Origin of the sequence: Variovorax sp. GrIS 2.14, assembly GCF_046115955.1 — a bacterium.
Classification (GTDB): Bacteria; Pseudomonadota; Gammaproteobacteria; order Burkholderiales; family Burkholderiaceae_C; genus Variovorax.
In genome coordinates this window covers 1-57,671 of sequence record NZ_JBJXIA010000019.1, presented here as the reverse complement: position 1 = coordinate 57,671, position 57,671 = coordinate 1, and the positions used below count along the sequence as shown (strand labels likewise).

General features: G+C 60.7%; 54 protein-coding genes and 2 pseudogenes (1 of these 56 running past the window's edge). 24 read left to right on the top strand and 32 right to left on the bottom strand.

All coding sequences use genetic code 11. From position 1 onward, the window contains the following. A protein-coding gene (locus tag RCH10_RS22735; protein ID WP_409054183.1) for a hypothetical protein crosses the window boundary here: on the bottom strand, positions 1-277 show its 5' end (the start). 440 nt of this gene lie to the left of the window's left edge; only the first 277 of its 717 coding nucleotides appear in the window; its start codon is at positions 275-277; its stop codon lies beyond the left edge, outside the window. A gap of 22 nt (positions 278-299) precedes the next feature. On the opposite strand from RCH10_RS22735, the gene RCH10_RS22730 reads away from it, so the two are divergent. Next, positions 300-722, top strand: coding sequence for a hypothetical protein (locus tag RCH10_RS22730; RefSeq protein ID WP_409054182.1), 423 nt, complete (start codon positions 300-302; stop codon positions 720-722). Positions 723-966: 244 nt separating this feature from the next. Here RCH10_RS22730 and RCH10_RS22725 read toward each other — a convergent pair whose 3' ends face one another. Continuing rightward, positions 967-2,259 (bottom strand): type II toxin-antitoxin system HipA family toxin, encoded by a 1,293-nt coding sequence (locus tag RCH10_RS22725; protein ID WP_409054181.1) that lies wholly within the window; start codon positions 2,257-2,259, stop codon positions 967-969. Then, positions 2,256-2,438 (bottom strand): hypothetical protein, encoded by a 183-nt coding sequence (locus RCH10_RS22720; protein WP_323501686.1) that lies wholly within the window; start codon positions 2,436-2,438, stop codon positions 2,256-2,258. The genes RCH10_RS22725 and RCH10_RS22720 overlap by 4 nt, the downstream gene beginning before the upstream one ends. A gap of 151 nt (positions 2,439-2,589) precedes the next feature. Between RCH10_RS22720 and RCH10_RS22715 the strand changes: the two genes are divergently transcribed. After that, the gene (locus tag RCH10_RS22715) at positions 2,590-3,168 is read left to right on the top strand and encodes a DUF1643 domain-containing protein (RefSeq protein ID WP_323499584.1); all 579 of its coding nucleotides are present in this window, start codon (positions 2,590-2,592) and stop codon (positions 3,166-3,168) included. Positions 3,169-3,419: 251 nt separating this feature from the next. Continuing rightward, the gene (locus tag RCH10_RS22710; protein WP_409054180.1) at positions 3,420-3,866 is read left to right on the top strand and encodes a hypothetical protein; all 447 of its coding nucleotides are present in this window, start codon (positions 3,420-3,422) and stop codon (positions 3,864-3,866) included. A 190-nt stretch (positions 3,867-4,056) separates the two neighbouring features. Here RCH10_RS22710 and RCH10_RS22705 read toward each other — a convergent pair whose 3' ends face one another. Then, on the bottom strand, positions 4,057-4,941 hold the full coding sequence (locus RCH10_RS22705) for a LysR substrate-binding domain-containing protein (protein ID WP_409054179.1): 885 nt from the start codon (positions 4,939-4,941) through the stop codon (positions 4,057-4,059). Between the two features lie 77 nt (positions 4,942-5,018). Between RCH10_RS22705 and RCH10_RS22700 the strand changes: the two genes are divergently transcribed. Both RCH10_RS22700 and RCH10_RS22695 read left to right on the top strand, forming a co-directional pair. Beyond that, the gene (locus tag RCH10_RS22700; protein WP_409054178.1) at positions 5,019-6,281 is read left to right on the top strand and encodes an SGNH/GDSL hydrolase family protein; all 1,263 of its coding nucleotides are present in this window, start codon (positions 5,019-5,021) and stop codon (positions 6,279-6,281) included. A gap of 38 nt (positions 6,282-6,319) precedes the next feature. Further along, on the top strand, positions 6,320-7,498 hold the full coding sequence (locus RCH10_RS22695; protein WP_409054193.1) for an MFS transporter: 1,179 nt from the start codon (positions 6,320-6,322) through the stop codon (positions 7,496-7,498). Positions 7,499-7,672: 174 nt separating this feature from the next. On the opposite strand, the pseudogene RCH10_RS22690 reads toward RCH10_RS22695, so the two are convergent. Further along, positions 7,673-8,818, bottom strand: a pseudogene (locus tag RCH10_RS22690) (IS30 family transposase). A 214-nt stretch (positions 8,819-9,032) separates the two neighbouring features. Then, positions 9,033-9,953 carry a LysR family transcriptional regulator gene (locus tag RCH10_RS22685; RefSeq protein ID WP_409054177.1) on the bottom strand — a complete coding sequence of 307 codons (921 nt, stop codon included), beginning with the start codon at positions 9,951-9,953 and terminating at the stop codon, positions 9,033-9,035. A gap of 161 nt (positions 9,954-10,114) precedes the next feature. Here RCH10_RS22685 and RCH10_RS22680 point away from each other — a divergent pair, with 161 nt between their 5' ends. After that, positions 10,115-11,080, top strand: coding sequence for an MBL fold metallo-hydrolase (locus RCH10_RS22680; RefSeq protein WP_409054176.1), 966 nt, complete (start codon positions 10,115-10,117; stop codon positions 11,078-11,080). Between the two features lie 306 nt (positions 11,081-11,386). On the opposite strand, the gene RCH10_RS22675 is transcribed toward RCH10_RS22680, so the two are convergent. From RCH10_RS22675 to RCH10_RS22615, 13 genes and pseudogenes are all read right to left on the bottom strand, one after another. Then, the gene (locus tag RCH10_RS22675; RefSeq protein ID WP_409054175.1) at positions 11,387-12,379 is read right to left on the bottom strand and encodes an ABC transporter ATP-binding protein; all 993 of its coding nucleotides are present in this window, start codon (positions 12,377-12,379) and stop codon (positions 11,387-11,389) included. Continuing rightward, positions 12,376-13,410: an ABC transporter ATP-binding protein gene (locus tag RCH10_RS22670; protein ID WP_409054174.1), complete on the bottom strand. Its 1,035-nt coding sequence runs from the start codon at positions 13,408-13,410 to the stop codon at positions 12,376-12,378. Before RCH10_RS22670 ends, RCH10_RS22675 begins: the two co-directional genes overlap by 4 nt. After that, positions 13,407-14,294 (bottom strand): annotated as a pseudogene (locus RCH10_RS22665) (ABC transporter permease). Before RCH10_RS22665 ends, RCH10_RS22670 begins: the two are co-directional and overlap by 4 nt. A gap of 11 nt (positions 14,295-14,305) precedes the next feature. After that, complete coding sequence (locus tag RCH10_RS22660; RefSeq protein WP_409054173.1) at positions 14,306-15,238, bottom strand: ABC transporter permease; 933 nt, start codon at positions 15,236-15,238, stop codon at positions 14,306-14,308. 25 nt (positions 15,239-15,263) lie between these two features. Next, the gene (locus tag RCH10_RS22655; RefSeq protein WP_409054172.1) at positions 15,264-16,856 is read right to left on the bottom strand and encodes an ABC transporter substrate-binding protein; all 1,593 of its coding nucleotides are present in this window, start codon (positions 16,854-16,856) and stop codon (positions 15,264-15,266) included. Between the two features lie 31 nt (positions 16,857-16,887). Next, complete coding sequence (locus RCH10_RS22650) at positions 16,888-17,904, bottom strand: succinylglutamate desuccinylase/aspartoacylase family protein (protein ID WP_409054171.1); 1,017 nt, start codon at positions 17,902-17,904, stop codon at positions 16,888-16,890. Between the two features lie 651 nt (positions 17,905-18,555). Beyond that, positions 18,556-18,714: a hypothetical protein gene (locus tag RCH10_RS22645; protein ID WP_323499585.1), complete on the bottom strand. Its 159-nt coding sequence runs from the start codon at positions 18,712-18,714 to the stop codon at positions 18,556-18,558. Positions 18,715-18,878: 164 nt separating this feature from the next. Then, a complete protein-coding gene (locus tag RCH10_RS22640) occupies positions 18,879-19,733 on the bottom strand; it encodes an NAD(P)-dependent oxidoreductase (RefSeq protein WP_323499586.1) in 855 nt (284 codons plus the stop codon). A 3-nt stretch (positions 19,734-19,736) separates the two neighbouring features. After that, entirely contained in the window at positions 19,737-20,741 is a 1,005-nt protein-coding gene (locus tag RCH10_RS22635; protein WP_409054170.1) for a transketolase family protein, read from the bottom strand. Next, on the bottom strand, positions 20,741-21,580 hold the full coding sequence (locus tag RCH10_RS22630) for a transketolase (RefSeq protein WP_409054169.1): 840 nt from the start codon (positions 21,578-21,580) through the stop codon (positions 20,741-20,743). The genes RCH10_RS22635 and RCH10_RS22630 overlap by 1 nt, the downstream gene beginning before the upstream one ends. Before the next feature lie 44 nt (positions 21,581-21,624). After that, entirely contained in the window at positions 21,625-23,505 is a 1,881-nt protein-coding gene (locus tag RCH10_RS22625) for a TRAP transporter large permease subunit (protein ID WP_409054168.1), read from the bottom strand. A gap of 9 nt (positions 23,506-23,514) precedes the next feature. Continuing rightward, positions 23,515-24,525 (bottom strand): TRAP transporter substrate-binding protein, encoded by a 1,011-nt coding sequence (locus RCH10_RS22620; protein ID WP_409054167.1) that lies wholly within the window; start codon positions 24,523-24,525, stop codon positions 23,515-23,517. 175 nt (positions 24,526-24,700) lie between these two features. After that, positions 24,701-25,450: an SDR family NAD(P)-dependent oxidoreductase gene (locus tag RCH10_RS22615; RefSeq protein ID WP_409054166.1), complete on the bottom strand. Its 750-nt coding sequence runs from the start codon at positions 25,448-25,450 to the stop codon at positions 24,701-24,703. Positions 25,451-25,569: 119 nt separating this feature from the next. On the opposite strand from RCH10_RS22615, the gene RCH10_RS22610 reads away from it, so the two are divergent. Beyond that, positions 25,570-26,520: a LysR substrate-binding domain-containing protein gene (locus tag RCH10_RS22610; protein WP_409054165.1), complete on the top strand. Its 951-nt coding sequence runs from the start codon at positions 25,570-25,572 to the stop codon at positions 26,518-26,520. A 102-nt stretch (positions 26,521-26,622) separates the two neighbouring features. Here the strand turns inward: RCH10_RS22610 and RCH10_RS22605 are convergent, their stop codons facing one another. The 5 genes from RCH10_RS22605 to RCH10_RS22585 form a co-directional block, all read right to left on the bottom strand. Continuing rightward, positions 26,623-27,495 (bottom strand): LysR substrate-binding domain-containing protein, encoded by an 873-nt coding sequence (locus tag RCH10_RS22605; protein ID WP_409054164.1) that lies wholly within the window; start codon positions 27,493-27,495, stop codon positions 26,623-26,625. A 510-nt stretch (positions 27,496-28,005) separates the two neighbouring features. Further along, positions 28,006-28,764 (bottom strand): SDR family NAD(P)-dependent oxidoreductase, encoded by a 759-nt coding sequence (locus tag RCH10_RS22600; RefSeq protein WP_409054163.1) that lies wholly within the window; start codon positions 28,762-28,764, stop codon positions 28,006-28,008. Next, positions 28,761-29,534 (bottom strand): SDR family NAD(P)-dependent oxidoreductase, encoded by a 774-nt coding sequence (locus tag RCH10_RS22595; RefSeq protein ID WP_409054192.1) that lies wholly within the window; start codon positions 29,532-29,534, stop codon positions 28,761-28,763. The genes RCH10_RS22600 and RCH10_RS22595 overlap by 4 nt, the downstream gene beginning before the upstream one ends. Before the next feature lie 56 nt (positions 29,535-29,590). Next, on the bottom strand, positions 29,591-31,012 hold the full coding sequence (locus RCH10_RS22590; RefSeq protein WP_409054162.1) for a four-carbon acid sugar kinase family protein: 1,422 nt from the start codon (positions 31,010-31,012) through the stop codon (positions 29,591-29,593). 4 nt (positions 31,013-31,016) lie between these two features. Next, the gene (locus RCH10_RS22585) at positions 31,017-32,294 is read right to left on the bottom strand and encodes a ribulose-bisphosphate carboxylase large subunit family protein (RefSeq protein WP_409054191.1); all 1,278 of its coding nucleotides are present in this window, start codon (positions 32,292-32,294) and stop codon (positions 31,017-31,019) included. A 773-nt stretch (positions 32,295-33,067) separates the two neighbouring features. Here RCH10_RS22585 and RCH10_RS22580 point away from each other — a divergent pair. The 4 genes from RCH10_RS22580 to RCH10_RS22565 are packed head-to-tail and all read left to right on the top strand — an operon-like array spanning position 33,068 to position 37,819. Next, positions 33,068-34,114, top strand: a complete 1,047-nt coding sequence (locus RCH10_RS22580; protein ID WP_409054161.1) for a substrate-binding domain-containing protein — start codon at positions 33,068-33,070, stop codon at positions 34,112-34,114. Further along, on the top strand, positions 34,084-35,667 hold the full coding sequence (locus RCH10_RS22575; RefSeq protein ID WP_409054160.1) for a sugar ABC transporter ATP-binding protein: 1,584 nt from the start codon (positions 34,084-34,086) through the stop codon (positions 35,665-35,667). Before RCH10_RS22580 ends, RCH10_RS22575 begins: the two co-directional genes overlap by 31 nt. Beyond that, the gene (locus RCH10_RS22570; protein WP_409054159.1) at positions 35,664-36,860 is read left to right on the top strand and encodes a sugar ABC transporter permease; all 1,197 of its coding nucleotides are present in this window, start codon (positions 35,664-35,666) and stop codon (positions 36,858-36,860) included. Before RCH10_RS22575 ends, RCH10_RS22570 begins: the two co-directional genes overlap by 4 nt. A 47-nt stretch (positions 36,861-36,907) precedes the next feature. Further along, entirely contained in the window at positions 36,908-37,819 is a 912-nt protein-coding gene (locus RCH10_RS22565) for an SMP-30/gluconolactonase/LRE family protein (protein ID WP_409054158.1), read from the top strand. 324 nt (positions 37,820-38,143) lie between these two features. On the opposite strand, the gene RCH10_RS22560 is transcribed toward RCH10_RS22565, so the two are convergent. The 8 genes from RCH10_RS22560 to RCH10_RS22525 form a co-directional block, all read right to left on the bottom strand. Continuing rightward, positions 38,144-38,911, bottom strand: a complete 768-nt coding sequence (locus tag RCH10_RS22560) for a 2-keto-4-pentenoate hydratase (protein ID WP_409054157.1) — start codon at positions 38,909-38,911, stop codon at positions 38,144-38,146. Next, positions 38,908-39,162, bottom strand: a complete 255-nt coding sequence (locus RCH10_RS22555) for a hypothetical protein (protein WP_409054156.1) — start codon at positions 39,160-39,162, stop codon at positions 38,908-38,910. Before RCH10_RS22555 ends, RCH10_RS22560 begins: the two co-directional genes overlap by 4 nt. 32 nt (positions 39,163-39,194) lie before the next feature. Then, positions 39,195-40,088, bottom strand: a complete 894-nt coding sequence (locus RCH10_RS22550) for an SMP-30/gluconolactonase/LRE family protein (protein ID WP_409054155.1) — start codon at positions 40,086-40,088, stop codon at positions 39,195-39,197. An 18-nt stretch (positions 40,089-40,106) separates the two neighbouring features. Further along, positions 40,107-41,210: an ABC transporter ATP-binding protein gene (locus RCH10_RS22545; protein ID WP_409054154.1), complete on the bottom strand. Its 1,104-nt coding sequence runs from the start codon at positions 41,208-41,210 to the stop codon at positions 40,107-40,109. Positions 41,211-41,244: 34 nt separating this feature from the next. Continuing rightward, positions 41,245-42,084 (bottom strand): carbohydrate ABC transporter permease, encoded by an 840-nt coding sequence (locus RCH10_RS22540; RefSeq protein WP_409054153.1) that lies wholly within the window; start codon positions 42,082-42,084, stop codon positions 41,245-41,247. Continuing rightward, positions 42,081-43,103, bottom strand: coding sequence for a carbohydrate ABC transporter permease (locus RCH10_RS22535; RefSeq protein ID WP_409054152.1), 1,023 nt, complete (start codon positions 43,101-43,103; stop codon positions 42,081-42,083). Before RCH10_RS22535 ends, RCH10_RS22540 begins: the two co-directional genes overlap by 4 nt. Then, complete coding sequence (locus RCH10_RS22530) at positions 43,067-44,509, bottom strand: ABC transporter substrate-binding protein (RefSeq protein WP_409054151.1); 1,443 nt, start codon at positions 44,507-44,509, stop codon at positions 43,067-43,069. Before RCH10_RS22530 ends, RCH10_RS22535 begins: the two co-directional genes overlap by 37 nt. Before the next feature lie 178 nt (positions 44,510-44,687). Beyond that, the gene (locus RCH10_RS22525; protein WP_409054150.1) at positions 44,688-45,032 is read right to left on the bottom strand and encodes a hypothetical protein; all 345 of its coding nucleotides are present in this window, start codon (positions 45,030-45,032) and stop codon (positions 44,688-44,690) included. Positions 45,033-45,093: 61 nt separating this feature from the next. Between RCH10_RS22525 and RCH10_RS22520 the strand changes: the two genes are divergently transcribed. From RCH10_RS22520 to RCH10_RS22460, 13 genes are all read left to right on the top strand, one after another. Then, on the top strand, positions 45,094-46,248 hold the full coding sequence (locus RCH10_RS22520) for a substrate-binding domain-containing protein (protein WP_409054149.1): 1,155 nt from the start codon (positions 45,094-45,096) through the stop codon (positions 46,246-46,248). Between the two features lie 22 nt (positions 46,249-46,270). Then, positions 46,271-47,755: a sugar ABC transporter ATP-binding protein gene (locus RCH10_RS22515; protein ID WP_409054148.1), complete on the top strand. Its 1,485-nt coding sequence runs from the start codon at positions 46,271-46,273 to the stop codon at positions 47,753-47,755. Continuing rightward, on the top strand, positions 47,748-48,755 hold the full coding sequence (locus RCH10_RS22510) for an ABC transporter permease (RefSeq protein ID WP_409054147.1): 1,008 nt from the start codon (positions 47,748-47,750) through the stop codon (positions 48,753-48,755). The genes RCH10_RS22515 and RCH10_RS22510 overlap by 8 nt, the downstream gene beginning before the upstream one ends. 74 nt (positions 48,756-48,829) lie before the next feature. Continuing rightward, complete coding sequence (locus RCH10_RS22505; RefSeq protein WP_409054190.1) at positions 48,830-49,753, top strand: ABC transporter permease; 924 nt, start codon at positions 48,830-48,832, stop codon at positions 49,751-49,753. A 13-nt stretch (positions 49,754-49,766) separates the two neighbouring features. After that, the gene (locus RCH10_RS22500; protein ID WP_409054146.1) at positions 49,767-50,561 is read left to right on the top strand and encodes an SDR family NAD(P)-dependent oxidoreductase; all 795 of its coding nucleotides are present in this window, start codon (positions 49,767-49,769) and stop codon (positions 50,559-50,561) included. Between the two features lie 65 nt (positions 50,562-50,626). Then, entirely contained in the window at positions 50,627-51,058 is a 432-nt protein-coding gene (locus RCH10_RS22495; protein ID WP_409054145.1) for an ester cyclase, read from the top strand. Between the two features lie 5 nt (positions 51,059-51,063). Then, positions 51,064-52,110: a Gfo/Idh/MocA family protein gene (locus RCH10_RS22490; protein WP_409054144.1), complete on the top strand. Its 1,047-nt coding sequence runs from the start codon at positions 51,064-51,066 to the stop codon at positions 52,108-52,110. Between the two features lie 251 nt (positions 52,111-52,361). After that, positions 52,362-52,748 (top strand): hypothetical protein, encoded by a 387-nt coding sequence (locus tag RCH10_RS22485; RefSeq protein WP_409054143.1) that lies wholly within the window; start codon positions 52,362-52,364, stop codon positions 52,746-52,748. After that, positions 52,745-53,167 carry a type II toxin-antitoxin system VapC family toxin gene (locus RCH10_RS22480; RefSeq protein WP_409054142.1) on the top strand — a complete coding sequence of 141 codons (423 nt, stop codon included), beginning with the start codon at positions 52,745-52,747 and terminating at the stop codon, positions 53,165-53,167. Before RCH10_RS22485 ends, RCH10_RS22480 begins: the two co-directional genes overlap by 4 nt. Positions 53,168-54,317: 1,150 nt before the next feature. Further along, positions 54,318-55,196 (top strand): phosphogluconate dehydrogenase C-terminal domain-containing protein, encoded by an 879-nt coding sequence (locus tag RCH10_RS22475; RefSeq protein ID WP_409054141.1) that lies wholly within the window; start codon positions 54,318-54,320, stop codon positions 55,194-55,196. A 162-nt stretch (positions 55,197-55,358) separates the two neighbouring features. Beyond that, complete coding sequence (locus tag RCH10_RS22470; RefSeq protein WP_409054140.1) at positions 55,359-55,751, top strand: hypothetical protein; 393 nt, start codon at positions 55,359-55,361, stop codon at positions 55,749-55,751. A 14-nt stretch (positions 55,752-55,765) separates the two neighbouring features. Then, the gene (locus RCH10_RS22465) at positions 55,766-57,013 is read left to right on the top strand and encodes an alpha-hydroxy acid oxidase (RefSeq protein WP_409054139.1); all 1,248 of its coding nucleotides are present in this window, start codon (positions 55,766-55,768) and stop codon (positions 57,011-57,013) included. 29 nt (positions 57,014-57,042) lie between these two features. Then, a partial coding sequence (locus RCH10_RS22460) for a transposase (protein WP_409054138.1) occupies positions 57,043-57,671 on the top strand: 629 nt, incomplete at its 3' end.

Here is a 57,671-nt window from a genome sequence, read left to right as displayed (position 1 = left end):
CCTTTTGAAACGCATGCTTGGTGAGCCTTGAGTTCTGCGACAACTCTTCGATCTCACGGAGATCGCTCAAAGCGGAAAGAGAAATATAGAACGCAGCGTCCGCGGTCGCTTCGGCATAGGCCGCCGTCAGCGAATGGTTTGTGGCGTGAAGGTAAGCGGCAAGGCCGCCGATAAAAACAAGATCCGGCTCATAGAGGCGACCGATATTGGCGGCTTTCGCGATCAGCGCGGCAAAGATTGCCTCCGGCGATCGCGCGAAAGTAGCAATGCTGGTCATATTGCGTTAATGTAACGAGATCATGGCTTTGCCGCTCTTCTTCCCTGCGTTGCGCTACACGCCTCAAATCGACTGCGCTCACGCGGTGCCGCTCCATGAGTTGTGCAACCGCGCGGAGACACGCTGCGAAGCATTTGGGGCTTGGACGAAGCGCCCCATCGTTGTGTGCGACGCAGGCGAACAATTGCCGTGGATCCGCGCCGAGCCGGGTGACTGGGCGGCCGTCGAGGTCGGCGTCCCGCATCTGCGCGGGAGCCTTCGGGCGCAGTCTCGGTGGGCGCTCGGCGCATTGGCCTTCGTGCTCTTCGACGGCGTGGCCAGGGCAAGCATCGTTGGCAAGGACTGGTCTCGCATCGAGCAGCCGCGCGGCGCTGCACCGGGCGGCCGACGACCGCTCTCCAATGCCGAGCGACAGCGCAAGTACCGAATGAGAGCTGGCGTCTAGCAAGGCGCGGCGCCTGCAAGCGTTCGCAAATAGCTTCGTTCAACATCGGCCCATTCGCGCTTGTTGGCGTTGCCTACGGCTACTAAAAGTCGGCCGCGATCCGTCGCAGCAAGGTGGCCAGCATGCTGGAGACGCCGACGCCAAAGGAACCGTAAGCGGGGCGGCCGTGTCTCTGCTGACCCCTGGTCACGCCACGTAGCATCTAACGCGCATTCTCACTTTCCCGCTGAGGGACGACCGGCGGCTACGGAACATGCAACTCCAACGCGGCTCCAAGCCAAGCGTTTTGTTGTGGGCCTTCGAACAAGCTGCGGTAAGCAGCGAGATCTGGGCCGCGCATTTTTGCTGCCTGTGCATACGGAGCCCAACAGGTTGCAACTGTGTTGGCCATACGGCTGATACACGCTGTCGCCTGCGCATCAGTCAGATCAAAGTAAAAGCTCCGGTCCACCATCTCCTGAGGCGTTGGCAGTTCTCCGACATCGGTATCGAGCGCGATTTTTAATTGCGGACGGCGATCTGTCTGGGGATTGATGTCGAAGGCGGGAGAAAGAGACCAATCCCCATCGACGTGGAGAAAGCCGTGGTTCTTGAGGTGATCATCCGTGTTGTTGACCAGCAGCTGGAAGACAATGCGTCGAAATAATTCTTGCCGCTGCTCTCCTGCAAGGCCAGCCTCCATCATGGCTTCGGCCATCTTGACGTAGGTCACATCAGAATCGATGGCAGTTGACGCATCCATAAAGGTTTGGGCGCTCACATAGTGAAGGCGCAAATCGTGACTGGCACCAGCCCGATCAAATCGCTTGAACAAGCCGACCGGATTGTCGCGGCCGATTTCAAACAGCCGTGCCTCGGGAACCGTGATGCCGCACGCATCAGCCAGCCAGTTGGTCATCACTTCTGCTCGCTCGATCGCCGAATTTTCATCTTTCTCCGAAGTAAATTTCGCCACCCATAAGCAACCGTGCGTATCCCGGAGTGTTGCCTTCGGTCGTGCGCCCCCTAAGCCAGACCCGGGCAGCAGATCTTTCCATTCGTCCCTCAACGCCTTGCGACCCTCAAAGGATCGGGCCGCCCGGGCGAGATCCGTCAATTGAACGTCAAAAGGTATGACTGGCGAGATCCCATTCCGTGTGGTCAAAGGAATGCCATGTGTGTCGAGCACACGCAACGCGCCGAGCCTTGTAGCGTCATCGATCAACGTCAAAAAGTGTAGATCACTTGGCTCAATAGCGCCTTGCTCCCGCGCATCGCGTCGCATCAGGCTGCGCCCCCATCTGTCGGGACACAGATCCGCCAGCACCGGGGGTAGCGCCAGAAAATGTGGCAAGGCAGGATTTTGCGCAGCTGCCGAAAAAAAATGAGGCGCCTCCTGCAAACGGAGCGCGGGCGCGAGTGCGAAAGCAGCTGGGCTTGCACGCCAGGCCGAGTTATAGGTAAATGAGCTGCTTTGCCGCCCTCGCTCGGAAGTAAATCGCAATTCGCCAACCACCGTTTCGGTGTCGATAAGACAGATCTTGAGCGCCTCAGTCACGGAATCTCCTTACTCGCATTCGCTACAGAAGCTGGTGAAGTTTGCTTCGGACGTAAGTCGCTGCGCCTGGCCATCATGTGGACCTTCAAGTCATCCCGCAGCGGGATTTGCATGTCGGCGGCCTGCCGCCATAGGTTCATGTTTTTGATCAGCCAATCCGGATTCAGGTCAAGTTTCATTTGCGCTCCGCCGCATCGCCGCATCTCAATGTTTCGTGCATTCGGGGTTGAGGGGGGCAGCTATCTGGCGGATTTGTTTTGCAAAGTTAGCCCAGGAACATTCTGCAATTTCCTTGCGGGTGATGGCGGGCCGGCGGTTGTCGTGCCAATAATGAATGACATTTTTCCCACCGCGAACATGGCTTATCAAGAATTCAATGACGGCAGTCCAGCAGCCAACAGTGCAACACCAGGCTCTGAGCTCAGTACACATCGGCCTGAGACCCGGACTTCTCTTGTTACTCCACTCGTTACTCCCCGTCTGGTCGACAAGCCACACTTCGACATCTACCACTGCGACCACTCCGACGCGTGGCGCTTCGCAGTTGGGCGCAGTGGCCGGAAGTCTTTGGTCGCCATTGGGGTGCATCCTTGCCTCGCGCAGGATGAAGATCACGATGACGCTATTGCCCGGGCCGAGGCGATGGCCGAGCGGTACGACTGCGACGGCCTCGTCGTTATGAATCTTTGCCCGATCCGCGCCAGTTCCCCGCACGATCTGCCCTGGTCGATTGGCGCGGACGCCTACCAGCGCAACATGCTCGAGCTCGTCAGGACGATCACGAGCGCCGCAGGCGCAACCGTTTGGGGTGACTGGGAACATGCTGGTGTCAGGGACTACCTTGGGCGCGCACGCGAGGACCTCCTGGAGCGGGTGGCGGACACTCGCGTGCGCTGGGTCGCGGGTTAAATGCGGGTATCGAAGGCACGGCTGTGCAGGGAACGCGTGCGAGATCAACAGCTTTTGCGACTGGCTGCTTCCGGGCCAAAAGCGGACATCCGTCACTATTCCTCAGTTTGATTGACATGACTGTCCCGGGCTGCGATCCCCGCCGCTACAGTTCGCGTGCACCTTTGCGCAGGTATTACTGACCTCGGAAAAGCTGCCTGTGCAGACCGAACTTCGGTAGCGCCACACTCGCAGTTTCGGAGTTTGACCCTATGATTCTCATCATCGCTCTGCTTCACGCTGTCCCGGTCTTCGCCGTAGCGATGCTATTCAAGCGCCGCGGCCCGGTGTGGATAAGCGCGGTTGTGATGGCTGTCATCGGGTCGGCGACGGGCGCGTCGGCATACACCGGCATCGACTTGGCCGTTGTGGCCTTGGCCACATGGCTTTGCGTGAGCAATATTCCCGTGACAGCCGCTCGGACAACTTCTACGTCAATCGGTCCCACTCTGGCAACGCGGGCGACGGCGGCGGCAACGAGACTCATCAGCTCACTGTTGAGGAGTGCGCTCCTGCTTGGCGCAGTGTTTCTTGCGTTCGCTGGCGCCGTCATTGGCTACAACCGGTACTACGGCGAGTGTGCAGATTCCGTGCTCTCCCAGCAGCGAGTAACTTTCGAGCAGTGCCGCGCTGCATTCTCTTCGACGAGACGAAAGTGATGCTGCTCCTCGCGCCTCAGCACGCGCGAACACCGCTGATGGCCGCTGACGTGCCAGAAGCCGACGGTCAACGACCGTTGGCTTACCGGCAAGCCAGCTGGTCTATGCATCGCGGCGGCCGACGCGCAGCTGTGTGGGACGAGGTCAGGTTCCGCGGCCAAAGCAGTTGTTAGCTCTTTGTGCAGGCGGGCTATAGCGCCTGGATCTCACGGATCAGCAATTCCTTCATCACCTGAACGCGCATCGCCTGACGGCGGTGGCTCGGTGACATCAAGTAGACGGTCTGCGTGGGGCCGCTCCACTCTGGCAGCAGGCGCACCAGCTCCTTTCGTTTAAGCAACTCATTGACCATCCAGCAGGGTTGGAACGCAATACCAGCACCCTCGCGTACTGCGTCAAGCAGCGCCACCGCATGGTTGATGCTGTACCGCGTAATAACGGGCAACTTCGCCGAGCCCTGGGCGCTGCTCAGCGTGACCACGTCGCCTGTCCAATTCGGATAGCGCAGAAACTGGTGGCGAGAAAGGTCATCCAAGGTGCGTGGGCGGCCGTGACGCTTGATGTAGCCGGGCGACGCTACGATGTAGCGCGGCCAGGTGGCAAGTTCGCGGGCCACGAGGTCTGGCGGCAGCACACCGCCGATGCGCACGGTGAGATCAAAGCGTTCCTCCACCGGGTCTACGAAGCGGTCCTCCAGCACAAGATCGATCTGCAATTCCGGGTATTGCTGCAGCGAACGTAGCATCAGCGCGTTGAGCTTCAACTCGCCCAGAGCCACGGGTGCGGCGATGCGGACTAGCCCGCGTGGCTCGCGCGTACGGAGGTCTAAGTCGGCCACTGCTTCGTCGTAGTCGTCCAGCAATCGACGCGCGCTTTCTAGAAAGCGCACACCCTCGTCGGTGAGCGTTGCACGCGTAGCACTCCGTTCGAGCAGCCGAACCTCGAGCGAACGCTCGAGGTTCGCAATGAGCTTGCTCACGGTCGGCTGGGTCGTGGAGAGTGACCGGGCCGCGGCGGACAGGCTGCCCAGATCCGCCACCCTGACGAAGGCACTTAGCGCGCGCAGCCGGTCCATGGCATTCCATTTTCGAATGGTGAGTCTTCCATTCTGCCGGCTTCCAAACGAAAATGGAATTGTCCAGAGTACGGGGCATGAAGCACGTCATCCCCAGTTCCCTCCTCGTAGCATCGCTCGCGACTTTTCTCGCGACCGCTACAGCGGCCGCCCCCGTCTTGGCCAGGCCTGCGTTTTGGCAACCAACCTGGATCTCCCCGGCTCAGCCCGTGTGGGGCGACGGCTGGGTCGTCCCGCTCGGCATGCCAACCGATCTTCGTGACGTGACGTTGCGACAGTCGCTGCGCACCAGCCTTGGAGGCGAGCGGCTCAGGCTCGTGATCAGCAACCAGTACGGCGTTGCGCCGCTGACGATCGGCACATTGACGGTGCGCAGCACCACGGCGGACACTTCGCAGGCGGTACTTTTTCACGGGCACGATGGCATGGTCGTCGCTCCGGGAGCGCGCGTTATCAGCGACCCAGTTCCCCTGCACGTTCACGCCAGCGACCGTCTGGAGGTCGATCTCCATCTGCCCGAGCCGTCCACGCCTGCAGGATTCCATTGGGACGCGCAGGAGCTGACCGCGATCATTCAGGGCAATGCCAGGGGCCACCATGGGGCCCTTGCTCTTGAAACCTTCACCACCCGGGCTTTCGTCTCCGAGCTATGGGTGGCCTCTGCCCACCCGCCGTTGTCGGTGGTCACGATCGGTGACTCCATCACCGACGGCAATGGCTCCAGCGTTGGACGAGACCAGCGCTGGCCTGACCATCTCTCGCGGCGACTCGCGTCGCGCGGTGTCGCCGTGCTCAACGCGGGCATCGCCGGCAACCGTCTGCTGCGCGGCGGCTGGGGCGAGAGCGCCCTCGCTCGCTTCGAGCACGACGCTCTTAGCCATCCCGGCGTGCGCGCGGTCATCGTGCTGCTTGGTACCAACGGCATCGGCTTTCCAGGCAGCCCGTTCGCGCCGTCGGAACCACCCGTCTCGCTGAACGAAATCACCGGCGCCTTCCTGCAACTTGCCGAACAGGCGCACGTACGCAACGTGCGCCTCGTCGTGGGCACCGTGCCACCCTTCGAGCACGCACTTCAAGGGACGCCATTCGAAGGCCACTACAGCCCGCAGAAGGACGCGCTGCGCCAGGCCTTGAACGATTGGATACGGCACACGCGCGCGTTCGATGCGGTGGTCGATTTCGATGCCGTGTTGCGTGACCCTGCCCATCCCGCGCAGCTCAATTCCGCGCTGGACTCGGGTGACCATCTGCATCCTGGAGACGTGGGCTACAAGCGCATGTCCGAGGCGGTCGATCTGAACGCACTACTCGGCGAGCAACCGGCGGGAGTGGGGCGATGAGCGATGCGCCGCGAAGCGCGTCCTTAGCCCGCGTCGCCATTCCGCTCCCGCTGCTCGCTCTAGCACTTGCTGCATTCGCAATCGGCACGTCCGAGTTCGTCATCGTGGGTTTGTTGCCATCGGTGGCAGCCGACACTGACACGAGCTTGGCGCAGGCAGGATTGTTGGTAACAGGCTATGCGTTGGGCGTTGCCATCGGTGCGCCACCGCTCGCGGTTCTGACCTCTAAGGCGTCGCCATACAAAGCGCTCTCGGGCCTGATGCTGCTCTTCATCATCGGCAATGTCATGTGCGCCGTTGCGCCCGACTATGGCTGGCTGATGGCCGGACGGATTGTGGCGTCACTCACGCACGGCGCCTTCTTTGGGCTCGGTGCGACAGTGGCGTCCGAACTGGTGGCAGCGCACAGGCGGTCCGCGGCCATCGCGCTGATGTTCAGCGGCTTGACACTGGCTACCGTGCTCGGCGTACCGATTGGTGCGTGGATCGGGCAGCACTCGGGATGGCGAGCCACCTTCTGGGCCGTGAGCGGTCTGGGAGTAATCGCACTGGGAGCGCTGTTGTCGCTCATACCGCGGCGCTTGAGGCTGCAAACTCCTTCGGGCGGGGACGGCGGCTGGAACATATTACGAAGGCCACGTCTACTTGGTGCACTCGGCCTAACCGCCCTGGGCTTCGGCGGCATCTTCACGACGCTCACTTTCCTGTCTCCGTTGCTGCAGGAGGCGAGCGGCTTCACGACGCCTCAGGTCAACGGTCTGCTCCTGCTATTTGGTTTGGGACTGACGCTTGGCAACGTCCTCGGCGGATGGGCTGCCGACCGCTGGCCTGTACGCTCGATGTTCGCGATCCTCTCGACACTAGCGATGGTTGAGGTTGCGCTGTACGCCGGCTTGCGGACGCCAGCGGCTGTCATCGGCTGCCTGCTGCTGTGGGGAATGGCTGCGTTTGCCACAGCGCCCGGTCTACAGAGCCGTGTGATGGTGGAGGCCTCTGACGCCCCGGCTCTAGCGTCCACGTTGAACATCGCTGCATTCAACCTTGGCAATGCAGGCGCGGCGTGGTTAGGGACGGAGGCACTCCGAGCAGGGTTGGGTTTGGCGAAACTGCCGTTGATCTCGGCCGCGCTTGCGCTGGCTGCGCTGGGCTTGCTCCTGTGGATGGAAGGTCACGCCAGCAAACCGCGGGCGGAGGCGTGCGGCCACAAATTGGATTGAGTCATTCGGCGCTACGTGGTCCGGCATTGGGCGCCCAATCCTGTAATGTCTACTTGCGTCGAGGGTTCGCAATCGGGTCGCAGTTTCGATATGCAGGGTCGCCATTCGACGGTGCGAAAGTCAGGTAATTGACGTCCAATTTTGAGAAGCAAAGGCCTGCTTTGGGCGGCGGATTCAACGGGTCGATGCAACAGATTCGCTGAACATCTCAGCGGGCGTCTGGAAGCCGAGCGTCTTGCGCGGCCTCTCATTCAATTGTCTCGCAATCGCATTGAGCTGATGTTGTGAGTAGCCAGAGATGTCGATGCCCTTTGGCACGTACTGCCTGAGCAGGCCGTTCGTGTTCTCGTTGCTTCCGCGTTGCCAAGGGCTTTGCGGATCGCGGAAGAAGACCTGGATGTCGGTGGCCATCGTGAACCGCTTGTGGGCGGCCATCTCTTTACCTCGATCCCAGGTCAAGGATTTGTAGAGCTCCTGAGGGAGCTTGATCAGCGCATTCACGACGGTCTGAGTGTCTTTCCCGTCCACCTTCACCAACATGACGTACCGCGTCTGGCGCTCAACCAACGTGGCGATCTGGCTGTTACCGCTGCCAAACACCAAGTCGCCTTCCCAGTGGCCAGGCACTGCACGATCCTCAACAGACGCTGGCCGCTCGCTGATCGGCACGGCGCCCACGATTTGCCCGTGGGTCGCCGTCTTCTGTGTGTAGTGCCGTGAGCGGCGCATGCCGCGAGTTCGTCGCAGATGCTCCAGCAGTTCCTTCTTCAAAGCACCACGCGCTTGGATGAACAGACTGCGGTAGATGGTCTCGTGTGACACGTGATGGCTCTCGTCGCCCGGGTAAGTATGTTTGAGCCATCCGGCGATCTGCTCAGGTGACCACAGAAGGCGCAGCTTATCGGCCACGAGCCGCGCAAGGGGACGGTTCTCAGCAAGCTTGCATTGCTTGGGACGGAGAGCCCGATCCCATGCCGCACCGGCCTGGGCCGCCCGATAGTTATCTTGGCCGCCATTGCGCTTTACTTCGCGACTGACTGTCGATGGCGCTCGACCGAGCCGTGCAGCGATTGAGCGAATCGATTCGCTTGTCGCCAGCGCTCGCGAGATCTCTTCCCTCTCGCTCAAGGACAACGCTGCTGCCGAACGGCATCGCTGTGGCGGTCAAATTCCACCCGTCCTCGCCAGAATGTTCTGGATAGACGTGTGCGGTCGATCAAAGAGTTGGCCGATCTGGTGAAGAGTCCAGCCGGTCTTCCAGCGCTCCCACATCAACGCCTTCTGACTGTCCGAGTAGTGGGTTCGTGTCCGGTACTTCATTTGCAACACTCCTTCTGCCTGTGCAGTTTTTAGTGTGTTGCATCGACCGATTGAATCCGCCACTGACTGAAGCCATTCGAGAAGACATGACCGAAGGGTTGCTTTGTGTGCGAAAGCGTCCGCATGGGCAGTATCAGATCACATTGGACAAGTGCAAAAATAGTTTGCAATGAAACTTCTCTTAGTCCGTCCGTTGAAAGCCGCAATCACTGTTCTACACTTGAGATAAAACAGGGCTCTTTTTGACCGAGCGCAGAATCTGGAGAAGGGGTAACAGCGCGGGATTCCTCACATCCTTTCGGTAGGCAAAGCTCAACGGAAGCGACAGCTTCAAGTCCGAAATCTTTGCGAATTCGACTTGGGTCGGCGCCCTGAAGCGATTTCTGTCATTCACGATAGCCACCCCGATGCCCGATGTGACAAGACTGAGTACAGCGGCTTCGCTTTGGACCTGTTGGACCACTCGGGGAACAAGACCCCCTGCCGAACAGGCCACGAGGAGCGCATCGAAGTAGGCCGGATACACACTGCGGTGAAAAACCACGAATTTCTCGTTGCTCAAGTCTTTGAGGCGAATCCGTTTGCTTGGCTCGCTCTTTGACACGCTCCTTGCATTGCGCAGCACCGCTAGCGCAGCGCCGTGATGCTGCAGCGGGATCGTCTCGATGTCGTCGGGACAATTGCCAAACAGGTAGACAAAACCTCCGTCCAGCGTGCCATCCTGAATCTTGTTCAATTGTTCTGGAGTGCCGAGGGGCCAGGGCTCCAGATGCACGGAGGGTACCGCTTCACGGTACTGCCGAATGGCCTGCGGAATGACACCCTCCCAACCGGCTATTTCAACGAAGCCCACTTTGAGCGCACCGATCTCTCCTCTAAAAACCCTACGCACCCGGTCGCACGCCGCCTCCAGAGAGGTCATGAGCGCGGTGACATCCTTCATGAACGCGTGGCCGCTCGCATTCAGGCGCAGACCCCTCGAGAGGCGGTCGAACAGTTCCACGCCGAGTTCTTCCTCCAGATCGTGCACCTGGCGCGAAATGGCGGGCTGGGTTACGTGCAGATGCTCTGAGGCCAGTCGAACGTTCTCGGCTTCTGCAACCGCTAAAAAATAGCGAAGGTGACGAAGTTCCACGATTGATGCCTCCAGAGCATCAGTATACGCAGCGATCGCTATTGGCAAACATCAATTTCCTTCCTCAGAATCGACTTGATGCCGGGCTTTGCAGCCCCCTGCCCCACTTACCTACTCTTCGTCCCTCCTCACCTATGCACAACTCAATTCAAACCACCACGTTGGCCGTTGCCATTGCAGTCGGCGGCGTCACTACGCTCACCGGATGTGCAACGCCGGGCCCTCTGCCCTCCGATCGCTCTGTCTCGACGCCGCAGAAGAAAGCTCAGGCTCCCGCCTTCTACCGCATGCCGCTCGGCGACTTCGAGATCACCGCGCTTTCCGATGGAACGGTCAAGTTGCCACTGGACCAGATGATGTCCAATATTTCGCCCGCGGACGTGCGCAAGCTGCTTGCCGCTGGCTTCGAGACGCTGCCCAACGAGACCTCGATCAACGCCTTCCTGATTCAGACCGGGAACAGGCTTCTGCTGGTCGACGCGGGCGCCGGGACACTCTTCGGACAGAACGGCGGCCATCTTCTTGAAAATCTGAAAGCGGCGGGGTACGGGCCCGAGGACGTTGACGCGGTGCTGCTGACACACCTGCACGGTGACCATTCCGGCGGCCTGACAGTCGAGGGAAAACGCGTCTTCCCCAATGCGACGGTCTACCTGGACAAGGCCGACCGAGACTATCGCTTCGACCTGGATGCGGAGCGACGCGCGCCTGCAAATCAAAAGGGCATGTTTTCCCAGTCGCGCACTGCAATTGGACCCTACGAAACGGCCGGAAAAGTCGTTCTGTTCGAGGGCGGGGTCACCCTTTTTCCAGGGATCATCTCCGTGCCCGCGCATGGACACACGCCGGGTCATACCCTCTACCAAGTCGAGAGCAAAGGGCAAACGATCTTGTTTTCGGGTGACCTCGTGCACTCCGCGGCCGTGCAGTTGCCTCGACCCGAGGCCACGATTTCCTTCGATGCCGACCCGCAGGAAGCAGCGTCCGACCGCGCCGCCATGTTCAAAAAGCTGGCCTCCTCCCGCACCTTGATGGGTGCGGCCCACATTTCCTTCCCCGGACTGGGGTATGTCGTGGAGAGCGAAGAAGGCGGTTATCGATGGCTGCCGCGCCCTTACAGCCGCTAAGCAAAAAAAGCCTGTCTGCCTCTCGAGGCGGACAGAGGATTGCGGCTCCGGGCAGCGTCGTCAGCCTTTCCACGGGGTTGCGTTCACCGGGTTAAAGACTCGGTCACGCAAGCCGACCGTCCTGCGACGCTCCGTGATTCGAACATCGGCAAGGCTGCAACCACGCTTTGTCTGCACCGCTGCACCGCTGCACGGCTGCACGGCTGCACGGCTGCACGGAACCACCTTGACAGCAATGCGGGACTCCCTGCGGCGTCAGTGCTGCGTGAAGGCGCGGCCAAGCGTTCTCGGCACCGCCTCGCCCCCTCAACGAAAATGGCAGGCGACCCATCGCTCGCTGTCTGCACTGCCGCGCGTCGACAGCGGCGGCGCATGCGTCGAGCAAACCTCTTCGGCCATCGGGCAGCGGGTGTGAAAACGGCAGCCCGAAGGCGGGTTGGCTGGACTGGGTGGGTCACCGCGCAGCAGGCGCACCTCGCGTGCCGTGCCTGGACGCGGATCCGGTGCGGCGGACAACAGCACTTCGGTGTAAGGGTGAGCAGGCGCGGAAAAGATGGCTTCGCGAGCACCCATTTCGACGATCTGCCCGAGGTACATCACTGCAACGCGGTGGCTGATGTGTCTGACAACGGCAAGGTCGTGCGCGACGAACAGATAAGCCAGACCCATCTCCTCCTGCAGGTCCATGAGCAGGTTGATGACTTGCGCCTGCACAGAAACGTCCAACGCCGAGACAGGTTCGTCGCACACGATCAGCCTGGGGCCCAGGGCCAGTGCGCGGGCAATGCCGATCCGCTGGCGTTGTCCTCCGGAAAATTCACTCGGGTATTTGGCTGTCGCCTCCGGGCGCAAGCCGACCCGCGCAAAGAGCGCGTCGACACGATCACGTCGCTCTGTCTTCGAGCCCACACCGAAGCTGCGAAGTGGCTCTGCGACGATTTCGCCCGCAGACATGCGTGGACTGAGCGAGGCGTACGGATCCTGAAAGATGATTTGCAGATCCTTGCGCCGCTGTCGCATGGCTTGCGCGTCCAGCGAGAGCAGTTCTGTTCCCTCCAGGCGGACCGAACCCGACGTTGGCTCGACGAGACGCATCACCGATTTTGCAGTCGTGGTCTTACCGCAACCGGACTCGCCCACCAGCGCCAAAGTTTCGCCACGCCGGATCGAAAAGGAAACACCATTGACTGCTTGCACGGGGGCTCGCGTTTTCCCGAGCCAGCGGCGCGGCGGTGCGTAGTGTTTGTGAAGGTCAGTGACCTGCAGCAGCGGTGCGTGGTTCATGTCGAGGGTCTTCATGCGAGCTGCGCCATAGGGGCCTGGGAGGTCATGCCGATGCGTCCTTCTTCCACCGCGAAACAGGCGACCCCTTGGCCGTGGCCCTGTTCGCTCTTGACGGGGATTTCGACACGGCAGCGTTGGGCCGCGTGCGGGCAACGCGGTGCGAAGGAGCAGCCCACGCGCGGCTCAAGAGGCGACGGCACAAGCCCCGGTATCTCGTTGAGGCGTCGCGCATTGCCGGACATCGCCGGCATGGAGGCCATCAAGGCGCGGGTGTAGGGGTGCAGGGGCCGAGCGAAGATCTCGGCGACCGGACCCTCCTCCACTTTGCGTCCCGCATACATGACAACGACATCGTCACAGCTCTCCGCCACCACGCCGAGGTCATGGGTGATCATCACGACACCCATGCCACGCTCTTGTTGAAGTCGCTTGATCAGCGCGAGGATCTGCGCCTGTACCGTCACGTCCAGCGCTGTCGTCGGCTCGTCGGCGATCAGCACTTCCGGGTTGCAGGCCAGCGCCATCGCGATCATCACGCGCTGACGCATGCCTCCGGACAGCTGATGCGGGAACTCGCCGGCACGGCGCTCCGGCTCGGGTATCTGGACGGTGTGCAGCATTTCGACCGCGCGCGCCCAGGCCGCTTTCGCGTCCAGCGCCTGGTGGACGCGCACCGTTTCGGCAATCTGGCGGCCGACTGAGAGAACCGGGTTGAGGGAGGTCATCGGATCCTGGAACACCATCGAAATGCGGTTGCCCCGGATCCGTCGCATGTCCCGTTCCGACAGGGTCAGCAGGTCGACGCCACGCAGCCGGACCGATCCGCTGATGCGAGCGAGCGGCGTGCCCAGCAGTCGCATGATCGAGAGCGCGGTCACGCTCTTGCCGCACCCCGATTCGCCGACCACGCCCAGCGTTTGCCCGGCACGGACCGTGTAGCTGATGCCGTCGACCGAGTGCGCCGGCCCGTCGAGCGTGTCGAAACGGGTGCGCAATCCGTCGACCTCGAGCAGCGTTTCGCCAGCCTTCGAATCGATCCGTTTCATAGCTGCCTCGCCAGGCGTGGGTCCAGCACGTCCCGCAATCCATCGCCCACCATGTTGATGGCGAGGACCGTGGCTGCCAGGAACGCACCGGGCCACAAAATGATGTGAAAGGCGACGGCAATGTAGTTGCGGCCTTCGGCCATCATGTTTCCCCAGCTCGGAGTCTGCGTGGGAATTCCGACACCTAAGAAGGACAAGGCGGCTTCGATGAGCACCGCCGACGCAGCAACGAACGTGGCCTGCACGATGAGCGGTGCCACCATGTTGGGCAGGATGTGGCGCCACAGGATGGTTGGCAGGCGTGTGCCCACAGCGCGTGCGGCTTCGACATACAGCCGTTAGCGCAAAGTCAGCGCAAGCGATCGCACCAGTCGCACCACGCGCGGCGTCTCGGGGATGGTGATGGCCACGACCACCGTCCAGATGCTGGGCTGGGTAATGGCCATCAACGCGATGGCCAGCAAGATACCGGGAATCGCCATCAGGCTGTCCATGAGGCGCATCAGCAAGCCGTCCAGCTTCGGCATGAAGCCGGCCACCAGGCCGAGAAATGCGCCTACGCAAGTTGCAAGAACGCTCACGCAAAAGCCCACCAGCAGCGACACGCGCCCCCCCCACAGCGCACGGCTGAAGACGTCCCGACCCAGAGCGTCCGTCCCCAGCCAGTGGGTCGCGGAGGCCCACTGAAGACGGCTCATCGGATCCATGTCCTGCGGATCCAGCGGTGCGAGCCGCGGCGCTGCAACCGCGGCGAAAATCAACATGGCCAGAAGCACCAGACCCAGTACCAGCGTCGGGTTCTTGCGCAGCCATCGCAGACGCGGCGGGACAAACGGGGTATTCGCCTCAGGTGCGAGCTGCAGGATATCGACAGAGGAAGCCATCAAGTCTCCAGTTATTGAATGCGCGGATCGAAGAGCCGGTAGCTCAAGTCAATCAGCAGATTGACCAGGACATACACGGCAGCCGACACGAGAAGAACGCTCTGCAGTACCGGGAAGTCGTGGCGTTGCACCGAGTCGACAACGAGGCGACCGACGCCAGGAATGGCAAAGACCGTCTCCACCACCACCACACCGCCGATCAGCAAGGCCACCCCGGCGCCCACCGTGGTCGCAATGGGTACGGCGGCATTGCGCAAGGCATGCAGCAAAACGGCGTTGATGCCCAGGCCCTTGGCGCGCGCTGTGCGGATGTAGTCTTCACCCAGAACTTCCAGCACGGTGGCGCGTGTCATGCGCGTTATCAGCGCCACGTAGACCAACGCCAGGTTGATGCACGGAAGGGTCAGGGCGATCAGCCAGCCTTTCGGGTCTTCGGCGAATCGCACATACCCCTGCACCGGAAACCAGTGCAGTTGCACCGAAAAGGCAAAGATGAGCAGATATCCCACCAGGAAGGCCGGCAAGGAAAACGCAAGGACTGCAAAGAGCATGACGCAGCGATCCACCCAGCTGCCAGCACGGTAGGCTGCGAGTACGCCCAACGGAATGCCGACACCCATCGCAAGGACGATGGTGATCACGGCGATCGATGCCGTCGGTTCCAGTCTTGCAATCAAGAGCTCTGCGACGGGAACCTGCGTGAAGATCGATGTCCCGAGGTTGCCGGACACGACCTGGCCCAGCCATGTGAAGAACTGCACCCACAGCGACTGGTCCAGCCCCATGGACGTACGCAGTCGCGCAACATCCTCGGTGCTGGCCATGTCGCCGGCCACCAGTGCCGCTGGATCACCGGGGGCAATGTGGATCAGCATGAAAACCAACACCGCAACGAAGAGCATCACGGGCAACGTGGCTGCGATGCGCCGGAGTGTGTAGTTCATCCGAGCGGCCCAATGGGGGTCGTGGTCACTTGCTCAACATCCAGAGCGTGGGCACATCGGTGGTGACCTTTTCTGCGCCGTTGACCGATTTGCGAATGGCGAAGGCGCCCGCGTACTGGCCCAGCGGAACGTAAGGCACCGTTTCGAAGGCGCGGCGCTGGAAGCGCTCCAACAGCTCGCGAGATTTTCCCGGCACCGTCTCGCTGATCCAGGCGTGGCGCAAGGTGTCCAACTGCTCGTCGCACGGCCATCCAGGCATGCTGTTGCCGCAGGATGCGCCCAGCATGAAGTTGGTGAGCGGCGAATCGATGCTCGACTCGACAGCGAAGGTCGCATAGGCGCTCCAGCCACCCTTGTCGACCGGATCCTTTTTGACTCTGCGGCTCACGATGGTGGCCCAGTCGCTCGTCTGGCCCTCGACATTCATGCCCAGGCTTTTCATGGTCTGGATCGCGATCAACGAGGCGCTGTTCAGGTTGGCGTAGTCCGTGGGCACCAGCACCACCACCTTTTCCCCCTTGTAGCCAGATTCGGCGAGCAATTGTTTGGCTTTGACCAGATCGGGCTTGCTGTAGGCCTCGGATCCAGCGGTCGTTCCATTGGGCTTGCCGCAGACAAAGAAGCTCGCGCAATGCTTCAGGCGCATGTCGAGCGAATAGCCCATACCCGCCATGAACCGTTCCTGGTCGACCGCCAGCAGCATGGCTTGCCGGACCTTGGGATTGTTGAATGGGGGCTGCAGGTTGTTGACGATCAGGTCTGCCTGGTAGGCGCCAGCCGCCCCGACACGTACCGCCGGATCGAGCCGCAGCGGCGCCACGTTGTCAGGCGGCACCAGTTCGAGCATGTCGACTTCGCCGGTCTTGAGCGCGGCCGTGGCTGTGTTGGCGTCGGGCAGGATGATCCATTCGATGCGTTCGATAGCCGCCTTTTTGCTTCCGGCCAGAAAATTGCCCGCCTCGCTGCGTGCCACGTAGGCTGCGTTGCGCACAAAGACCACCTTGTTGCCGGGTGCCCATTCAGCCCGTCGGAACGTATAGGGGCCCGAGCCATTGACATCGGTCACCGGGCCGTTGCCCGCAGCGGCAATGGCCTTCTCGGACATGATGAAAGGCGCGTGACTCGATACCTTCGACAGCGCCTCCAGCACGAGTCCGAACGAGTCCTTCAGGGTCAGCCTGAAAGTCTTGTCGTCGACGGCTTCCCATTGCGCGCCGGCTACCACCATGGCGCGTCCGTAGCTGTCCTTCTGCGACCAGCGGCGCAGTGAAGCGACGCAGTCCGCGGCCTTGACGGGAGCCCCGTCGTGAAACTGCAACGCGTTGCGCAAGGTGAAGGTCCACTGCAGGCCGTCTTTGGACTTGGTGTATCTGTCAACCATTTGCGGCCTCGGCACGCCCTGCTCGTCTTGCCCGAAGAGCGTGTCGTACACGAGGTAGGCGAAGTTGCGCGTGACGTAATTGGTCGTGAAAACCGGATCGAGTACCTTCAGATCGGCCTGCGGCACAAAGCGAAGCGTGTTCGACGCGTTCGCTTGTGCGAACGACGGCGAGCTTGCAAGCAGTGAGGCCGCAGCCAAGGTCGCTGCGGCAGCCGCGCTGGCAAACAAGTGTTTCATTGAAGTTCCGAAAAAAGTTGGAAAAGAATGTTCAGGCCCATGCCGTGTCGGCGGCCAGGTGGACCACGCAGTCGCCCGCCTCGACGCGCGCCAGCGGTCGGATGCATACCACCAAGCCGGAACCTCGAAAGTGCAGCGCTGTTGGCGCGTCGGTTGGCCTGTGTGGGTCATGGATGTGCCCGGCCAGTTGGCCTGCCTTCACTTCGTCGCCCAGCTGGAAAGCGGGCTCAAAGATTCCCTCGGCATTCGCAAACACGTAATGCGGCGCCCCTTCCACTCGCAGGTACCGAGTCGGGCGTGCAGCCGCTGCATCCGGCGCCCCTGCCCCATCGACCATGCGCATTTCCACCAGCAGCCGGCCGATGCCTTCTTCGACAATGGTCACGCCTTCAATGCTGCAGGCGGCCGCGCCGCCGAACTCACCGCACAGGAAGAAGATGCCTTGCCGTTCCACGGCCGCACCGTAGGTCCGGTCTTCTCCCAGCAGATCCATGATCATTGCGCGCGGCGCTCCGAAGGCCTCGACAAGCCCGCGGTATTCAGAATTGCGTCCCGGATCGGCTGGTGGGGACGCAAGCAAGGTGGGCAAATAGTTGGTGGACAGCCCCCCCGCGTGGATGTCGAGCACCACGTCCGCCAACGGAAACAGCACCGTGTCGAGGTAGTGCGCGATCATTTCGGTCAGCGTACCGTTGCGCTTGCCTGGAAATACCCGGTTCAGATTCGCGCCATCGATCGGTGAAAGACGTGTGCCTGCCAACAGTGCCGGATAGTTGAGGCCCGGGATCACGATGATCCGGCCACGGATCGACATGCTGGCCATGCCCCGCATGAATTTCATCAGCGCTACGGGACCTTCGTACTCATCGCCATGGTTTCCGCCAGTCAGTAGCAACGTGGGGCCCGGAGCGCCGTTGAGCACTGCCATCGGCACAGGAATGTGCCCATAGCCGGACCGGTTGTGCGAGTAAGGCAGGCGCAAATGGCCCGTCTGCAAACCCGCCTTTGAGTAGTCGATATCGGTGGTAATTAGGGAGGGTTGTGTCATGCGGCTCGAATCGAGAAATGTGTCGCTGGTGCGTCGCTCAGATGACGGACTTTGAAAGAATTTAACGATAAAAACTATTGCCTTTTTTTTCGTGATTGATGCCTTTGAGGCATCAGATTGCCGCAGTTAATTCCATCAGGGACCGCAGGCACAGCCTGCACTTGAAGTCCGGATGCATGGCTGTAATCGTTACCTTCGAGCCGTCGTGAACTGAGAGCTTGGCAAACCGGGGGCGTCCATGCATGGCACTTCGGGATGAAGGCGCATATCGGGGTCGACGCGCAGTCCGGGCTGGTGCATACATTGGTGGGCACAGCGGCCCTACCTTGGGCGCGCACGCGAGGACCTCCTGGAGCGGGTGGCGGACACTCGCGTGCGCTGGGTCGCGGGTTAAATGCGGGTATCGAAGGCACGGCTGTGCAGGGAACGCGTGCGAGATCAACAGGTTCGACTGGCTGCTTCCGGGCCATGAGCCGACCTTCGACCCAAGCTGTCATCGCACTAGGAAATCACAAGCTATGGCTTATCGCTTCACAGGATTCTTGTCGCCAGGATTGGACAGAATCGCGAGACCAGCAGTATTACCGTAAGCGGAAGTCAATGGAATGAACGCCCCTACCCGTAACCGCATCCAGGTGGGAGTGGCAAAATTCAGGGGCGCATCCCATAAAATCGCAGCAGCAGCCACTTCTCGCACGATTCCTCCAGCCCGTTGCGTTTCATGCGCTGACCGACGACATAGTGGACTGCAGATTCAGCATCGGCACTTGAGATTGGCAGGCCCTGCGCGCATCGTTGCTGGTAGTTCACCAGGTACTTCGAACAGCCTCGCAGATACCGAATGAGCCGACCTAACCCCGCTCGATGCAACCTGCGTCTTCAGTCCGACGAGCTTCACTTGTCATTTGCTCGACGGATTTGCTGCTGTGCGATCAGCAAAGTAAAATATCAAGGGCCTGACAAATTCATGAAAGTCAGGTCGTACTGAACCAAGTTTCAATGACCCGACTGTCATCGCGCGCCGCGAGTCCTGCCTCAGCTGCCATACAAAAGCGCTCGTGAGCGATCGACAGCAATGGAAGTTGTGCGCCGCAAGTCTCGCCTGCCGCCATCACAAGACCGCTGTCCTTGACGAAGATATGGACCGTGCTCGTTACTTCCACATCGGTGCCCGCCACCATGCGCGGGCCACGATCAGAAAGCATCCAGGACCCGGCCGCACCGCCTTGCACCAGACCCAGGACTACCGCAGGATCGAGGCCCAGCAGGCGTGCCAGATTGAGCGCCTCGGCGGCCGCAGCGATGTGCACTGAACAAAGATGTTGGTTAACCACCTTGATGCTCTGCCCATCGCCGAGTCGTTCGCCCGTCACACGAACCGTGCCCATGGCCTCCAGCAACGGCCTGGCTGAAGCCACGTCGGGCGGAGAGCCCGCGGCGAAGATCACCAATTCTGCGGTTTTCGCGCGCGCCACTCCTCCTGTCACCGGGGCGTCGACGACACGAGCGCCTGCACGCTGAAGCGCTTCTCCCTGTTCACGCACGGACTGGGGCCCGACCGTCGACATGATGATCCACAGCATGCCCTGCGCTGCCGTGCCGACGCGCTCGACGAGCATCGCCAGTTGATCGGGCGTTGCGACCATGACCACGACCGCATCGGCAGGCGGCGCCTCGGAAAATTCGCGGACGGTTTCGATCCCCTGAGCCATTGCGAGCGCCAGGACTGCGTCCGAGACATCGACACCGGTCACAGCATGTCCTGCCGCCTTGATCTGCAGGGCCATCGGCAAGCCGATCGCGCCAACTCCAATGAATGTCACTTTCATGGCTCAGACCCAGTTCTTGATTTGCCGGCTCATCGTCTGAGTCGAGATGCCGTAGCGGTCGTGCAGGGTTGGCAGCGCGCCCGCATCAAGGAACGCGTCCGGCAGGCCGATCTGGCGGAATGCCGTGCTTACGCCCGAGCGCATCAACAGGCCGGCGACCGCCTCGCCCAGTCCACCGATGACAGAGTGGTTTTCCGCAACCACGACAAGCCGGCCCATGCGCCGTACTTCCGCCAGGATCGTCGCCTCGTCGAGCGGCTTGATGGTGGGCACATGCAGCACCGCAACCTCGATGCCATCGGCCTTCAGCTGATCGGCAACTTCCAGAGCGCGCATGGTCATGAAGCCGCTGGCGATCACCAGCACGGCATTGCCGTCACGAATCAGCTTGGCCTTGCCGAGCTCGAACTTGTAGTCGTACTCGTCGAGTACCAGCGGCACGTTGCCGCGCGGCAGTCGCATGTAGACGGGGCCCTGATGGTCGGCCATTTGCGGCACGGCCTGTTCGATGTCGAGTGCGTCACACGGGTCGATGATCGTCAGCCCGGGAATGCAGCGCATCATGGCCAGGTCTTCGGTTGCCTGATGACTCGGGCCGTAGCCTGTGGTCAAGCCGGGCAGTGCACAGCAGATCTTGACGTTGAGGTTTTCTTCGGCAATGACCTGGTGCATGAAGTCATAGGCGCGACGGGTGCCGAATACGGCATAGGTCGTGGCGAAGGGAATGAAGCCTTCCTTGGCCATACCGCCCGCGGCTGCCATCAGCAGCTGCTCGGCCATGCCCATCTGGAAGAAGCGCTCCGGGTACTCCTTGGCGAAGAGGTGAAGGTCGGTGTACTTGGCCAGATCGGCCGTCATGCCCACGATCTCGGGTCGGTTGCGTGCCAGCTCGACCAGCGCCTTGCCGAACGGGGCCGCCGTGACACGCTGGCCTTCGCTCGCGATCGAGGCAATCATGGCCGAGGTGGTGAGCCTTGGCTTCTTTTCAATGGTGGTGAGGGTGTTCATCACACGGCTCCTTCGGTTTGGGTGCTGTCGACATGAGCGATGGCCTGTTGCCACTCTGGCGGATCGACACGGATGAAATGATTCTTCTCGCGTACCTCAAGGAACGGCACACCCTTGCCCATCAACGTGTCGAACAGGATCACGCGCGGTTTGTCTTCCTGCAGCGCACGCGCTGCATCGAACGCAGCGATGACGGCAGGCATGTCATTGCCGTCGACGCGTTGCACATGCCACCCGAACGAGGCCCATTTGTCGGCGAGCGGCTCGAAGCCCATGATCTTTCCGGAAGGACCATCGGCCTGCTGGTTGTTGATGTCGATCAGGCAGATCAGGTTCGACAGGCGATGGTGCGCCGCGCCCATGGCAGCTTCCCAGGTCGATCCTTCGTCCAGTTCGCCATCGGACATCGAGTTGTAGACGAACGCCGGGTTATTCTTCAAACGCAATCCCAGCGCCATGCCGACCGCGATGGGGAGGCCCTGGCCGAGCGAGCCGCCGGACATTTCCATGCCGGGCGTGTACGTCGCCATTCCCGACATGGGCAGGCGGCTGTCGTCGCTGCCGTAGGTTTCGAGTTCTGCCTCGGGAATGATCCTGGCGTCAATCAGTGCTGCGTAAAAGGCGATGGCGTAATGGCCATGCGAGAGCAGGAAGCGGTCACGGCCCTCCCATTTCGGATCCTCGGGCCGGTAGGTCATTGCATGGCCATAAGCCACGGCGAGCACGTCGGCCCAGCCAAGCGCCTGGCCGACGTAGCCCTGCCCTTGAACTTCCCCCATACGCAATGCGTAGCGGCGGATGCGGTAAGCGCTTTGTTGAAGCGCAGATAAATCAGACATGGTGAGCTCCTTGCAAAAATGAACAGTGGCCGGGGGGATGCTGGTCAGAGGAATCCGGTGGAGATCCACGGGATCGCCGCCACCAGGACCGTTCCGATGAACAAGGCAACCATGTAGCCCACGATCGGCTTCATTCCCTCATTCGGATGGATCCGGCTGATCGCGCAGGCCGCGTAGTAACCCACGCCAAAGGGCGGCGCGAACAGGCCGATGCCCATCGACAGGGTCACGACCATGGCGTAGTGCACTTCGTGAATGCCGACCTGGCGGGCAATAGGAAACAACAGAGGTCCCAACAGCACGATGGCGGGGATGCCTTCGAGGACCGACCCCAGGACGATGAAAGCCACGACAGACACGGCCATGAACGTCACCGCACCGCCTGGCAATGCCTTCATCGAATCGGCCAGCGCCGTCGAAAAGCCGGACTGTGTCAGCGCCCAGGCCATGCCGGTGGCCGCACCGATGATGAACAGGATGGCGCCCGACAGTGACGCGGTGCTCACGAGCATCGGGTAGATCCGCTTCCAGTCGAACTGCCGATACACGAGGAGTCCGGTGATGACGACGTAAACGATGCCAATCGTCGACACCTCCGTGGCGGTGGCAACGCCCTCCACCACTGCGGCACGAATGACGACCGGCAGCGCCAGCGCAGGAATGGCAATCAAAAACGATTTGCCGATCTCACGCCGGGTCGCGCGTCGCACGCCGGTCAGGTCCTCGCCCCGATAGCGCCACCAGACCAGTGCGGCCAGGGTCGCACCCACCACGACACCGGGCAGCAGGCCGCCGGTGAACAACGCTGCAATGGACACACCTGTTGCCGACCCGATGGTGATGAGCACCAGCGAGGGCGGGATCGTCTCGGTCTGCGCACCCGTCGCGGACAGCAGGGCCACCAGGTCGCCCGGCTTGGCGCCTCGTTTGCGCATTTCCGGGAAAAGGGCCGGTGCCACGGCCGCCATGTCTGCCGCCTTGGAGCCCGAGATGCCCGAGACCAGGTACATCGCACCGATCAGCACGTACGACAGTCCGCCGCGCACATGCCCGAGCAAATTGGCCAGGAAATTGACCATGGCGCGTGCAATGCCGGTCATCTCGATCAGCAGGCCCAGCAGGACGAACAGCGGGACGGCCAGCAGGATGAGGTGGCTCATGCCTTCGTCCATCCGGCCAACAATGACCATGGTCGGCGTGTTGGTCGTCAGTGCGATGTAGCCGAACGTTGCCAGTCCAAACGAGAAAGCAATCGGCAGACCCAGCAGCACCATGGCACCGACGCCGAACACGAAAAACAACATCAAGTTCCAGTTGCCCAGCTTCATGAGCAGCGGCCCGATCAACGTCATTGCGCCGATGACGATTGCCACCAGACCCAATGCCAGGAATGCCTCTTTCAACCGGGCAAAGCGGAAGATCTGGATGATTCCGACCAGCAACATCAATCCCAGCCCAATGGGCAGTGCAGCAGCTCGCCAGGAGTTCGGGATGCCCATCGCCGGTGTGGTGACGAACGCCTCGTCCGAGGCAAACTCGTAGGCCGGGTGAACAACGAACGCCAGGAAGGCGACGGCTGAAGCGATCGCGATGAGATCGAGAAAAGCTCTCTTGTCAGGTTCCATTTTCCCGACAATGGCTGTCATTCGCATGTGTTCACCGCGCTGGAAAGCGACAATCGATCCGAGCATGGCCAACCAGAGGAAGAGGATCGATGCCAACTCATCGGACCAGACCAGCGGCGTGTGCAGGACATACCGGCTCGTCACACCCATCAGCAGCACAATCACTTCGGCCAGCACCAGCAACGCGGCCGGAAGTTCAACCAGTGTGGCCAGAACCTTGTTCAGTGTTTCGAGCCACGCAATGGGCGCACGCCGCAGCGACCCGGCTGCGGCCCCGGACTCTTCACCAGGAGTGTTCATGGCCTGTTATCAACCGAGTTTTCCCGAAACTTTTTCCAGCAGATCCCAGGGCACAGTGCCGTACTTCGTCTTCCACTCGCTGTAGAAGCTGGTGCCAGCGAGCTTCTTGCGAAAATCCTCCTGTTCCACGTCTACGAAGTTGATCCCCTTGGCCTGGAGATCGGCCTTGAGGCTTCCGGTCAGTCGGGCGATGTCGGCGCGCTCGTCGGTGCCGGACCTGTCAATTTCGCGCGTGATGATTTGCTGGACTTCCACCGGCAATTTCTGAAACGCGCGCTTGTTGCCCAGCACCCAGTAGCCATCCCAGACATGACCGGTCAGGCTGCATGTCTTTTGTACTTCGTAGAGCCGCGCCGTGGAGATGATGGCAAGCGGGTTTTCCTGGCCTTCCACCACCTTGGTCTGCAAGGCGGTGTAGAGCTCGTTGAAGTTGATGGGCGACGGAGCAGCTTCCAGGGCAGTGAACAGCGAGGTCAGCGGGGGAGCGGGCGGCACCCGCACCTTGAAACCTTTGAGGTCCGCAGAGGTCTTGATCTCGCGCGTCGAGGAGGTGATGTGACGGAATCCGTTGTCCCAGATCTTCGAGACGGTGAAGATGGGCGTCTTGGCAATCTCGGCCCGGATATAGGCGCCCAAGTCACCGTCCATGGCCTTCCACACATCGTCGTAGTTTTTGAAGGCGAAGCCAACGCTGGTGATGCCCGAGATCGGGACGAAGGTCGCCAGGATCAGCGAGGACAGGTTGAAAAACTCGACCGAGCCATTGCGCACTTGCGACAGCAGGTCCGTGTCGCTGCCCAGCTGATTGGCCGGAAACAGTTTGATGTTGACCCGCCCTGACGTGGCTTCGCGGATGCGGTCAAGTGCCTCCTTGGCCCGCAGATTGACCGGATGGGTCGGGTCCTGCCCGGTCGCGTATTTGAGTTCGAACTCGGCTGCATCGGCACGGTGCGAAATGATCGAGAACAGCGGCAGGGCAGCGGATTGAGCCAGCAAGGCGCGACGAGTCAGTGTGGTCATGGTGTGTGGTCTCGTGGGTTCGAATGTGTGCTGTTCGAGCGCAGCACTTGCAGGTGAATTTCAACAAGATGCCCCGGCTGGGTGTAGCGTCACCAGCCGCTTTGGCACCCGGCAATATGCTGGACACGACAAGTCGTCATGGGTAGCAAACCATGACGTCGCAGAACTCTCTGCCCTAGTGAATCAGCATGCCGCCATTGACGTCGAGCGTGATGCCCGTGCAGTAAGCCGACAAATCGCTGCCAAGGAAAACGCAGGCGCCCGCGACGTCGTTGGGGCGGCCCAGGCGACCCAACGGAATCGTCTCGGCGATCTCCGCCTTCTTGGCTTCCGTGAGCTTGCCCTTGATGATGTCAGTGCCGATCAGGCCCGGGGCGATGCAGTTGACGCGGATGCCCGCGCTGCCCAATTCACGCGCCATGGCGCGAGCCAGTCCGAGCACTCCGGCCTTCGCGGCGGAGTAATGCGGCCCGCCCAGGATGCCGCCCCCGCGCTGCGCGGAGACCGACGAAATGCAGATGATCGAGCCGCTTCCCTGGCGCTCCATCACCGGGATCACCGCCTGGGAACACAAGAGCGTGCCACGCAAGCTCACGTCGAGCACCGCGTCGTAGTCCTCGGCCGTGATGTCGACGGTCTTGCGCGGTTGCGTGATGCCTGCGTTGTTGACCAGGATGTCGATGCGATCGAACCGGGCCAGCACTTGCTCCACTGCACGGTCCACAGCAGCCTTGTCGGTGACGCTGGCCACCACACCCAGATGCTCCTCGCCAAGTCGCCTGGCAGCCTCCTCGGGCCTGGCGCCTTCCAGATCCATGATCGCTACGAGTGCGCCGTGACTGGCCATCTGGAGCGCGGTAGCAAAGCCCAGCCCGTTAATGCCGGCACCACCGGTGACGAGAACCACTTTGTTGGCAAGAAGCATATTTGTCTCCATGGGATTCGAATGGCAAGATTGTGAAAAAAACTGTAGTTGAAAACAAGCGATAAACTTTCAACGTAGAGTGATATATCGTCATCATTAGGTTTACCCCGATTCACACCATGAGCGCATCCTTTCCACCCTTCGCGTGTCTCACTGCATTCGAAGCCGTTGCACGCCGAAGAAACTTCACCCTTGCGGCGAATGAACTCCATCTCACCCCTTCGGCTGTCAGTCATCAAATCGCCAAGCTGGAGCAATTTCTGGACATTCGCCTGTTCGAGCGCACGGCACACAACGTTGAGCTCACCATCCCGGGTGACGACTATCTCAAGCGTGTCAGTGGTGCCATGGCGGCCATCAGTGCGGCCACGGACAATGCGAGAAAGGGGGTGCGCAATTCCCTGCATGTGCATTCGACACCCAGCTTCGCAACGCTGTGGCTCATGCCGCGTCTGAAAGACTTTGCGACGGACCATCCCAACATCTCGTTTTCGATGTCGGCCTCGGTGGTGCATTCAGACTTCGCCGCTGGCCATGCAGACATCGATATCCGGTATGGCGTTGCGCATTGGCCGCAGCTGACCGTGCGGCCCATCTTCGATGAACAGGTGATGCCGTTGGCCAGCCCGACTTTCATCCGTCGTCACCGCATTGCGACGCCCGAGGATCTAATGCACGTGCCGTTGATCCAGTCCACGGTCGGCGTCGTGCAGTGGCCCGACTGGTTCGCAGCCCAGAACATTGCCCACACACCCGGGAGTTATGCCTATCGTTTTGATCGCGCATTCATGGCGCTGGATGCCGCAGTGCAAGGACTGGGGGTGACGTTCGAGAGCACCTCCATTGGCGCTCTACACCTGCAGAAAAATCGGCTCAAGCCTGTCTTCGCTTCCGGCGAGTACCTGCCCGTTCAGGCTCACTTCCTTGTCTATCCCGAGCGCCATGCGCAACGCCTCGAAGTCATAAGTTTTGTCGACTGGGTTCTGGAACGCACAGCTGCTGCTCCAGACCTGAAGATGCGACGGGCAGCACTCGGGCGTTCGTCATCCACACGTTCGAGCACGAGCTGACCCTTCGAAGCCCTCAATCAGGGACAACCGTTATACCTATTTCGAGTCCTTCCAACGCGCGCCTGAAAAAGGCAATCCGAAAAAGCTATCGCTTTCGAATTTTCATTGCGCTGCGAGGTCGGTCTGCTGCTCTGCTGCGCGCAATTCGTCGGTCAGCCAGTCCACCAATTTGACCGTGTCCGGGCGTCGGCTAAGGTGCGACGCAACCCAGATCGAAAGCTTGTTAGGGCCTGCCAAAAAGCCAAACGGCGCGACCAGTGCGCCGCTGTTCAAATCTTCTCGTACCAACATCCTGGGCACATTGATGAAACCCAGGCCGCACCTGGCCGCTTGGATCAACAGGAAGAAATGATCGAAGGTCTCATCAACATGCAGGTCGCCTATGTCTTGGGTCCCGCACCGCCTCCAATCCGTCCAGGCGTGAGGCCGGGTTCGCGACACCATGAGCCGTGCACGGGTCAAGTCGGCTGCCGACTCCATTTGCAAGCTCCGCAGGTATTGCGCAGAACAGACCGGGCCAATCCATTCGGCAACGACCTCGTTGCTGATCACTTGCTTCGGCGGGTCGATGCTCGACAAGCGGAGCGCAACGCTACTGTTATCCCGCGTGAAAGCCTCCGAGCCGGAACTCATGTTGAAGCGCAGTTCGATCCCGTGGTTTGTTTTTTGGAATTGCGCTAGCCGCGGGATCAACCAGTACATCATGATCGACTCCGAGCACGACAGCGTCAGTGGCCCGGGCCTCAACTGCTCGACGCTCGACTGAATAAGCGCAAACGCCCTCGATAAGCCCTCGGCGAAACACTGACCTTCGGCGGTCGGTTTGGTGCCGTGCGCGCTGCGCGCCAATAGTGGCAGACCGAGCGAATCTTCCAATATCCGGATGTGGCGGCTGACGGCACCATGAGTGACAAACAATTCGTCGGCAGCAGCGCTAAAGCTGTGCAATCGGGCCGTCGCTTCGAAAGCGCGCATCGCGTTTAGGGACAACCGCGGTAATGTCATCGTTGGCGCCTGCGATTAGCCATAGGACAGTGTGCTTGGCTGGGTTTCATGTCAGTTTTACTGGCGGGCCATCGACACCAGGTCGATATCCCCCGCAGTGAATCAGGACTATTTGGTGCCCCGATTTCACTGGAGCATTCATTCTGCAACGAATGCTTCAACAGGCTGCTGCGGGTTACTGCTAAGTCAGGAAATGCGAGTTGCGGATCGGATTGAGCAAACGAAAAATAGGCGCATACCTTACCGAGCTGCCGTGAACCAAGCATCGAGGCGCACGCTTGTACCAATGCGCGTAAAGCACGGCTGAACAGCGAAAATGATATGGAATCAAGGCGGTGCTGTAGCCGACAACAGTATGTTCAGAAGGCGCGGTGGCGCAAACCACGTCTATCGACAAACTTGATCAGGACATACCCGAGCGCAGCAGTACGACACTGCGCATCGCGCACAGATGTCGTTCCTCGTGGTGGCGCTAAAAATTCAGTGTATGTGCATCCCGCCGCTGACGTCCAGCACCACGCCCGTGATGTACGCCGACTGGCTCGACGCCAAAAAAAGGCAGGCGTTAGCAATATCCTGCGCGCTGGCCAAACGCCCCAGCGGAACGCCTTCGGCCACCCGGCGCTTGCCGGCGTCGTCGATCTTGCCGATCAGCAGGTCGGTATCTGCCATGCCCGGAGCGACGGCATTGACGCGCACGCCGCCGGGCGCCAGTTCACGCGCCATGGCCTTGGCCAGCGACTGCAGCGCGCCTTTGGCGGCTGAATAGTGCGGCCCGCCCAGGATGCCGCCACCGCGCTGCGCCGCCACCGATCCCATGCAGACGATTGCACCGCGACCCTGCCCCAACATGAACGGCACCACAGCGCGGCTCATGTTGAAGCTGCCACGCACGCTGCTGTCCATCACCAAATCGTAGTCTTGCTGCGTGCTGTCGAGCAGGCGCTGCGACTGGCTGACACCGGCGTTGTTTACCAGGATGTCGACTCGCCCGAAACGATTCAGCACCTGACCAACTGCCGACTGACAGGCCACTTCGTCGCGCACGTCGCAGGCCAGCCCGAGGTGGTCCGGCCCCAGCAGCGCCGCCGCCTGCGATGCCGCGTTTTGGTCTAAGTCGAGCACGACCACGCAGGCGCCTTCGTCGGCAAAACGCTTGGCGGTCGCCCAGCCGATACCGCGTGGCGAGGCCGCGCCGGTGACGACGGCCACTTGGCCTTGTAGTTGCGGTGTGTTCATAATCCCCTCGCACCTGAAGCCAGAAAACCGCCATCGACGGGCATTGCGATTCCCGTCACATACCGCGCCTCTTCAGATACAAGGTACATCACGGCGGCGGCAATCTCGCCAGTGCTGCCGTAGCGGTTCATCGGAATGGCCTTGGAATATTCTTTGCGAAAGCGCTCGGTGTGCAGCGCCTGCGTCATCAGTGTGTCTACCGGACCAGGGCAGACGGCATTGGCCGTGATCCCGTGTTCGGCCAACTCCACCGCCATCTGCCGGGTCAGGGCGATGACCGCCCCCTTCGACGTGCCGTAGGCCGTACGCCCGCTGCCGACGGCGCGCAACCCCGCCACGGAGGCAATGTTAACGATGCGACCCCAACCCTGCCGCAGCATAAGCCGCGCTGCGGCCTGGGCGCACAGAAATGTGCCGGTGACGTTGACGGTCATGGTGGTCTGAAAGTTATCGAGCGGGAAGTCGAGAAAGGCACAGACCTTGGCGATGCCGGCGCAGTTGACCAGCACGTCGCAGCGCCCGAACTCGCGGTCGACCTGGGCGAAAACGCGGTCGATCGACTCGGGCTGGGCCACGTCCAGCGGCAGCGCAAGCGCGGTGCTGCCCTGCTCGCGCAGGCCGGCGGCGGTCTCATCGGCCGCCGCCGCGTCGAGGTCGGCGACGACGACGGCGAAACCCGCCGCCGCCAGACGGGCGCAAACCTCGGCGCCTATTCCCATCGCGCCGCCGGTGACTACGGCCACGCGGCGCTTGCTGATTGATGTTTCCATGTGGGTTTGAGCCTCGTGAGGGTTAGTGGAAGCCGATGAGATCGGACTGCGCTGGATCAAGTTGTCCCCTGCAGGGCTTTGACGAAATAGTCCGAGCCGCCCATTTGCCCGCCTTTGAGGGCGATCTCGAGCGAGGCCAGGTGCGACGCTTGCGAAAGCACCCGGCACAGCGGCGCCCCCGGGGCGAGCCGTGCGGCCACCTGCAGGGCCTGCGGTGCAAGCTGCTGTGTGATGAGGCTGGAGGTGTCGCCGCCGGACAGCAGCAGCCGCTGCAAGGGCACCGCGCGTAACACCCGGTCTGCCACATGACCCAAACGCTGGCCTAATAGCCGGCCGCCTTCAAGCTGGGCCCGGCCGGGCTCTATGCCGCGGGCCACCAGCGCCTCCAGCAACGCCGGAATGCGCCGATCACTGTTGCCGCGCGCAGTGTGCATCATCACGCTGCGACCGGCGCGCAACGCCGTGACCGTGCGCAGCGTCAGCAGATCGAGTTGCTGCGGCCAATCGGACGCCGCGACAAGCGCGCACGCGTCCACCGGGATATCGACGAAGCCAGCCGCCAACGCAGCCTCGATTTGCTGCGCACTGAGGGCCGAGGCGCTGCCCGAGATGGCCAGCACTTGGCGGACGGGCGCGAAGCGGTCAAACGCAGCCGCGACGGGCGGCTTGATCGTGCCGCACTGAGCCCACCATTGGGTCAGCGCGTATTCGAGACCCGAGGAGCCGACCGAAAACAACGGCCCCGTCCGGTCCGCGCACAGCCGCTCCAGCTGCCGTCCGGCTTCGGTCAGGTGGGCCGGCTCGGCGCCGTCGAACAGCAAGGCTCCGCCAGTGTCCCGCGTGAGTCGGTCGAATTCGATATCGCGAGCTTGCGCGGTCTGGGAAAAAAACGGCAAGTGCAAACCCGTGATCGGCTGCGCGGTCTGGCTACCGAGGTGGCGAACCAGGTCGGCCTCGGTCATCGGTGTTACCGGATGAGTGCTCATGATCGGGTGCCGGTCAATCCGGTGCACCCGGCCGTCGGTGGCAGAGCGCGCGTACAGGTTGCCGAAGCTGCAATAGCGAGCCAGCGCCGGCGTGGCCGCGATGATGGGGATGATCGCCGACCCGAATGCGGCGCGCGAGAGATCCATCACCCGGCCAATGCTGCCCACAGTAGCGCTGCTGTCGAAGGTTGAGCACACCTTGTAGTGCACCAGTGGCACCGGCAGCGCCGCGAGCGCTGACAGCACTGTCGGCAATTGCTCGTCCATCTCTGCCGGCGTCAAGCTGCGACTGGCGCCAGCGACGCCGATGGCGTCGAACGGCCCCAGATCGCGCAGTGTTTCAGTGCTGGGCACGCTCAGAAACAGGGCGCAACGCAGTCCGGCGAATGCAAGTACCTCCAGAGCGTCGGTCGAGCCGGTGAAGTCGTCGCCGTAGAAGGCGAGCCGCAGCGGGGTCGCGGCAGCAAAAGCAGGAGCATCGGGTAAGGCCATGGGATCAGCGGGTGCCAAAGTGGGCCAGCGCCCGTTGCAGCGCAGGCCGTGTTTTTGCATACTCACCCAAGTCGGTACCGGCAATGGCCGCCTCCCATCCGTCTCGCATGCTCTGCACGCCGGCCGCAGTGCCATCGGGGTGGCCGATGATGCCGCCGCCAGCCAGGTGCATCAGGTCGGTGGAGCCCAGCTCTCGGTATAAGTCTGGAGCCTGGCCGGCCCACTGGCCAGAGGAGAACACTGGCATCAGCGGTGGCACGCCAGCAAACGGCGCAAGGCAGGCGCGGGCCGAGCGGATCACTGAATCGTCGGCTTCCCAAAACTTGCTGCGGATGCCGTTCACATGCAGATGGTCGACACCGGCCAGGCGCCACAGCTTCTGGTACGCCTCAAACGAGAAGCCAAGCCCCGGATGGCGCGTTAAGGCGCCCCAGCCATTGCGGTGCCCGTGGATTGGCACCTGCGCATGGCGACGCAGGTGTTCAACCGCCGCAAACCCCACCCAGTTGACGCTGACCATCACACAGGTGCCACCCGCGCGCACCACCGAATCATGACGGCGCAGCAGCTCATCGACCGATCCGGTTATGTTGATGGCGTACATCGGCATGCGGCCCAGCCGGTCGGCATGACGTTGCAGCACCGGCATCACAGCGGCCAGCCTGGCCTCGAAACGTGCGTAAGGCGGGTCGGCGATCAACTCGTCGTCCTTGATGAAGTCGATGTCGGCTGCGCACAGATCGTCTACCAGTGCTGCCGTCTGGCCGGCGCTCAGGCCGATGCTGGGCTTGATGATGGTGCCGATCAGCGGACGGCCGTGCACTCCAGCCAACTGCCGGGTGCCACTGATACCAAAGGCTGGTCCCGGGAAGGCAGCTGCATAGCTGTCGGGCAGGTCCAGGTCCAGCAGGCGCATGCCCGTGACCTCGCCGAGTTCAAACAGATTGCCCGCCACCGTCGCCAGCAGCGTCGGCAGGTTGGCGCCCACGTTCTCGATCGGGAATGCAATCTCGATTTCAGCCCGGTGGAACACGCCCGTGTGACCCTGACGCGCGACGAACGCACTCTCCAGTGTGGGCTGAAATAACGGCGGCAAGGACTGGACGCTCACCACCCGGGCACGCGACCGCTCCTTCAGCTGCTCGGTTTCGCCGGGCAGCGCCAGAAAGGTGCCGGTGGACTGCTCACCCGCGATCACTTCTGCCACCTTGTCGGCTGGAACGGAGCTCTCGACTAGGTAGCGGGCGCGAAACTCTGGGCGGGTCGGAGTAGATAAAGGCATGGCATCTGTGATGTTTTCAACAAGTTCGCCGGGCCGGAGGTGGCGCATGCAAACGGTGCAATGGCTGAAATACTAGTCGCGGCCGCCGACTGTCAGCAAGCGATATGACTTAACCTGCATGTCAGGAAATATCACGGCCGGCACGCAAGCCGCTTAATTTCTGGGCAACGGCAAGAGTCCTGGCGGTGAGCGAGCAGGCGAAGGATCGGGAAGAAGGCTATCTCGACATCGACCTCAGCAAGGGCGCGATGGCACCCGCGGGTCCGACGCAGAAAAGCCGTTCACGAAGATCTCAGTGGCGGTGGACCGCCGTGCGAGTTGCCGGGCCAGCGCCGGCGAGCACGGTGGGCGCGTAGTGATCCCCTTTACCTACCATTTGGTCGGCACCCAGCAGCGCCTTGGCGCCAGCCCGGATGGTGCGTAGGACTCGCGTGTTGGGCGCGTCGCGCAAGTCGTGTCGCGCCATCGGAACCCACGTATGTTTTTACGGCTGCCGCAACGCCGCTCAGACAAATAAACTCACACAGAACGCAGCAAATGTCGATTGTTACGAATATCAGATCCCGATATTCTGGAATCCTTCGAATTGAAGAACTGTGCAAATCCTCCACGAAGACAAGCGAGCGAGATCGGTCAGGCTAGTTGCCTGACACGATGATGGTGGGTACACATCACTGGCGGAGGGATTAGCAGTAACAGCAAGAGCGACGGGGCGGACCGACCCGTCATTTTTAGAAAAACTGCCTTTCAAGGCGGTACAAATGGAGACACTCATGCAAACCATAGATTACAAAGGGCCGGTTTTGACCCGGCAAACATTCCTTCGTGCCGGAGCTGGCGGTTTACTCGCCTTCATGGCCGGCGCAAGCCTTGAAGCGCAAGCGGCAAAAAATATCAAAGTCGGATTTATCCTGCCAAATTTCGACCAGTTGCGCTGGCGCAATGCTGATTTCGCCGGCTTTGAGGGTGAGGCGAAAAAGCTCGGACTGACCTATTTCAGCGAAGCGTCGCAGGCATCCGAAACCGTGCAGGCGAGCCAGTTCGAAAATATGCTGACCCGCGGCGTCGATGTGCTGATTCTGACGCCGGTGAATGGCGCGTCCGCCGCGGCCCTGGTGCGCAAGGCCAATAAAGCCAAGGTTCCAGTAGTCAACTACAACTTTCTAGCGCTCAACGCCGACGTCGATTGCTTCATCGGTCGCGACGCCGTACAGATGGCTGAGTCGATGGCGCAGGATGCCGTCAAGGCGGCCCCGTCGGGCAACTACATACTCGTGCTGGGTGAAGAGAGCACCAGCGTCGCGCAGGAGGAGCGCAAGGGTTATCTGAACGTCCTCAAGCCTTTTATTGACTCAGGCAAGATCAAGATAGTGTCTGAGCAGTTCAACAAAGGATGGTCGACCGAGTTGGCCCGAGCACAGGTCGAGAATGCGTTGACGAAGGTAAAGAACGATGTTGCCGCCGTGATATGCGCCAACGACGGCACTGCCTACGGCGCGATCCAGGCGCTGCAGGCGCAAGGGCTTGCGGGTAAGGTGTTTGTCAACGGCGTGGATGCCGAGCCGCATGCCCAGGAACTTATCAAGCAGGGGTTTTTGACCTTGTCAAACTTCACCGACTTCTGGCAGTCCGGTGTTGAAGCCGCCAGCGCAGCGGCGAAGCTGGCCAACGGCCAAAAGATCGAGACCGGTGTCATCGTCAATAACGGACTGAAGGATGTGCCCTGGATCAAAATCCAGAACTTCAATATCACCAAGAACAATCTTGCAGATTCAGCCAAGAAGTATCCATGGTGGTTCGCCGCGAAAACGGCCACGTGAGAAAGCCCGCAACCGACCTTCCGCCAGCCGTCAAACTTTCCGGAATTGACAAGTGGTTTGGCGGCGCACATGCGCTGCGCAGCGTCTCGGTCACTTTCGAGAGCGGCTTGGTGCATGCGGTGGCTGGAGAAAACGGGGCGGGCAAGTCCACCTTGATGAAGATCCTCTCCGGTGTCATTCCAGCGAGCGATTACAGCGGCACGCTGGAGATCGACGGCGTACCGCAGCGGCTGCACAGCATTCGCGAGGCCGAGCGTCGCGGCATTTTTTTGGTGCCCCAGGAACTCCACGTCGTGCCCGAGCTGCGGGTCGGCGAATTTATGTACCTGAACCGCGAGCCGCAAGGGTTTGGTCTCGTAGACACCAGGAAGCTGTTGGGCGACACGGCGCATTGGCTCAAGGTGTTCAACCTGCAAGCCTCGCCCCTGGCGCGGATGGAGGAACTCAGCACGCACGAGCAGCAACTCATCAGCATTGCGCGTGCGATGACACAGGGCGTCAAGTTACTCATCCTCGACGAACCGACATCCAGCCTTACCGAACCCGAAACGGCGTTGCTGTTCGCTCAGATCGACGACCTGCATCAGCACGGCGTGACGACGATCTATATCTCGCACCGTCTGCATGAGTTCGAACGGATCGCAGATACTTGCACGGTGATGCGGGATGGCTCGGTTGTCGAGCGCTTTTCTTTGCGCGATACGGGGGCGGATACGCCACGGCGCGCGATCCGCGCGATGCTGGGCCGCGACCTCAATGAGATGTACCCGAAGGTGCCCGCCACGACGGGCGCACCACTTCTGTCACTGAGGAATTGGACTATCGGCCATCTGCATCCCGGCAGACCGGACGTAGTGCGCGACGTAACGCTCAGCGTAAAGGCCGGCGAAGTGCTGGGCATCTATGGCCTGTTGGGATCGGGCGCGTTCGCGCTCGCCCGCTCCATTTTTGGCGTTTGCGCCGGACGGTTGACAGGCGTGATGGAAGTTGGCGGCGAGCCGGTCCGGGTCAACCATCCGCGCGACGCGATGCAGCATGGCATTGCCTACGTTCCCGCTGAGCGCAAGCGTGACAGCCTGATGTTGACGCAGTCGGTCGCAAACAACGCGTCGCTGGCGGCGCTGTCGCGCCTCAACTGGCTTGGCGTGGTTGACCGTAACGCGGAGCTGCGTGAGGTTCAGCGTTACATCAAAAGCCTGCAAGTGAAATGCGCTTCCATTGAGCAGCCGATCAGCGAACTCAGCGGGGGCAACCAGCAGAAGGTTGTCGCCGCAAAGTGGCTGTTGACCGAGCCTCGGGTGTTCGTGCTTGAAGAGCCGACGCGCGGCGTCGACGTGAATGCTCGAATCGACTTTTATGAACTGATCAACAAGCTGACGGCCGCAGGTCAGGCCGTGATCCTGGTTTCCACGGACCTGCCGGAAGTGCTGGGCATGGCTGATCGTGTCCTGGTGATGTGTGAAGGGCGGATTGTCAAGGAATACGGTCGCGGTCTGGCGACAGACGAAGAGGTGATGTTACATGCCACAGGAAAAAACAAGGACCCCGCATGACCCCCTCCCTTAACGAAACACTGACAGGATCCGTGACTGAGCGGCGCAAGCGGCCGAACTTGGTCACCAGCCTGATGTCGCAAGGGCAGTTCCGACTGCTGCCCATGATCATCGTGTTGATCACGGTGTGGGTGGTTTTGCAACTGTTGACGGACGGGTTGTTCCTCAGCGCGCGCAACCTGACCAACCTCAGCGGTCAGGTTGCCATCACCGCTGTTCTTGCTGCCGGGGCCGTGATGGTGATGATTCCGGGCTATATCGACCTTTCGCTCGGAGCCACCGTCGCAGCTTCTGCGGTGGTCGCGGCCTACGCCAGTACCGTGTTCCACTTTCCTTTGGGCGCGACGATTGCGATCACGCTCGCATTCGGCTTGGTCGTCGGTCTTTGGCATGCATTCTGGATCGCCTGGATGGGCGTGCCGGCATTTATTGTCACGCTGGCGAGCCTGCTGGCAATCCGCGGCGTCGCGTTGATCATCACCAAAGCAGAAACCATCTCGCCGAGCAATGAAATGCTCGTCATATCTGACGCATCACTGTCTTTTACACTCAGCATCGCGCTGCTCGTCGCTTTTTGGAGCATGTTCTCGCTGCTGCAGCTGCGCGAGTGGCGGGCGCGGCGTGCGGCGGGTATCGAGGCATCGTTCGCCCTGGTCGTGGGGCTGCCGATTGGTTCGCTGGGTATCGTCATGCTGGGTGCCGTCGGAGTCGCCGTAAGCTACCGTGGACTGCCGATGCCGGACGTGATCGTCTTGGCTGTAGTGGCTGTGTCTGGCCTGATCTTGCGCTACACGGTTTTCGGTCGACGCCTGTTTGCGATCGGCGGCAATCGAGTCGCCGCCGAACTCGCGGGCATCAACATCCGCGCGCACGCGTCGTTCGTGTTCGCAGGAATGGGCCTGCTGTACGGGGTGGCCGGACTCATGCTCGTATCGCGGCTGGACAGCGCACCACCGGGCGCGGCCGTGGGGCTGGAATTGAACGTGATCGCCGCGGCGGTGATCGGCGGCACCAGTCTGCTGGGCGGCCGCGGCACGGTTGCGGGCGCGTTGCTCGGCGCAGTGCTGATGGAGAGCCTGGCCAACGGCATGAGCCTCATGAACCTGCCGTCGGCTTATCAATTGATCGCTGTAGGGCTCGTGTTGCTCTTTGCCGTTTACGCCGACATTCGCGGCCGCGGCCGGGTCGGCTGAGAGAGCCGGCGCAAGCTGACATACAACAACTAGAAGGACCTGTCGACATGGAACAACCGTTTGAAGTGCTTGACCCGCGGTTCGCTAAACTGCGCCCGCCTGTTGCGAAGCTCGAATTGATTCACACCGGCTGCCGCTTTACAGAGGGCGCGGTGTACTTTGGCGATCATCGCTGCTTGCTGTTCAGTGACGTGCCGAGCAGCCGGATGTTGCGCTGGGATGAAGACACCGGGCAGGTCACGACGTTCCGCGCGAACTCCAACTTTTCCAACGGCAACACCCGCGATTGCGAAGGCCGCCTCGTCACCTGCGAGCACAGCACTCGCCGCGTGACACGCACCGAATACGACGGATCGATCACCGTGCTGGCGGAGCGTTGGCAAGGCAAGCGGTTCAATTCACCTAACGACGTCGTTGTGAAGTCCGACGGCACCATCTGGTTTACCGATCCGAGCTATGGGCTTGACCAGTATTTCGAGGGCGGGCGCGGCGAGAGCGAGATCGGCAGGTGCAACGTATACCGGCTCGATCCGAGAGATGGCTCGATCGAGGTGGTCGCGGACGATTTTTCGCGCCCCAATGGGCTCGCGTTTTCGCCCGATGAGCGCAAGCTCTATATCGTGGACTCGGGACTTTTCCCCGATCCGGATGGGCCCCATCACATCCGAGTTTTTGATGTGTCCGAGAAAAACACGCTGCAGAACGGAAAGATTCTGACCGATGTGTCGCCAGGAATCCCGGACGGGCTGCGCCTCGACACCCGTGGCAATATCTGGTGCAGCGCAGCAGATGGCGTGCATTGCATCACGGCGGACGGCGAGCTGATCGGCAAGATCCACACGCCCGAGATTTGCGCCAACCTGGTCTTCGGTGGGCCTATGCGTAACCGGCTGTTTATGTGCTCCTACACCTCTATTTATGCCATCTATGTTGAGGCAATAGGTGCACTGCGGCCATAGCAGCAGATAAGGGCCAACAGCTCAGGCAGCCGAAGTGCAATGGCTGCAGTTTTTCCTGTCCAAGGCCGCCTGGGACGGCGAGGCGATAAATCCCTGGCGCCTGGCGCTGCTGTGCGCCGACACAGCGACGGCAGCAGTTGATCCAGCACTATTGGTTAGCACCCCACCCGGTGGCCAACATTGCCCCGGCTATGGGATGCGCCTGGTCATTGACCGGCTATTCGCAATGCCGCCCAAATCCGGGTGCATTCCAGTTGCCATGCTAAGCAACTGAATGACGATGCACCATCCAGGATCATCGCGACCGTTGCGTTGCCACCGTCTTCAAATGAATCGGGCACCGATGCGGCCGATCCAGCCAAAATCCGCTGACACCTGCTGCCCAGGCTGAACCGGGATGGGTGCGACGCAGGCGCCGGTGGTGACGAACTGCCCGGCCTCGAGCGTGCGGCCGGTCGAGGCCAACTCGTTGACCAGCCAGACCAGCGCAGCCACCGGGTCGCCCAGCACATTGCTGCCCAGGCCTTCGACCCGGCGCCCGTCGCTGACCCAGGCCTGAACCTGCAGCGCTGGCAGCGATGCGACGCGCTCGTCGGGCGCCACGGCGGCGCCGATCAGCATATCGTTGCAGCAGGCGCAGTCGGCAATCAGCTGCGCCTGGCCCGCGCGCTCGAAGTGCAGAAAGCGCGAGTCGGGCGCTTCGATGCCCGGGTGCAGCGACTGCACTGCGGCGAGTACCTCGGCGCGGGTGTAGGCCTGCGCCCGCGGTGCCAGCGTGTGGCCGAAAAGGAAAACGATCTCGCACTCGGCCACGCGCATGCCGTTGTGGCTGAGGTCGATCTCAGCGCCATCACCGTGCACATGGCGGGCGAAAACTGGCCCGGCGATCGGGCCGTCGACGGCGATATGCACCTGGCCTGCCTGGCTTGTGGCGGCGATCTTCCAGCCGGCGATGCGGTCTGCGGCAATGCCGGCCCACAGCGCCTGCACCGCGCGGCCCTGTTCGGGCGTGGCGGGTCGGCAGGCAGCGGGCAGCTCGTCCAGGTGCAGGCCGTCGCGCCAGTGGCCGGCCAGCAGCTTTGCCGCCGTCAACGCTGCGGGATCCGCTTTTTCGAAGTTGTGTTTTTCATAACGTCAGTATCACCGTTGTCCCAAGTCGCCATGCCTGAGCTGCTGCACGCACGCACGCACGCACGCACGCGCGCGCGCTGCTGCGCCGCGCCAGACTGGCAGCACATCGGCCCAGCCAAGCGTTTGGCGTGGCCCTGCGCCTTGCCGATGTGCAGGGCGTAGCGGCGGATGCGGCAGGCACGGTCGCGCAGCGTTGAACTCAGGTCAGACATAGGTATTCATTGACTTTGGATGCGTTACTGCGCTAAAGGGTTTTCGGATAAAACAGCGCTGCGCCGGCGCATGGCACGTCTAGCCATTCGACTTGGCCCTTAAACACTTCGGTGACAAGAATCTTCGTGCCGCTGCGCGCAAAACACAGGTTGGTTGGGCACGGGCCATCAAGCTGCATGCGCTCGGCGACGTTGCCGCGAGAGTCCAGCACGGTCACGTTTTGCTGTCCGTAGACGCTGCAATAGAGCCTGCCGTCAGCACCGAATTTCATGCCGTCCGGGCCTTTGAAACCGGTATGGTCGTCAGGCTGCAAAACGTTGCCGAACAGATCGCGTGCGGGACTTGCGGACCCGAACAGGTCATAGCGATAAATGTCGCCGGTGAATGACGCGTTGGCATACAACGCGTTGTCCGTTCCAAAGGCGATGCCATTGGCGAAACGGATTTTGCTGTCGAGCAAGCGAACGATGCGCAGCGTCTTCGGATCGATCTGGTAAACGCTTCCATCCCAGGCGAAATCCATGTAACCGGCGGCAAAGTCTTGGCCGTCAAGGAAGTCGGCCATGGCCATGCCCGAATCGGTCATGTAGAGCTGACCGTCGGGGCCAAAGACGAGGTCGTTGGGAAAGCAGAAACGGCCGTGGCGATCATCGCCTTCAAGGCGCTTGATTTCGCGGCCGTCTTGATCGATGCACAGCAGCGCGCGCAGCCCGGCCTCGGCAACCCACAACAGACCATCGCCGTCAATGGCCAATCCGTTCGGTCGACCCTGCGTGTTTTTTACGACACGTCGCTCGCCGCTCGGGCTCAAGTGCGTGACATTCAAGGTGCTGTTCGACATTTCCGTCACGAACATCGATCCGTCCGGCATCGCGACCGGTCCTTCCGGCGCGCCAACGTTTGCAGCAAAGATTCCTGAGGCCATGAATATCTCCTTATGTTGTCAAAGCACCTTGTCGGTGATGGGATCGATAAGAATGCAGCGGTTCATGTCGATCGCGAGTTCGAGCGGCGCGTTCTGCGCTTGGACATCGTGCGCGCCGAGTTCGGCGGTCACTTCGGTACCGCCGATTTGCGCCGTGACGTAGGTGCGCGTACCCGTGGGCTGAATCAGTTCAGCCGTGGTGAGCAGGCGCAGCAGGCCGGGCGCCAATGCGTCCTGGGTGGCGCGTGCCAGGTGTTGTGGCCGCAGGCCGAGATTGATCGCCTTTTCGGCGTCAGCGCCGGATTCGGCGACGCGGCGCGCAGCGGGCAGCGCCAACACTTCACCGGTGGCCAGTACCACTGCGCGATAGGCGCCGCGGGTGACGAGTTTGGCCGGCAAGATGTTGATCGAGGGCGAACCCAGAAAGCCGGCCACGAATCCGGTGAGGGGTCGCTCGAACAGGTCTAGCGGCGCACCTTGTTGCTCGATGCGACCGTCGCGCAGCAGCACGATGCGATCAGCCAGCGTCATCGCCTCGACCTGATCGTGGGTGACGTAGATCATCGTGGTCGAGATCTGTTTGTGCAACCGTTTGATCTCACTCCGCATCTGGTCGCGTAACTGGGCATCGAGGTTAGACAAGGGCTCGTCGAAGAGGAACAACTGGGCCTGGCGCACGATGGCGCGGCCGATGGCAACCCGTTGACGCTGGCCGCCAGAGAGCTGGCGCGGCAGCCGTTCGAGCAGCGCCGTGATGCCCAGCATGGCCGCCGCCGCATCGACACGTTGCTTTATTTCCGGTTCGGCGAACTTGCGTGCCCGCAACCCGAAGGCGATGTTGTCGTGCACCGATAGATGAGGGTAAAGCGCGTAATTCTGGAACACCATCGCAATATCGCGATCACGCGGCCGCAACTCGTTGACCACCCTGCCCCCGATCTCGATCTCGCCGCTACTGATGTCTTCGAGACCTGCAATGCTTCGCAACAGCGTGCTCTTGCCGCAGCCCGATGGACCGACGAAGACGACAAATTCGCCGTCGTTGATGCTCAGGTCGATGCCTTTGAGTGCATGCACCGATCCGAAGTATTTGTGCAGGTTTTTTATTCTTACGTCGGCCACTCCAACTCCTTGCTTATAAAAGCATCTTGCATGCTCAACCCTTGACTGCACCCAGCGAGATGCCTCGCACGAGATAACGCTGTAGCAACGTGACCGCAATAAAAACTGGCAAGGTGCCCAGCACCGACATCGCCGAAATCTTGGACCAAAAATTCGATTGCCCGCCCATGTAATGGGTTAGCTGCACCGGGAAGGTGATTACTTCGGTGCGCGTGAGAATGAGCGCGAAGATGAAGTCGTTCCACGCAAAGACGAAAGTGAACACTGCCGTCGCCATCAGACCGGACCGCGCCAGCGGAAACACGACGCGCCAGAAGGTCTGCCAGCGCGTGCAGCCGTCGACCAGCGCACTCTCTTCGAGTTCAATCGGGATGTCGGTGATGTAGCCGCGCATCATCCAGATCACATAGGGCAGGTTGAACGCCGTGTACAGCACGATCAGGCCAATGAAGGTGTCGACCAACCCGACGTACACGAACACCAGAAAGACCGGAAAGACAATGACGATCGGCGGCATCATGCGCTGCGAGATGACCCACATTGCAAGGTTCTCGCCGCCGGTGTTAAAACGCGCAAGGCTGTAGGCGCAGCAGGTACCGAGCAGCATCGCCAGAGCCGAGCTGACACCGGCGATCACCAGGCTGTTCCAAATTGTGGAGACGTCGCCCTGCTTGAACAGCACCAGATAGTTGTCAAGCCGGAATTCGGCAGGCACCCACACTGGCGGCGACGCAAAGATCTCGTCCGGCGTTTTGAACGAGATCGAGAACAACCAGTAGACCGGGAATAAAAACAGCAGCACCACCACGATGGCCATCAGGTAGCGCAGCGCGAGCGTGATGCGCCGCCGACGCGGTGTGGTGGCAAAGTTCACTTGACCAACTCCATGCGGCGAAGTAGCAAAGTGACCAACACCGAGAGGATCGCCACCATGACCAGCGCCGCTGCGGCGGTGTAGCTGGTGTCGAACTGTACGAAGCCGATCACGTAGGCGTAGAGCGACACCGTCTCGGTCATTGAGCCCGGGCCGCCCTGGGTCAGCGCCCAGATGATGTCGAAGATGCGAAACAAGTCCAAGCCCCGTATCAGCAAGGCGACTGCGATGACCGGTTTGATTGCAGGAATGATGATCTGGCGCAGCACGCGCATATACGAGGCACCATCGAGCTCGGCGGCTTCCAGTTGCGATTGGTCCACGTTAGACAACGCTGCGAGCAGCAGCAAGAACATGAACGGCGTCCACTGCCAGACCTCGCAGATGATGATCGCGGGGTACACCAAGTGCGAATTGACCGTCCACAGCAGGCTCACTGGCGAGCCGGCAAAGTAGCTCACGATCTGGCCGATCGGACCGAAACGCACGTCGAACATCAGCCGCCAGGTCGCACCGGCGACGATCGGGGAGATCACCGTCGGCAGCACCAACAGTGCGACGAAGATTTGACGGCCTGGCATCCGTTCGAGAAAGAGCTGGGCCAGCAAATAGCCCAAGATGAGCTCTAGCGGCAGGGCTATCGCCGTGATCAGTACGGTGTGCACCAACGCCCACCAGAGCCGCGCATCCTTGAACACTTGCCGGTAGTGCAGCAGCCCCTGGAACGACGTGTCGGCATCGGACATCGTGAGGTTCTGGAAGCTCACGATCAACGAATAAATCAGCGGGAAGACGCCGATCAGCAACAGGATGAAGATGGCCGGTGCGACCATCAGGTACTTGAAGTGTCGGTCCGAGAAGGCTGACAGCCGGTGCCACCGAGAAAGTTCCGGGTTCATACTGCGGAGCTGAATGAATCGGCTCTGCGGTGCATGGCCGAGACCGCGCGCAGCTTTGAGGGCGGCACCGCGTATTGCATCGATTACTTGGCCGGATACGAGCCGGGCTTCTTGGTCCATGCGGCATACATCTCCTTCTGCCGCACCACGCCCACCTTCTCGGTGATCGCATCGAAGGTCGCTGCCAAGTTGTTGGCGACGGCCTTCGGTTCGGTGCCGCCCCACAGGCTGCTCAGACCCTTCGACATCGCTTCGTCGTACTTGTCCTGCTGCAACAGCGAGAGATCGAGCAGGCCGCGTTCGCCAGAAAGCTTGATGATGTCGAGATAGGCGCCCGCATCGGGCCACAGTTTTCGGTACTCGGCGCTAGCGTAGTGGGAGGTTCGGAACGGATCGCGCAGCGTATAGGGCAGTTGCACTCGTTCCAGGCTGGTCTGCTTGCTGTTGAGCCATTGGAGAAACAGGTAGGCCGCTTCCTTCTTCTTCGACGTGGACGCCACCGAAAGCGCAAAACCGACCCCGAGTTCCGGGCGCCCGAGCGGCGGCAATGCGTAGCCAACCTTGCCGGCGACTTGCGTCTTGGGTACCCACTTCATCGCCTCTTCGTTGGTGCCGTAGCCGGCTGCCCAGCGGCCGTACGGAGGCCACGAGATGGTCATGGCCGTAGTGCCCTGCAAAAAGTTCGCCAGGTTGTCGACGAAATTCCATTGCTCGACCCCGGGCGGCATGAACGTGTTTTCAGCCAGCATCTCCTGCAGCACGCGCACCCCGACATCGCTGTTGACGGTAGATTTCATCGTACCGGCATCAAAAAACTTGCCACCTTCTGTGCGGAAGCGTTCCTGAAACATGTACTGCGGGTAGGGCGCGGCGCGGAAGAAGCCAGCGCCGTAGGTTTTGGGCGCCATCTTCTCGGTAATGAATTTGCCGATTTCGGAAAACTGCTTCCAGGTCTTGGGCGGCGCCAGCTCGTAACCCATCTTGGCCTTGAACTCCGCCATCATCTTCGGGTCTTCGAAGATGTCCTTTCGGTAGTACAGCAGCATGACGTCGCCGTCATCCGGAAACCCGTAGATCTTGTCGTCGACCTTCATCTGGTTGTCGCGGTATGCCGGTGCGATGTCTTGCAGCTCGTCACGGTAGCCGAACTTGTCGACAAAGGAGTCCAGTGGCTCAAGTGCACCGGCCTTCACCAGGTCGGGCATCCACGACGGGATGACGTTCAGCGCGTCATAGGCACCGGCCTTGGCGCGGAAGTCCTGCATGATTTTGGTGAACATCTGGTCTGTGGGAACCTCGACCACCTTAACCTTGATTCCTGTGAGCTTCTCCCACTTCGGCCCCGAATACATCAGCGGATCGAGCGACTGCAGTCCCGCCTCCCAGACGATACTGATCTCGGTCCCCGAGTACTTTTTGGCCGCATCTACAGCCACCTCGGCGGCGTTTTTCGATTGAGCGAAGCTGAATGTCGGCGCAGCTATTGCGAGCGATGTCGCTGAGATGATCTGGCGTCTGCGAATCATGTCTGTCTCCAATGATTACGTTCCGTCAACTCCGTGGGTCGGGGCTGACAAGGTCCGAGGTTGTAATTCTTATGCGCTGCTCAGTGAACTGACTTGACACCATGCACGTTACGCACGGCGCTCCCGACATATGCCGGGAGTCCGATACGAAATACAGGGGCACGTACTGTTGATTCCGTTACCAGTGATGCATATCAACCACCGTCGTGTCTGGCAAATTGCCAGCCCGATCTCGCTCGCTTGTCTTCGTGGAGGATTTGCACAGTTCTTCAATTCGAAGGATTCCAGAATATCGGGATCTGATATTCGTAACAATCGACATTTGCTGCGCCCTGTGTGAGGTTATTTGTCTGGGCAGCTGCCGTAATTTTGACTGCCGCAATTGCGGCAACGTCAAGATGTGCAGATTGCTCCACAGCCACAGCGTGGACTCGCCCGATTCGGTCGCCTGATCGAGTTGCAGTTCGATGCGCAGCCAAAAGGTTTGGGTTTCGTCGATGCGCAGCGTTTGCTTGCGCACCACGCCCGTCTCCCCGCGCGCCGCGTCTCACCAAGGCCTTCGTGCACGATCACCAGGTGTTCGCGTGGTCGCCGTCGCCACCGTTGTCGAGCTTGCCCCCGCAGGCGCATGTGACTTTTTATCGCCCTCGATTGAGAAACTATCGTTTGCAACAGCAGAGTGCAAACAATACATTCTTTGGAATTGCCCCGCCACCAAGGCCTCAACCGAAGGAAATGAAATGAGTCGTCGTGAAATCCTGAAATCTGCCGGGGCGCTTGCCGCGATAAGTACATTAGGCTTCGGTCGTCCGGCCTTCGCCGCCGATCCGACCATGACCACGGTATGCAAAATCGTCGGCGTGCCGTATTTCTCACTGCTCGAGACTGGTCTGGTCGCGGCGGGAAAGAAGACCGGCATACGCTCCAACATGATCGGCCCGGCTCAGGTCGATCCGGCACAGCAGGTACGCCTGATCGAGGACGTGATTGCCAAGAAGGTTGACGTTTTGGGCCTTATTCCGCTCGACGTCAAGGTACTTGCCCCCGTGGTGCAGCGTGCGCGTGACGCCGGCATCATCGTGATAACTCAGGAGGGTCCTGATATGGAGGGCCGCACTTGGGACGTGGAGATGGTCGACAGCAAGAAGTTTGGTGAGGAGATGATGAAGTCACTCGCCAGACAGATGGGCGGAAAGGGCGACTACATCGTCATCGTTGGCACGCTGACAACGCCGCTGCACAATTTGTGGTGCGACGCCGCCATTGCTTACCAGCAGGCGAACCATCCGAACATGAAACTGGCTGCCGACCGCTTCCCCGGCGCTGACCAGATCGACACGACCGAACAGGTGGTGCGCAACGCATTGCAGGCCTATCCAAACTTGCGCGGCGTGATTGGCTTCGGCTCCAACGGCCCCATCGGCGCGGGCAACATCGTCCGGCAGCGTGGCCTGGGCAACAAGTTGTCGGTAACTGGCTTTGCGCTGCCGTCGCAGGCTCAGTCCCTGATCAACGCCGGCGCACTGAAAGAGACATTCCTGTGGAGCCCCAAGGAGGTCGGCGAGGCGATGGTGGCCGTGGCCAGTCTTGTACTCAAAAAAGCCGAGTTCAAGACGGGCATGCAGATTCCAGGCATTGGCAAGGCCAATGTCGACGCCGACAAGAAGATCATTTCGGTCGACCGCATGCTGGTTCTCAATAAGGAGACGCTGCCCGAACTGATCAAGCTCGGAATTTAAGCGCCCTCATCAAGAAGAATCGGTGCCCTCAAACTTTCTTGAGCTTCGAAATATTTCGAAGCGCTTCGGCGGTGTTCACGCGCTGTCCGGCATTAATTTCGATGTCGTCGCGGGAGAGGTTCATTGCCTCGCCGGTGAGAACGGATCAGGCAAATCAACCCTCATCAAAGTCATCTCCGGCGTCCAGCGGCATGAGCCCGGCGGCACGGTGCTGATCGATGGCAAGGACTGCAGCCATCTCTCGCCGGCTCAATGCATTGCCAACGGCATCCAGGTCATTTACCAGGACTTGTCGCTCTTCCCCAACCTGACGGTGGCCGAAAACATTGCCATCGAACGTCACCGCGGGCTCCGCCCTGTGCGTTGGGCGGAAATCCGATCAATTGCCAAGGAGGCGATGGACCGGGTCAGCATTTCGATCGACCTGGATAAACAGGTGGCCGAACTTCCAATCGCCCAACGGCAGCTGGTAGCGATCTGTCGGGCCATGGCCAACGATGCACGGCTCGTCATCATGGACGAGCCAACGGCCTCGCTGACGCGCCGCGAGGTCGACGCGCTGCTTAAGCTAACACTTGAACTGAAGCGGCGAAACGTGGCGGTGGTGTTTGTCAGCCACCGACTCGATGAGGTACTCGAAATCGCCGAGCGCGTCACGGTGCTACGCAACGGGGAGAAGCTGGGGACTTTCAACGCCCAGGGTATGACTGACCAGCGTCTGGGCGAACTGATGACCGGAAAATCGTTCGACCACCAGCCGATCAAGGAGACCCTGACCGTGGGCCTTCCCGTATTTGAGGTGCGCGGGTTGTCGCGAGCCGGCGAATATGCAGACATATCGCTGAGCGTCGGAAAGGGCGAAATCGTCGGACTGACGGGCCGTCTCGGCTCGGGACGCACCGAACTGGCCTTGTCGATGTTCGGGATGACGCGCCCGGAAAGCGGTGAAATGCGTTTGAACGGTCAGCCTCTCACACTGAACTCCAATCGCGACGCCATCGAAAACGGCATCGCCTATGTCTCGGAGGATCGGCTATCGCTCGGCTTGGTGATGGAGCAGCCGATAGCTTCAAATATTGTGCTGCCTATCCTCGAGGACTTTTCCGACGCGCTCGGGCTGGTGCAGGAAGACCGGCTCCGTGACACCGTACGTCGCTGGATTTCCCATTTAGGCATCAAGGTATCGAATGCCCATAGTCCGGCACACACATTGTCGGGCGGCAATCAGCAGCGGGTGGTCCTGGCTAAGTGGCTGGCGACAAAACCGTGCCTGCTTATCCTTGACAGCCCGACCGTCGGCGTTGACATCGCTGCCAAAGACGGAATTTACGCGATCGTGCGGCAGCTCGCCGCCCAAGGTCTCGCCGTGATCATGATCTCGGACGAGATCCCGGAGGTCTACTGCCACACCCATCGCGTGCTGGTGATGCGCGAGGGCCGCATCACCAGCGAGTATCGGCCGCTGCATACAACCGAGGCCGAGCTCAGGGCGGCAGTCGATGCGTAGTTTCCTGAAGCCGTTCTCGAGGACCCCTGAAGCGCGCTTACTGCTCGTCAACCTGGTGCTATTCGTCGTTCTTTCGGTCTTCGCCGAGGGCTTCTTCAGCGTTCAAAACGCCCTCAACCTCATGACGTCCTACGCCTTCGTAGGCATCTTGGCCGCCGGACTGGTCGTTGTACTGGTAGCCGGCGGCATCGATATCTCGTTCACAGCCGTCGCCTCGATAGCGCAATATCTCGCAGTCTCTGCCGTGGTTCGCTACGAAGGCAGCTGGGTCATGCTTCTCGCAGTGGCGCTGGGCGGCGGCGTGCTGCTCGGCTTGATCAATGCGGTGCTGGTGACATGGCTGCGCATATCCTCGATCATCGTCACGATTGCGCTGCTGAATGTCTACTACGGCATGCTGATGTTCTGGAGCGGCGGCGATCCGATCAACTCGCTACCTTCCTGGTACGCCGACAGCATGCACTGGATCCTCGGTGAGGATCAGCTCGGAAATCCTTATGTCCTGAACATGCAGATTCTGGGGTTGGTACTTGCTTTCGTGCTGAGCTGGTTGCTCCTGAACCGCATGGGTGTCGGGCGCCAACTGCGCGCTCTTGGCGGCAATTCAGAGGCAGCCAAGCGCGTTGGTTTCAATGAACTGCGGCTGAACATGGTTGCATATGGGTTCATGGGCCTGATGGCGGGACTTGCGGCTCTCGTGCAGGCGCAGGGGTCGCAGTCAGTAGTACCTAATGCATTGGTTGGCCGTGAACTCGGCGTGCTGGCAGCCGTGGTGCTAGGCGGCGCAAGCCTCACCGGCGGAATGGGCACCGTGTTTGGGACGGTTCTGGGTCTGATCCTCTTTGCTTTCCTTCAGGACGGACTCATCCTGCTGGGCGTATCGTCATATTGGATTCAATTCGTCACCGGCTCCGTCTTCTTGGGGGCAGTCGGCACGATTGCCTGGGAACGCAAGCGCGTGCGGCGCGCCGTACGGCGCAATATCGGAGGATCCACATGAGCGCTCTCGCAACCTCTTTGCGTCAGATCAGGGCGCGCACTGACGCCGTGGATCGACGCCTGATCGCATTGCTGGTGGCACTGCTTCTGGTCTTCGGGTTGCTGCTAGGCGACCGCCTGTTCAATCCGACCTCGATTCGCTCAATGGCATTCCAGTTGCCCGAGCTTGGCATATTGTCACTGGCCATGATGGTGGCGTTGCTCTCAGGCGGGCTCGACCTTTCGATCATCGCCACTGCCAATCTCGTCGCATTGACGATGGCCTACATCATCACCACGATGATGCCCGCCGACCCCGGCATCCTCTGGGGCGTTTGGCAGATCGTTGCGCTCTTGGCCGGTCTTGTCGTGGCCCTGGCAATCGGGGCTTTGAACGGATTTGTCATCGCTTACCTCGGCGTCTCGCCTATCCTGGCAACGCTGGGCTCGATGACGCTGATCAAAGGCATTGCGATTGGCCTGACGCGCGGCGGCATCTTGTCGAATTTCCCCCAGCCTATCGTTTTTATCGGCAATGGCAGCTTGTTTGGCATACCTGTGGTCGTTTTGATCTTCGTCGTGGCCGCGTTGTTGATGAGTGTGGTGCTGGGTCGCACGCCTTTCGGTCAGACGCTCAATATGCTGGGGTCGAACGAAGCCGCGACCCGTTACTCCGGTGTCGATACGCGCCGGGCGCTGATCAAGGTCTACATGATTTCCAGTCTGCTTGCGGCGATCGCTGGTGTCGTGATGATGGCGCGCTTCAATTCCGCAAACGCGGCCTATGGCGAGAGCTATCTTCTGATCACCATCCTGGCAGCGGTGCTGGGAGGTATTTCGCCATCGGGCGGCTTTGGCAAGGTTGGGGGGCTGGTGCTGGCATTGGTGATTCTCCAGCTGATCTCCACCGCCTTCAACCTGCTCGATTTCAGCCAGTTTTTGACGCTGGCGATCTGGGGCGGCACGCTGATCACCGTCGCGGCAGTGGCTCGTCTGCGCGGCAGCCTGGGATTGAGTTAAGGAAACACTGATCATGAATCGTTTTGTCAATAAGGTTGTCATCATCACGGCCGCTGCGTCCGGTATCGGGCTTGCCGCCGCGAGGCGATTTGCCAAGGAGGGCGCCATCCTTGCGCTATGCGACATCGACCTCGAGACGCTCAAGGAGCAGAGCAAGGCGTTCGGTCTTCCGGAAGCGCGGCTGCATCTGTGGCGCGTTGACGTTTCCAAGCCGGCTGAGCTCGAAGGGTTTATTTTCGACACCGTGGCCCGCTTCGGCGGCCTCGATGTGCTGGTCAACAATGCCGGCGTGGGTGCGTTCGGCTATGTCACCGAGATCACACCCGAGGTATGGGACCGGGTGATCGCTACCACGCTGAGCTCTGTCTTTTACGCCAGCCGCGCGGCCCTGCCGCACCTGGTTGAGCGTCGAGGCAACATCGTCAACACGGCTTCGATTTCGGGACTCGCCGCCGATGTGGGCTTTGCTGCCTACAACGCGGCCAAAGGCGGCGTCGTCAACTTGACCCGGGCCATGGCGATCGACCATGCCTCGGACGGCATCCGTGTCAATGCGCTTTGCCCCGGTGTGGTCGAGGCCGGGTCCACAGGCTGGATGCTCGAGAACGACAAGCTGATGCAGGAGTTCGCCAGTCGCGTGCCGATGGGCCGGATGGCGCAGCCCGACGAGATGGCGGGCGCCATCCTGTTTCTCGCCTCTGATGACGCCTCCTACATAACCGGCTCCAACTTGGTGGCTGATGGCGGTCTGCTGGCCGGAACCGGCCAACCGCAATTTCGCAAGATCATCGACAAGGCCGGATGGTAAAGCCTTGCGCAGCTAACAGTCTCTTGCCGTACGACCCTGAAAATAATTAACGTCTGGGAGAAAAAATGGCCACGATTGAAGACCAGAAGCGCGTGACAGTGGAATATTTTGATGCCTTCATAAAAGGCGACAAGGCTTGGTGGGAGAAGAACGTCGCGCCCGAGTTCAAGCGCCATGATCCTGGCCTGCCCTATGAGGTCGTCGGTCCAGCGGGGTTGCAGCATCATCATGACGTGCTGCTGGCGGGTGTGCCTGACTTGAACCTGCACATCCACACGGTGCTTTGCGAAGGCGATAAGGTATTGGCCTGTCTGCGCTTCAAGGGCACCCACAAGGGCGACCTGTTCGGCAACCCGCCAAGCGGCAATGCCATCGACGTCGAGGTCTTCGATCTCTTCAGATTCGGCGTGGACGGCCGCATGGTCGAGCACTGGGCCATGGTGGATTCGCTGGGGCTGCTGCGTTCGCTCGGCGCGCAGCGAATCGACAGGGAGTAACTAACATGCGCGGTGCACTGATCGGTTGCGGCTTCTTCGCCCAAAATCACCTCAATGCTTGGCAAGACTTGCGAGCCGAAGGCATCGAACTGGTCGCGGTCTGCGATATCGATGCAGCCAAGGCCAAAGCTGCTGCCGAGGCATTCGGCATTCCCCGCCATTACAACGACCCAGCCGAGTTGTTTGCCAACGAAAAACTGGATTTCGTCGACATCGCTACCCGCATGGAGACGCATCTCGACCTTGTGCGTCTGGCTACGAGTCATGGGGTTCGCACGATCGTGCAAAAGCCGTTGGCGCCCGATTGGGAGACCTGCCTGGCAATCGTGAAGACTGCGCATGACGCGGGCGTGCCATTGGCGGTCCACGAAAATTTCCGCTTCCAGACGCCGATGCGTCACCTGAAGTCCGTCCTCGACTCGGGCGTGATTGGTAAGCCGTCCTGGGGGCGCTTCTCCTTTCGCTTCGGATTCGACATCTACAAAACCCAGCCCTATTTCCATCTTGAAAAGCGGCTGGTGATCCTCGACAGCGGCATCCATATCCTTGACCTTGCACGATTTTTCCTCGGCGAGGTCAAGCACCTCAGCTGCGAGACGCAGCAGCGCAACCCGAAGAACATCGGCGAGGACACCGCTACGATGCTGCTGCGCCATGTGTCGGGCGCAGTCTCGATTGTCGAGGCGAGCTATGAGTCGCGGCAGATTCCCGATCCCGTTCTGCAGACGCTGATTACCATTGAAGGCGAAAGAGGCTCGATCAAGCTACTTGAGGACTTCTGTATGGTTGTGACCGCCGGACAAAAATCCACCGAGATGCAGGTCGGCTCGCCCTTGCTGGCGTGGACGGAGCAACCCTGGCACACGCTTCAGGAAAGTGTCCTCAAGACCCAGCGGGCCATCATTGAGGCGTGGAAGCTTGGGAACGATGCCGAAACCAGCGGCATTGATAACCTGAAGACGTTCTCACTCGTTGAAGCTGCCTACCAAGCTGCCGAAAGCGGGAGTGCGACGACGCCGGCTGAAGGTTTCGATAAAAGCTCGCACTACTGATTCCTTACGTTGCCGTTGTCGACGATCAATCTGGGTGCCGGGGCCAAACTCGAACACTGAATAAGTGCGGGCCTGCACACCGACGATCAGTGGCTGTCAAAGCAATCAACATTGCGATGAATGATTCACGTTGCTGGTCGCAGCGTGTTCAGGTTTGTCGATAGAGGCGATTCGGAGATAACTTGACCAGAGCTAACAGATTTGCCGTGACCGCACATCTTATTTAAAATGGGGGCAAATAAGGAGTTCTCATGTCCACGCTGGACGCACGCCGTGCCCATTTTCCCCCTTTGCCTGCCGCTTTCCATTCCAGCCTTTCGGGCGATGCAGGCGCAGTTTTCGAGTTCGAGGGCGGCGCCCTGCCACGTCATACCTATGCGAGCCGCGAAATCGGCAAGGTGATCGCCGAAGCCAAACGCTGGGCCAACGACACCGGCCCAGTGGGCATCACAGACCACGGCAAGCTGACTCACATCCTGTTGTCGGCACGTGACTATCGGCGAATGGCCCGTCTGGAGGCGAACAGCCAAAGTCTGCTGCAGGTCATGCAAAGCATCGACGGTGCAGGCGACGGTATCGACATCGAGTTTGAATCGGTGCCCCAGGCTTTTGGGCTTCGCGTGCCGGATTTCAATTGATGTACGTCCTTGACACGAACGTGATCTCGGAACTGCGCAAGTCCCCGGATGTAGCTTCTGCGGAGGTCTTCAAGTGGGCCGCAGGGGTGCCGATTGCCCATCAGTTTCTTTCTGTGATCACCGTGATGGAGTTGGAGATTGGCGTGCTGGGCCTGGAGCGCCGCACACCACCGCAAGGCGCGCGCCTGCGCGTCTGGTTGGCCGGCGTGCATCAGGCCTTTGCCGGGCGCCTGCTGCCCATCACGCCGGAAGTCGCGCTCTACTTCGCACGCCTGCACGTACCGGACCGTCGACCCAAGCGGGACGCGCTGATCGCGGCGACTGCGCTGGCGTGCGGATTCACGGTGGTGACACGCAATGTGGCCGACTTCACCGGCACGGGCGCGACCGTGCTCAATCCGTTCGAGCCGCAAAAATAATTTCAGTAAATGTTCCCTCCCGGACGATTGCCTTCCTTATCCGCGAATGTGCAAGGCAGCGATGGCAGCATCGAATCCGGGGTCGAGTGCAAGTCGCGTGTGCACCGCCTCCTTGAATCGACGCCTGGCGCGATGGAGCGACGGTGGGAGATGTCGTTCGATTCCACTACCTTTTCAGCGCGATCCCCGTGAGTTTCGCCAGTCTAAGAACACCGCTCTGGAATACTCAGCACGAGATCAACAGTCGTGTCGGTCATGTTGAAGTGCAACTCCGTGCTCGGATGTAACTACTGAAAGCCCGCAATTCGAGGCAAGAGCCAGTACATCACGATCAAGCACGACACCATGCATGGCTCAAGTTTGACGCGAGCAAGACTGGACTCAATCAAGCCCGAAGCTGCCGACGGGCTTTCGGCACCGCGGCCGCAGTCATGCTGCGCGGGCATGCATCTGCTTCGAAAGCTTTGAGAGCCAGAAAAGAAGGTTTTCCCCTATGCATGGCGTGAGTTCACCTCACAGGCAACGTACGAAAAATCGTTTGTAGCACCGCCTTTGCGCTTCTAGCATTGTGTGATTGCGGTTCGGTCTATCGCGAGATGGCACAGCAACTGCCGACCATTCTGGGGAATTGATTTGATGCTGCGTTCCAATGATGCTGGGAATTATTCCGAGTTTCGAGCGACCTACAAGATAGAGAGTTCAGAGCTAATTCAGAAAGTGGCCGAAGTCATTGCCGGTAAGCAGTCTTCCGGTACTTTCTTGTTTCTGCCTGGAGAAACCGACGGACAGTGCGCCGGTTCTGGTCGCCGAGGCCGTCGGGAGAATTGACAGAGAGGGCTCGCCATGAAGGCCGTTGCCTGCTGGGCCAACAAGTGGGCGAGGTCGTTCGCGACATCGTCAAAGCGTCGCCCATCACACGGTTGCTGTATTCCGCCGGCGACACCTCGAGACAAATCCTCAAAGTGCTGGCACCCGATGGTTGTCGCTGCCGCACGCTTGACTTGTGGGGCGCCGTTGTGTCGCATCGTTCCCCGCACGCGAAGGCCTCATGGGCTCGAGGTGGCGCTCAACGGCGGACAGATGGGAAACGCCGACTTCTTCGTGAAGGCAAAGAACGGGCGTCCGTAACCGGATCACATTCCACGACGACTTGAGTTGGTCGTCTTTTAACCACATCGAGGAAATCAGTATGAAAAAAGTAGTTGTCCTGGGCGCTGGCGGCAAGATGGGTTACCGTTGTTCTCGCAATTTGAAGGGCTCTCCGTACGAGGTGTCCCATGTCGAGATCAGCGAGGCGGGTCAAGCCAGGCTGCGCGAGTTGGACATCGAGTTCCGCCCCGCCGACCAGGTGCTTCCAGAGGCCGACGTTGTCATCCTCGCAATCCCGGACAACGCGATCCACAAGGCAACGCATGCACTGGAGCCGCTCTTCAAAAAAGGCGCCATCCTGATCGCTCTCGACGCAGCGGCACCGTTCGCCGGCGAACTTCCCGACCGGCAGGATCTGACCATCTTCGTAGCGCACCCTTGCCACCCGCCGATTTTCAACGACGAGACGGGGTTGGAAGCCAAGAGGGACTACTTCGGCGGCCTTGCCGCAAAGCAAAACATCGTCTGCGCACTGATGCGCGGACCTGAAGAGCACTACGCGCTGGCCGAAGACGTTTCTCGTCGCATGTACGCGCCGGTGATGCGCTGCCACCGCGCGACAGTGGACCACATGGCGATTCTCGAGCCGGTGCTCTCCGAGACGATCTGTGCCACCTGCTTGACGGTGATCCGCGAGGCAACCGACGAGGCCGTGCGCCGTGGCGTCTCGAAAGAGGTGGCCCACGACTTCATTCTTGGTCATCTGAACGTTGAGCTTGCCATCCTCTTCGATCAACTGCCCGGCGTTCGCATGTCGGATGCGGCAAACCGAGCGGTCGAACTCGCCAAAGCCGAGATCTTCATTCCGGACTGGAAGAAGGTCTTCGAGCCCGAAGCCATTGCGCAAAGTATTCGCGAAATCACCAGGCCCAACTCTTAACCCGTCGCTTGATCAGGCGTCCGGCGAAGCGACGCTCGGTTGGGTTCATGCGCCCAGCGGGACTGCCCAGCGCATTCCATCCCTGCTGCGGCCGCCCTGGAAAACCGTCGCTGTTTTGTTCGTGCAGTTGGAGAGATCCAGCTGATTTATTAAGGAAAATATATGTTGAAAAAGCAAGTGGCGAGTGGGGCCAACGGCAAGGTGGTCGTCATGGATTCGATCACGAAGGTAACGGCCGAGGACACCGGAGGCGTAATTGTGTCGGCATCGCATGGCGGCGCCAGTTCGGGCGAATTCGCCCTGGAAGTTCCTCTTAAAGCCGTGTTCTTCAACGACGCAGGCGTTGGCAAGGATGATGCCGGCATTGCCGCACTGCGAATGCTTCAAGAGAGCGGCGTTGCAGGAGGCACGGTTTCGCACACCACGGCCCGCATCGGGGATTCCCAAGACATGTGGGATCACGGAGTGATCTCGCATCTCAACGATGCAGCTCGGGGACTGGGGCTTGAAGTGGGGCAGCCGCTGAATCAAGTACTTGGCCGACTCGTGAACTGACAGACCGCCAGGCAATGAGTGCTTTCGCTCCCAACCTGGACAAGGTCCTGTCCATTCGCGACTTGCGAGACCTAGCGCGCCGGCGACTGCCCCGTTCAGTCTTTGAATTCATTGACGGCGGCGCGGAGGACGAACTCACGCTTGCCGAAAACCGCGCGGCGTTCGAGCGGGTCAGGCTCATTCCGCGGATCCTTACCGACGTGTCAGCGCCAGATATCGTTACCGACATTGTCGGTACGCCTTCGGCCGCGCCCTTCGTCGTAGCACCCATGGGCTCTTGCATGCTGGCCTGGCCGGAAGCCGATATTTGCATCGCACGCGCTGCAGCTGCCCACGGCATTCCATACACCCTGTCCACCATGTCGACGACCAGCATCGAGCGCATGGCCAACGCGGTTCAGGGCAATCTGTGGTTTCAACTTTACGTCCTGAAAGACAGGGACTTCAACAACCAGCTGGTAGACCGGGCCGCGGCGGCAGGCTACAGCACGCTTGTCGTGGCGGTGGACTTGCAGGCAGGCGGAAAACGGGAGCGCGACTTGCGAAATGGTGTTTCCATACCCTTAAGGATGACGATCAGGCATCTGTGGGAAGGCGCGACCCATCCAGGGTGGTCGTGGCAGCTGGCGCGTAACGGTCTCCCGGACTTCGAGAATATGCGCGGCATGATGGGCAGCAACGACGCGAATCTCACCATTGCAGCGCGGGTCGGCGAAAGCCTCGACGCGAGCTTTAACTGGGATGGTCTCGCTCGGCTTCGCGAGCGCTGGCCCGGCAAGCTGATGATCAAGGGTGTGCTGCACCCTGAAGACGCTCAGCGGCTCGTATCGCTCGGCATCGATGGAATCTGGGTCTCGAACCATGGAGGCCGGCAACTGGATGGGGCTGTGGCGTCAGCGGATGCGCTGCCAGCGATCGCGGCAGCGATTGGAAACCGTGTCCCGATGATCATCGACTCGGGTGTACGGCGCGGCGTCGATGCGCTCAAGGCGCGGGTACTTGGTGCAAGCGCAGTTGCGGTCGGCCGAGCGGCGCTGTATGGCGCAGCGGCAGGCGGCGAAAAAGGCGCCCGGCTTGCGCTGCAGATCTTGATCGAGGAGTTGCGCCTCGCCATGAAGTTAGCTGGCACACCGTCTTTTTACAACGCACCCGAAACACTTGTGCTTTCGCAAACTACCAGGGCACCAGCGAGACAGCAACACCAATACCCACAGCTGGCCAGCACTTTTGACCTTGCCCCCGAAAAACGTACCCCTTGCTGAGTGTTTCAATTCAGACAAGGAGAACGCAGATGACGAAGACGACGAGAGCGCGCTACACGCTCGAATTCAAGCAGGAGGCGGTGCGGCTGGTCGATGGTGGCCAGAGCATCGCGGCGGCGGCGCGCACTTTGGGCTTGGTCGAGCAGACCCTGTTCAACTGGGTCAAGGCCAAGCGGGAAGGCAAGCTCAGCGGAGCTGACAGCAAGGCCGTGAGCGCCGAGCAAATGGAGATCAGCCGGTTGCGTGCCGAGCTGGCGCGCGTGAAGATGGAGCGCGACATCCTGGATCTGCAGCTCGAACACGACCTCTTGAAGAAGGCCAGTAAAATCATAAAAAAAGGTCTGGGCGTCAGCCTGCAGCTCCTGACCAACCGGGAGAAGACGCTGCTGGTTGCCGCCCTCAAACAGACCCATGCGCTGTCGGATCTCTTGCCGGAGTTAGGCCTTGCCCGCAGCTCGTACTTCTATCATCGCGCGCGCCTGCAGATTGCGGACAAATATGCGGGCGCACGCCAAGCGATTGCCGACATCTTCCAACTCAATCACCGGTGCTACGGTTACCGTCGGATCCAGGCGATGCTGAGCAGGCAATGCGTGCGCTTGTCAGAAAAGGTGGTGCAGCGCCTGATGAAGCAGGAGTGCCTGGTCGTTGCAAAGCC

Bases quoted from the DNA above. Each gene is read 5' to 3' on its own strand.
- RCH10_RS22730 (WP_409054182.1), top strand. From the start codon at position 300: ATGGCTTTGCCGCTCTTCTTCCCTGCGTTGCGCTACACGCCTCAAATC.
- RCH10_RS22610 (WP_409054165.1), top strand. From the start codon at position 25,570: ATGAGCGCATCCTTTCCACCCTTCGCGTGTCTCACTGCATTCGAAGCC.
- RCH10_RS22635 (WP_409054170.1), bottom strand. From the start codon at position 20,741: ATGAACACCCTCACCACCATTGAAAAGAAGCCAAGGCTCACCACCTCG.
- RCH10_RS22710 (WP_409054180.1), top strand. From the start codon at position 3,420: ATGATTCTCATCATCGCTCTGCTTCACGCTGTCCCGGTCTTCGCCGTA.
- RCH10_RS22595 (WP_409054192.1), bottom strand. From the start codon at position 29,534: ATGGAAACATCAATCAGCAAGCGCCGCGTGGCCGTAGTCACCGGCGGC.
- RCH10_RS22490 (WP_409054144.1), top strand. From the start codon at position 51,064: ATGCGCGGTGCACTGATCGGTTGCGGCTTCTTCGCCCAAAATCACCTC.
- RCH10_RS22550 (WP_409054155.1), bottom strand. From the start codon at position 40,088: ATGGCCTCAGGAATCTTTGCTGCAAACGTTGGCGCGCCGGAAGGACCG.
- RCH10_RS22660 (WP_409054173.1), bottom strand. From the start codon at position 15,238: ATGAACTACACACTCCGGCGCATCGCAGCCACGTTGCCCGTGATGCTC.
- RCH10_RS22535 (WP_409054152.1), bottom strand. From the start codon at position 43,103: ATGGACCAAGAAGCCCGGCTCGTATCCGGCCAAGTAATCGATGCAATA.
- RCH10_RS22510 (WP_409054147.1), top strand. From the start codon at position 47,748: ATGCGTAGTTTCCTGAAGCCGTTCTCGAGGACCCCTGAAGCGCGCTTA.
- RCH10_RS22630 (WP_409054169.1), bottom strand. From the start codon at position 21,580: ATGTCTGATTTATCTGCGCTTCAACAAAGCGCTTACCGCATCCGCCGC.
- RCH10_RS22495 (WP_409054145.1), top strand. From the start codon at position 50,627: ATGGCCACGATTGAAGACCAGAAGCGCGTGACAGTGGAATATTTTGAT.
- RCH10_RS22465 (WP_409054139.1), top strand. From the start codon at position 55,766: ATGAGTGCTTTCGCTCCCAACCTGGACAAGGTCCTGTCCATTCGCGAC.
- RCH10_RS22675 (WP_409054175.1), bottom strand. From the start codon at position 12,379: ATGAAGACCCTCGACATGAACCACGCACCGCTGCTGCAGGTCACTGAC.
- RCH10_RS22600 (WP_409054163.1), bottom strand. From the start codon at position 28,764: ATGAACACACCGCAACTACAAGGCCAAGTGGCCGTCGTCACCGGCGCG.
- RCH10_RS22500 (WP_409054146.1), top strand. From the start codon at position 49,767: ATGAATCGTTTTGTCAATAAGGTTGTCATCATCACGGCCGCTGCGTCC.
- RCH10_RS22655 (WP_409054172.1), bottom strand. From the start codon at position 16,856: ATGAAACACTTGTTTGCCAGCGCGGCTGCCGCAGCGACCTTGGCTGCG.
- RCH10_RS22720 (WP_323501686.1), bottom strand. From the start codon at position 2,438: ATGAAACTTGACCTGAATCCGGATTGGCTGATCAAAAACATGAACCTA.
- RCH10_RS22530 (WP_409054151.1), bottom strand. From the start codon at position 44,509: ATGATTCGCAGACGCCAGATCATCTCAGCGACATCGCTCGCAATAGCT.
- RCH10_RS22705 (WP_409054179.1), bottom strand. From the start codon at position 4,941: ATGGACCGGCTGCGCGCGCTAAGTGCCTTCGTCAGGGTGGCGGATCTG.
- RCH10_RS22625 (WP_409054168.1), bottom strand. From the start codon at position 23,505: ATGAACACTCCTGGTGAAGAGTCCGGGGCCGCAGCCGGGTCGCTGCGG.
- RCH10_RS22575 (WP_409054160.1), top strand. From the start codon at position 34,084: ATGGTGGTTCGCCGCGAAAACGGCCACGTGAGAAAGCCCGCAACCGAC.
- RCH10_RS22640 (WP_323499586.1), bottom strand. From the start codon at position 19,733: ATGAAAGTGACATTCATTGGAGTTGGCGCGATCGGCTTGCCGATGGCC.
- RCH10_RS22615 (WP_409054166.1), bottom strand. From the start codon at position 25,450: ATGCTTCTTGCCAACAAAGTGGTTCTCGTCACCGGTGGTGCCGGCATT.
- RCH10_RS22565 (WP_409054158.1), top strand. From the start codon at position 36,908: ATGGAACAACCGTTTGAAGTGCTTGACCCGCGGTTCGCTAAACTGCGC.
- RCH10_RS22470 (WP_409054140.1), top strand. From the start codon at position 55,359: ATGTTGAAAAAGCAAGTGGCGAGTGGGGCCAACGGCAAGGTGGTCGTC.
- RCH10_RS22580 (WP_409054161.1), top strand. From the start codon at position 33,068: ATGCAAACCATAGATTACAAAGGGCCGGTTTTGACCCGGCAAACATTC.
- RCH10_RS22590 (WP_409054162.1), bottom strand. From the start codon at position 31,012: ATGGCCTTACCCGATGCTCCTGCTTTTGCTGCCGCGACCCCGCTGCGG.
- RCH10_RS22700 (WP_409054178.1), top strand. From the start codon at position 5,019: ATGAAGCACGTCATCCCCAGTTCCCTCCTCGTAGCATCGCTCGCGACT.
- RCH10_RS22485 (WP_409054143.1), top strand. From the start codon at position 52,362: ATGTCCACGCTGGACGCACGCCGTGCCCATTTTCCCCCTTTGCCTGCC.
- RCH10_RS22555 (WP_409054156.1), bottom strand. From the start codon at position 39,162: ATGTCTGACCTGAGTTCAACGCTGCGCGACCGTGCCTGCCGCATCCGC.
- RCH10_RS22605 (WP_409054164.1), bottom strand. From the start codon at position 27,495: ATGCGCGCTTTCGAAGCGACGGCCCGATTGCACAGCTTTAGCGCTGCT.
- RCH10_RS22570 (WP_409054159.1), top strand. From the start codon at position 35,664: ATGACCCCCTCCCTTAACGAAACACTGACAGGATCCGTGACTGAGCGG.
- RCH10_RS22715 (WP_323499584.1), top strand. From the start codon at position 2,590: ATGAATGACATTTTTCCCACCGCGAACATGGCTTATCAAGAATTCAAT.
- RCH10_RS22585 (WP_409054191.1), bottom strand. From the start codon at position 32,294: ATGCCTTTATCTACTCCGACCCGCCCAGAGTTTCGCGCCCGCTACCTA.
- RCH10_RS22650 (WP_409054171.1), bottom strand. From the start codon at position 17,904: ATGACACAACCCTCCCTAATTACCACCGATATCGACTACTCAAAGGCG.
- RCH10_RS22620 (WP_409054167.1), bottom strand. From the start codon at position 24,525: ATGACCACACTGACTCGTCGCGCCTTGCTGGCTCAATCCGCTGCCCTG.
- RCH10_RS22670 (WP_409054174.1), bottom strand. From the start codon at position 13,410: ATGAAACGGATCGATTCGAAGGCTGGCGAAACGCTGCTCGAGGTCGAC.